Source organism: Bacillus haimaensis (assembly GCF_048270625.1).
Taxonomy (GTDB): domain Bacteria; phylum Bacillota; class Bacilli; order Bacillales; family Bacillaceae_I; genus Sutcliffiella_A; species Sutcliffiella_A haimaensis.
Map to the genome: position 1 here is coordinate 288,358 of NZ_CP158164.1, position 57,671 is coordinate 346,028.

Sequence of the window (57,671 nt, forward strand, 5' to 3'; positions counted from 1 at the left end):
CGGTTCCGATGAAGGCGGGAACGGTTCTGGCGACGGGAAAGGGATTAAAGAAGGAAAGTTAGTTGTAGGTGCTTCCAATGTACCTCACGCTGAAATTCTTGAAGAGGCGGCTCCTTTATTAGAAGAAAAAGGGATCGAGCTTGAAATCAAAACATTCTCTGACTACGTTATTCCTAACCAGGCTTTAAGAGATAAAGATCTTGATGCTAACTTTTTTCAACATGAGCCTTACCTGAAATCGCAAATTGCTGATAACGACTATAAGTTTGAAAGTGCCGGTGGCGTCCATATCGAACCGATCGGTGTTTACTCCAAAAAACATGACAGCCTGGAGGACCTTCCAAAAGGCGCTGAAATCTTGATGAGTAACTCTGTTGCTGATCATGGCCGTATCCTTTCCATGCTTCAGGAAAAAGGATTGATTACACTCAAAAAAGGTGTGGAAAAAACTGCTGCAACTGTGGATGATATCGAAGAAAACCCAAAAGATTTGCAGTTCAACACACAATTCGAAGCGGCATTCCTTCCTCAAGCTTACTTGAATGGTGATGGTGATGCGGTTCTGATCAACGGAAACTATGCTCTTGGTGCTGATATAGACCCTGCGAAAGAAGCGATTGCCCTTGAGTCACCGGAAGACAACCCATATGTGAATCTTGTAGTTGTCCGTTCTGAAGACAAGGACAATGAGCAGATCAAAGCATTGGTGGAAGTTCTTCAATCTGAAAACATCAAAAAGTTCATCGAAGAGAAATATCAAGGAACTGTTATTCCTGCTGGGGAGTAATGGTAGTGGAAAGCGTCCTTCATTGGACGCTTTTTTTTGTTGGATGGTGATGTGGATGAATACATTCCTCCTTCCTGAACAAATACTAACACTGTGAAAAATTAGGATGGGAGTTGTCACGAATGGAAGAACAATATGAACCGAAAAACTATGCAGAAGCAGCACTTCATGACTATAAAGCGGGTTTAGGGGTATTCACCGAAAAAATGCCGGAGCTTGCACATCACTACAACGAGTTTACTGAAGCGTGTTTCAAGGAAGGTGTGCTCGATAAAAAGCAGAAGCAGCTCATCGCGCTTGGCGTGAGTGTCTATTCACAGGACGAGTACTGTATTGTTTACCACACGAAAGGATGCTTGGATCAGGGAGCGACAGAACAGGAAATTCTCGAGGTATGCGGTGTGACTGCGGCATTCGGCGGCGGTGCAGCGATGAGCCAGTCCGTGACGTTGGTGCAGTCGTGTATTGCGGATTTTAATGATTTGCAGCAATGAGTGAAAGAACTGCCCGACTTACTTTTCGGGCGGTTTTTTATTGTTTGCAGGTGAGAAAAGGATAGGTTGAAAAAATAGATGAGGATGACGGATTTTTTCAAGGGGAGAGAGGGTGGAAAAGTCCGTCATCGAGCTTATGAAGGACCTTTCGAAGGGAATACCATGTAGAAAAGTCCATCATCGAGCTTATGAAGGACCATTCGAAAGGAATACCGTGTAGAAAAGTCCGTCATCGAGCTTATGAAGGACCTTTTCAAGGGAGTCCCGGATAGAAAAGTCCATCATCGAGCCTATGAAGGACCTTTCCAAGGGAATCCCGGTTAAAAAAGTCTATCATCAATCCCATGAAGGACCTTTCAACGAAAAATGCAGCACCAAAAGTCCATCATTACAAGAAGAATGAACACCTCCATCAGGACATCCTCCAATCAGGACCAATAGTGAGGTATTATAGGAACGCATATCACCTCGCCCCGTAATGAAGGATTATAACGGAATACGCCGATATTCGGGTGTATTTCCGCTTTGGTTCATTTTCCCATCTCTGCTATGATTAAATATGTGTTTAATGCAAATACTTCGAGGGTATCTACAAAACTGGATACGAAATTAAACACATATAAATATGAAGGGATTGGTTTATTATCCATCAAGTACATGTGAAGTACACTGGCGAAATGGAAAAGGCAATGTATCAGGCTTATGGTTTTGGTTATGAGGAATACTCGCGTAAGCTATCCAAGCGTATGGAGGTAGAACAGCATCGAGATGCAGAATACAAGAAAAGCTTGGAGATTGTTGCAGAATTAGACCGTAAATTCCACCCGTAACGAACTTAGCAACTATATAATACAAAATAACAAAAAGGGTAAGTGATTTCCTCCGACATGAATGGAGGTACCACATACCCTTTTTTATTTATAGAAAAGGATGATTCCTCCTAGATTGTATAAGATAAACTATGTACTTAATTCGACATGAACCCTTTAGTTTCGATATAATTTAAGGGGGCTTGTCACAAAACGGAAAAGGTTGCTAACACTTTCTATTTGTTATAAGATTGTAATGAGAATAAAATGAGAATTAAAACAAGAATGTGTTTTCATATAGAAGCACAGATCATTGGAGGTATAGAGTTATGGGTTCAACGTTAACAATCAAGGATTTACATGTATCTATTAACGATAAAGAGATTTTAAAGGGTGTAAATCTTGAAGTAAAAGGCGGAGAGATTCACGCTATCATGGGTCCAAACGGTACAGGTAAGTCAACGCTTTCATCTGCTATCATGGGTCACCCTAAATATGAAGTAACAAGCGGAAGCATCACGTTTGATGGCGAAGATGTGCTTGAAATGGAAGTGGATGAGCGTGCGAAAGTAGGTTTATTCCTTGCGATGCAATACCCAAGTGAAATCAGTGGGGTAACAAATGCTGACTTCCTTCGTTCTGCAATCAATGCTCGTCGTGAAGAGGGCGATGAAATCTCCTTGATGAAGTTCATCCGTAAAATGGATAAGAACATGGACTTCCTTGAAATGGATCAAGCAATGGCACAGCGTTACCTGAATGAAGGTTTCTCTGGTGGGGAAAAGAAGCGTAACGAAATTCTTCAATTGATGATGATCGAGCCTAAGATCGCAATCCTTGACGAGATTGATTCTGGTCTAGATATCGATGCATTGAAAGTTGTTTCTAAAGGAATCAACGAAATGCGTGGAGACGACTTCGGTTGCCTTATCATCACTCACTACCAACGTTTATTGAACTACATCACTCCTGACCACGTTCACGTAATGATGCAAGGACGCATCGTGAAGTCCGGTGGCAAGGAATTGGCGCAGCGTTTAGAGGCAGAAGGTTACGATTGGATTAAGCAAGAATTAGGTATCGAAGACGAAACAGTCGGTCAAGAAGCGTAAGCAAGGAGGATTATCATGACGTTAGAGACAAAATTACCGTTTGATCAAGACTACCTCAGCAACTACTCCAAGGAATCAGGGGAGCAGCAGTGGCTGTCGGATCTTCGCTTACAAGCTCTTGCATTGGCGGAAGAACTTCCATTACCAAAGCCGGATAAAACGAAGATTACCAACTGGAATTTCACAGGATTCCAAAAGCATACTGTTGAAACTTCCATTACATCTGTGGACCAGTTGCCACAAGAGGTAAAGGCTCTTGTAGATGTTGAGAATATATATGTTCAAGTAGACAATACACCTGTCGTTTCTTCCCTAACAGAAGAGCTGACTTCCCAAGGTGTCATTTTTACCGATATTTTAACTGCAGCAAAAGAACACAGTGACCTTGTTCAAAAGTACTTCATGAAAGATGGAGTGAAAGTGGATGAGCACAAACTGACTGCGCTTCATGCAGCATTGATGAATGGGGGAGCTTTCCTCTACATTCCTAAGAATGTAGTGATTGAAGAACCAATCCAGGCAATCTATGTTCATGATAAAGCGGAAGCGGTATTCAACCATGTACTGATTGTAGCAGAGGACAATAGTGCTGTTACGTATGTGGAAAACTACCTAAGCACAAATGATGGAGAAGGATCCATTTTCAACATCGTTTCTGAGGTTATTGCGAACGGCAACTCCAAGGTTCTTTATGGGACTGTGGATAACCTTGGTAAAGGTGTTACTACCTATGTGAACCGTCGTGGAGTAGTTGGACGCGATGCAACATTGGAGTGGGCACTTGGCCTGATGAACGATGGAGACACAATTTCAGAGAATGTCACGCACCTGATCGGTGATGGCTCTACTGGTGACACGAAAACTGTCGTAGTTGGACGTGGCGTGCAGAAGCAGAACTTCACTACAATGGTTGTGCATCATGGCAAGAACTCTGAAGGACAGATCTTAAAGCACGGTGTAATGAAGGACAGCGCAAGCTCCGTATTCAACGGAATCGGTAAAATCGAGCATGGAGCTTCCAAGTCGAATGCCGAGCAGGAATCCCGCGTATTGATGCTTAGCGAAAAAGCGCGTGGAGATGCAAACCCGATTCTTCTTATTGACGAAGATGACGTAACAGCAGGCCATGCAGCTTCTGCAGGCCGTGTGGATCCGCTTCAGCTTTACTACCTGATGAGCCGCGGAATCTCCAAGCAGGAAGCTGAACGCTTGGTTATTCACGGATTCTTGGCACCGGTAGTACAACAATTACCAATCGAGAAGGTAAAGAACCTGTTGATTGATGTAATTGAAAGGAAAGTTAAGTAATGAATATCCAGGAGATTCGTCAGCAGTTTCCTATTTTGCATCAAGAGGTCAATGGAAATCCGCTTGTGTACTTAGATAGTGCTGCTACTTCTCAAAAGCCCCTAGCGGTGATTGAGGCCTTGGAAAAGTACTACAAAGGGTATAACTCCAATGTGCATCGCGGCGTTCATACACTGGGTACAAGAGCGACAGATGGTTATGAGGGTGCACGTGATAAAGTGAAGAATTTTATCAATGCATCTTTCAGAGAGGAAATCGTATTCACTCGTGGAACGACAACTGCCCTCAACCTTGTAGCAAGCAGCTATGCCCGTGCGAACCTTAAAGCGGGCGACGAAATAGTTATAACCTATATGGAGCACCATAGTAATATCATTCCTTGGCAGCAGGCGGCTAAAGCAACTGGCGCTACCTTGAAGTATATCCCTCTGACAGAAGATGGTTCGATTTCCTTGAAGGATGTAGAGGAAACTGTTACGGAAAACACGAAAATCGTTTCTGTGATGCAGGTTTCCAACGTATTAGGTTCCATCAACCCGATTAAAGAAATCGCTGCGATTGCCCATAAACATGGCGCGATCATGGTGGTGGACGGTGCCCAGAGTACTCCGCATATGAAAGTGGATGTACAGGATTTGGATTGCGATTTCTTCGCATTATCCGGTCACAAAATGGGTGCACCGACGGGTATTGGTGCTCTATACGGGAAAAAACACCTTCTCGATAATATGGAACCGATCGAGTTTGGCGGGGAAATGATAGACTTTGTTGGATTGCAGGATTCCACATGGAAGGAGCTGCCTTGGAAATTTGAAGGCGGTACCCCTATCATTGCTGGTGCAATCGGTCTTGGAGCGGCTATTGATTTTCTTGAACAAATCGGGATGGAAAATATCCTGGCTCATGAGCATAAGCTTGCTGAGTATGCCATGAACCGCATGTCTGAAATAGAAGGTATCACGATTTATGGTCCGAAGAAGCGTGCAGGACTGGTTACCTTTAATATAGAAGATGTACACCCTCATGATGTAGCTACTGTATTGGATGCAGAAGGAATCGCTGTTCGCGCAGGGCATCACTGTGCACAGCCTTTAATGAAGTATCTGAACGTTTCTTCCACGGCCCGTGCTAGTTTTTACCTGTATAACACAGAGGAAGAAATTGATAAGCTAGTAGCATCATTAGTGAAAACAAAGGAGTACTTTAGCAATGTCTTTTAATAATTTGGATACTCTTTACCGTCAAGTGATTATGGATCATTACAAGAACCCCCGCAACAAGGGGAAGCTTGAGGAAGATGGAATTACCATTGAAATGAATAATCCGACATGTGGGGACCGCATTCACTTAACGCTGAAAGTGGAAGATGGAAAAGTAGCCGACGCCAAGTTTGATGGAGAGGGTTGTTCCATCTCCATGGCCTCTGCTTCCATGATGACACAAGCGGTCAAAGGGTTAGAAGTCGAGAAGGCTTTGGCACTTTCCCAGATCTTTTATGATATGATGCTAGGTAAGGAATACGATGGCGAAGATTTGGACTTAGGGGATATTGAAGCACTGCAAGGTGTTGCTAAATTCCCTGCACGCATCAAATGTGCCACCCTTGCATGGAAAGCCATGGAAAAGGGCGTCAAGTCGGAATAAGTTTTAAGGATAGGGAGCTTTAGGAACCATGTTTCTAGAGCTCACCTCTTGAATGGAGGGAATAAGAAAATGGCAAAAAAAATGCCTGAAATCGGCGATTACAAGTATGGTTTTAAGGATAAGGACGTATCCATTTTCCGTTCCGGCCGTGGACTTACGAAAGAGATCGTAGAAGAGATCTCCCGCATGAAGTCCGAGCCTCAATGGATGTTGGATTTCCGTCTTAAATCATTGGAACATTTCTATAACATGCCAATGCCTCAATGGGGCGGCGACCTGAACAGCTTAAACTTTGATGAAATTACGTACTACGTAAAGCCATCTGAAAAGTCTGAGCGCTCTTGGGATGAAGTACCTGAGGAAATCAAACAGACGTTTGATAAGCTTGGTATTCCTGAAGCGGAGCAAAAATATCTTGCTGGTGTATCTGCTCAGTATGAGTCCGAGGTTGTTTACCACAACATGCAGGAAGACCTGGAAGACCTGGGTGTCGTTTTCAAAGATACGGACACAGCATTAAAAGAAAATGAAGATATCTTCCGTGAGCATTTCGCGAAGGTAATCCCGCCAACTGACAATAAGTTCTCAGCATTGAACTCTGCAGTATGGTCCGGTGGTTCTTTCATCTATGTTCCTAAAGGTGTAAAAGTGGAAACTCCACTTCAAGCCTACTTCCGAATCAACTCTGAAAACATGGGTCAATTCGAGCGTACGCTTATCATCGTGGACGAAGGCGCACATGTACACTATGTAGAAGGCTGTACAGCACCTGTTTACACAACCAACTCCCTGCACAGTGCAGTAGTTGAAATCATCATCAAAAAAGATGCTTATTGCCGTTATACAACGATCCAGAACTGGGCGAACAACGTTTACAACCTTGTAACGAAGCGTGCAGTCTGTGAAGCGAACGCGACAATGGAATGGATCGATGGCAACATCGGCTCCAAACTGACGATGAAATACCCAGCGGTTATCCTTAAAGGTGAAGGCGCTCGCGGTATGACTCTTTCCATCGCATTAGCTGGTAAAGGGCAGCACCAGGATGCAGGTGCAAAAATGATCCACCTTGCACCGAACACGTCTTCTACGATTGTTTCCAAATCCATCTCCAAGCAGGGTGGTAAAGTAACATACCGTGGTATCGTGCATTTTGGTAAAAAAGCTTCCGGCGCTCGTTCCAACATCGAGTGTGACACACTAATCATGGATAACCAATCCACTTCCGATACGATTCCTTACAACGAAGTGTTCAACGATAACGTATCCCTTGAGCACGAAGCAAAGGTATCAAAAGTATCCGAAGAGCAATTGTTCTATTTGATGAGCCGTGGTCTTTCCGAAGAAGAAGCAACAGAAATGATCGTAATGGGCTTCATCGAGCCATTCACAAAAGAACTTCCAATGGAATACGCAGTAGAAATGAACCGTCTGATCAAGTTCGAGATGGAAGGTTCAATCGGATAATATATAAAAAGCCTTGGTATATAATATACCAAGGCTTTTTTATGTGTGGAAAATAGTGTCGTGCTAACTTTGTGCCAACAAAAAAACATTATGGTTTAGTTAAGTTAGGATATTTTAATAAATTGTTGTGTTATAAACATCTTCTTTGAAATTCAAAAAGTAAATTCACATCCAAGATAGAAGAAAATTATCACAGTTAGGGGAGTTAGTGATCCTTGATTTCCCTTTTTAGCGGAAAATGCGTAATCACTGTCGTTTGACAATTTTCCCGTATATTTTTGCCTTCCATTGTACTTCCCTAACATCATCAACATCATCATTGACATTCGAACTTGTTCTATGTCGAGTTCTGCCCTGTATTCATTACTTAATGGAATAATATGGCGCCGGTTAATTCCATTCCCGACTCAAATGGCTTCAACAAGGGGAGTGCGATATCTTCTAGTGGTTCTTTTCGAGAAAGAATAAAATGCATCATGGAAACGTTGGTCAAGATTCCGTTTCTTTCTATAGACTTAATAAACTCGTTTAAATTTTTCGTAAACTCTTTTACCTCCGCATCAAACGTTAATTCATAGATTTCCCCCAAATTCTAATAAGGTAAAAACCTAAGTACAAAAACAAAAAGATGATTTTTTATAATATTCAAGCATTAAAATCCCCCGTTTTTTATATGTTTTACATTAAAATCCCCCTATATACAATACGAAAATTCCTAAGTACAATGAAACAAACAAAGAAATATGTCGAAAAATTTAAAAAAGACACACAAATTATATCATTTTCAAGGGGGAGAAGTGCATTGGGGAAAAATAAGTTAAAAAAAATACTTGCTAAGACAGCAATGAGTTGTATTTTGATGTCTTCTATCGTTCCACTTAATGTTTTGGCTGAAGACAAAATCCAAATTCAGGGTACGATTCCGAGTAAATCTCATACGGGGACATATAATCTAACCCCAGCGGAGATTGAGGCAATGAATAAAATTAGCACCGAGAGTGAGTTGAAAATTTCACCAAATATCAACGTTCAAAGTGCTGATCCGGTTCGCGTCATTGTTGAGTTTAAACAAGCTCCGGCAAAAGTAGAAGTTGTTCAGCAGCAATTAGCAGGTAACAAGATTTCATTGACAGACGCTGCTAAAAAGGTTAAAAATTCTCATAAAAAGTTTAAAGATTATGTTCAAGGATTGGGGAAACAAAAAGAAGAAAGTAGTGTCATCACCCCATCTACTCCTGCTTCACAACCAGAAATTAAGATTACTAGAGAATACCAGCACTCGTTTAACGGAGTAGCGATGACACTCGCAGGAACAGATGTGGAAAAACTTTTAGAATCAGGCTTAGTCAGCAGTATTTATGAAGATAGAGTTGTGAAGCTTGATCCAAAAGAATTAAATGGTTCCTATACAGAAAATTTGTCAGCTGGAAACGAGCAAGTAAAATCTGCTACAACCTCAATACAGCAGCAAAGTGTTTCCGAGCAAAATACTTCTACAAATACTCTAAAAGAGAATTATATTCCACTTCCAGGTATTGAAGATTTGCATAATGATAGTGTTACAGGTAAGGGAATAAAGGTCGGCGTTCTCGATACGGGTATTGATTACAACCATCCAGATTTAACGAACGCATATAAAGGATATCGTAAAAATGATGAAGAAGATCCAAAGACTATTGATCCGACAAGAGTAAAAGGTTGGGATTTTGTCGGTGATGATGCTGATCCAATGGAAACGACGTATCAAGAATGGGTAAATGAAGGAAAGCCGGAATATCCAGGTCAATCATATTATACGTATCATGGTACCCACGTGGCAGGAACGATTGCAGGTCAAGGGGAAAATAGTGTTGATAATCCGTCTTTAGGTGTAGCGCCTGATGTTGATTTATATAGTTACCGCGTTTTAGGTCCATGGGGTAGCGGATATTCAAGCGACATTATTGCTGGTATCGATAAAGCTGTAAAAGATGAAATGGACGTTATTAACTTGTCATTGGGTGTTGCCGTAAACGACCCGTTAATTGCAGAATCCGTTGCCATTAATAATGCTACACTTGCTGGTGTGACATGTACAGTATCAGCAGGTAACGCAGGTCCAGGTGAGAAAACACTTGGTTCTCCAGGAACAGCAGCGTTTGCTATTACTGTTGGAGCAAGTGACTTCCCGATGGGCATTCCTACAGCATCGGCGACCGTGGGCAGTGAAACGTTCAACAACATGAAGCTGTTAGGTAAAGGTTTTCATGATCATTTAGAAACGTTAGTAAACAAATCGTATCCTATCGTCTATGTTGGTTTAGGTGGGGAGAACGATTTTAAAGATGCTAATGGTCAACCAATTGACTTAACAGGAAAAGTAGCTTTAATTCAGCGTGGATCGTACGCGTTAGTCGATAAGGTGGTCAATGCTAAAAAAGCTGGAGCAGCCGCTGTGATTATGTATAACAATGTCGATGGCGAAATCGACAGTTATCTTGCTAATGAAACCAATTTCATCCCTGCTTTCCGTATAACGAAAGCGGATGGGGAGCGATTAAAAGCGGCAGCAGGATTTTCTTCAATTACTTTTAGTAATGTTAGTTCAATTACGACAGAAGGAAATAATCTAGCGGGCTTCAGCTCAAGAGGACCTGCTACGAAAAACTATGACATTAAACCTGATGTAGTAGCACCTGGTGTATCTGTCTATTCTACTTATCCAGAATACGTTCATAGTCCAGAATACGGAATCGACTATTCATCTGCATACGCACGTATTTCTGGAACGTCAATGGCTTCGCCTCATGTAGCCGGTGTTGCTGCGCTTATTTTACAAGCACACCCAGACTACACTCCATTTGATGTGAAAGCGGCGTTAATGAATACATCAGATAAATTATCTAACGATTATTCTGTATATGAAGTAGGAGCAGGATTAGTTGATGTAAAAGTAGCCGTTTATGCTGATGTATCTGTTAAAGTTATGGACAAGACGCAAAATAGGGATACAAACGGCAGCTTTGTTACGATTGACGAAGAAACAGGTTCAATTGCTTATGGTACGATTTATCGTAAAGAAAACGATACGAATGAAGACAGTCGTAAAATGGTTATTAAAAATAAAGGAATCGAGCAAAAAAACTTTGATATCAGTTATGAATATTCGAAGGCTAAAAGTGGTGTTCTTGACGCAGTGTCCAATAAAGTAGAAATGACGACATCTTCTCAGTCGATAACTGTTGAACCGGGACAATCAGCTGATTTAACAGCGACGATTCGTGTACCGGGAACAGCAAAAACCGGCAGATACGAAGGTTACATGAATATTGTCAATCATGCAAATCCACAAGAAAGCTATCGTGTGCCGTTCGCTGTTCGCGTAGTTGATAAAGGAATTGAAAGTATTGAAATGAGTAATCCAGCCATTAGTACTGTGAAATGGGATCCTGCTCATCCATTTATGGCAAGTCCATTTTCATTTTTGAAATTCAAATTAAACAGCCCTATGAAGAATGTTCGTGCGATTATCTATGACAAAGACGGTCGTGCACTAGGTAGCAGTAGTGCTATAACAATGGATGCGGTCACAGCGCCGATCGACCAAGATCTATTTTTATTCATGAGTCCTTCTTACTATCCGTTTGTCGGAGATCCAATGGAGGAGAAAACAGCTGATCTATTTACAACAGCTGTATTACCAGAAGGCCAATATACCGTGAAGTTTAGAGCAGTAGATGCAGACGGTATATCATACGAGAAATCGCAAGTGTTTGTTATTGACAATACTTTACCTAAGCTTACCTTTAAAGATAAATCTCCTGGTAAAGTATACGAGTTAAAAGATTCAGACTTTACACAAGAAACACTTAACGGTGAAGCTCAAAACGCATTTTGGGTTCATGCAAATCTATACGATGAAGGCACAAACCAATTAGCACCACTTGGCATTACACAGTCTTCGAACTCACTTTGGTATTATCTAAATCAGAAAGTATTCCCTGATGGAGATTTTCCTGTTGAAGCGAACGGAGATGTGAAATTTGGTATTGAGAAGGGAGACATTGAGAATGGGCCGGCAACCGTTATTTTATTCCCAATGGATAAGGCTACAAACGCCCATTTATTAAATGAATTCTACCCATATGCGTTTGTTAAGGAAGGTACGCCTTATGTAGTGCCTACCTACGATAAAGAAAAAGTGTATAAAAACGATACGTTAACAATGACTTTAAGTTTGAACAATGTTGAGAAACTTATGTCAGGTACGTACGATCTTGGTTATTATTCGAACTTTGAATTTTTAGATGTAAAAGTAAATAAAAAGTTCCAACAATATGCACAAGATAACGGCTTGACTGTAACTGTAGACGAACCAGTCGTAAAGGACCACCCAACTTACACCTGGTCTAAAAAAATGGTTAACGTAGGAGCTCATATTAGCGGAAATGGATTCGAAGGATTTAGTGGGGACAGCCCGTTCCTTGATGTAACGTTTAAGCTAGTAGACGATCATTTCTATATTCTTGCAGATACAATGGACGGAGAATATAATACGAAAGACTTCAGCTACACGAAGTTTGGAGAGTCTGAGCCAACAAAAATGACTCTGTTCAACCAAATTGACAGCTACAAAATTATTCCAAATCACTCTTATGTAGTGTCGTATTTACGATACGAAGGATTTAACAATGATTGGGGCAAAGACTTCTCCCAAGTGGGAGCAACCGTGTATGCCCACAGTGTGAACGGCGGAGAGAAATATTTTGGAACCGTTGATAAAAATGGTTATATCGACATTTTGAACATTCCAATGTCAAAAGATCCTTACTATATTGTCGTGGAAGTTCCTGGTCACTTAAAGAGTATTCAAAAAGTCACATTAGGCGCGAAGACGACTTGGGGCGAGGATATTGGACAGTATTTATTCGCCGCGTCTAAGCAGCCTAAAGCTGCTGCAGGAGATGTCAATGGTGATGGCGTTATTGATGTTCTAGACGTCAAGAAATTAGCCAATAAGATTGGCATGCAGGATCAAGACGATTTTAAAGTGGAAGATTTAAATCAAGACGGCATCATTAATGAGACGGATATGAAGTTCCTCGTTAAGAACTTATATAAATCGAACCCAGATGCGACAGTTAAACCGAAAGAACAAGTTGCCGGAAAGTACAGTACACATTACTTCAATGAATTAGGAATTGCATCTACCGTTAACACATTGAAAAATACTGCGAAATCTAAAAATACGGCCGCACTTAGCTGGATTGCTGCTGTCCATGCAACTGAAGTGAAAATTGAGCAATCGAGCGATAATGGCGTTACATGGAGCGCTGCGACAACAGAAAAACCAGTTACAGCAGGCTCGAAAAATGCAGTAGTAACAGGATTGTCAGCTAATACTTCCTACCAGTTTAGAGTAAAAGTTGTAGGCGGCTTGAACGATGGTATATCTAACGTTATTACTGTAAAAACAGCAGATCCATTACTACCTGCTAAAAAGAACAACAATTAAAACCGCAATCAACTCCGGCGTTCAAAAAGTGAATAATCTAAGGTAATAAAAAGTGCTGCTCTTTTGTATTAATGACATATAAGAGTAGTACTTTTTATTTATGGAGGAAAAAAAGAACTAGAAGATAAGATTCAAAGTTTCATAGATGTGACCACGATAGCCCAAACGTATCTGCAAGACGGGAAGAGAATGCAGCTGGGGACTTCTTCGCCTGCTACGTTTTTAAGCGGTAAATATGAGAGCTTATCTTTCTAGTTCTTTTTACACATATTAATAACTTAATTTTTCGTAAAATCATAAAATTCGAAGATTTATGTTTATTTCCCCCTATTTCAAAAAAATACTTCACAAATAAATTATAAATATTTTCCCTATATTAACTTGAAATTCTATTTTAATTTTGTTTGAATGACAATCTTATAAATGAAATCTTAAATATATAGGTATATTAAACTATGATTTAATCGCCTAAATCCCCCAATTTACTGTGCTTTTTGGTGAACTTACAATATAAATAGTATTTATTTTCTCGGTAGGGATAGAGTTTTGTCTAAAGCTATTTAATTACCAACCTCATATTGAAAAATAAATATAAAACTAAAAAAGGAGAGATATAAATGAAAAAGAGTAAATTGAAGGCGTTTAAAGTCTTGACTACTGCAGCTGTCACAGCCTTACTTCTTTCATCATTCACAGCTTTTGCGGAAACGAATGACACTTCAACCAAGTCAGAAGCTATTGAAGATATTGTGGAACAAGGAAGGCATTTATTTTTTGATAAGGACAAGTTAGATCCAGGAAGTGATAATTTATATAATAAAGAGATTAATAAAGAAGGTTTGATTAAAGCCTATAAACCAAACGATATTGTTCGTCTAATCGTAGAAGTGGAACAACCAACAGATGTGGACAATACATCTAAAAATAAAAAATCATTAATGAAGCAAAAGCAAAACAAAGTCATCGACCAAATTGCTAACAAGAAAACTTCTAAATCAAATACGCCTACTAAAGTGAGACACCGTTATTTTGAAGGATTTAACGGATTCAGTGTCGAAACAGAGTTCCAAAATTTAAAAGATATAGAATCCATACCAGGTGTTACACATGTTCATGTTGCTAGAACATTCGAAGAAACGATGGGAGCAAGTAAAGAATTAGTACAAGCTCAAAAAGTATGGGAACAATATGGATATACAGGTGAAGGTTTAGTAGTCGCGGTCGTTGATTCCGGAATTGATTATACGCACAAGGATATGAAGCTATCGGATACAGCCAAAGCGAGAGAAAAATGGACTCAAGATAAAATCGCTCAAAAATTTACAGAGACAGAAGTAAACGAAATCTGGTATTCCGATAAAGTCCCAACAGGCTATGATTGGGCAGATAACGATACGGATATCATTCCTGGAGCAACAGGTAGTGCGCATGGTACTCACGTTGCCGGTACAATCGGAGCAAGTGGAGACGAAACGAATGGTGGAGTTGAAGGTATTGCACCAGGTGTACAGCTATTGGCTGAGAAAGTATTTTCAGATAAAGGTGGAGGTGCCTATGAAGATGATATTATTGCAGGTATTGAGCATGCCGTCACAATGGGTGCAGATGTTATCAACATGAGTTTAGGTGTAGATGCAGGCTATGTAGATGAAGAATATGATCCAATTCAAAAGACAATACGAGTTGCGACAGAACATGGTACCCTAGTTGTCGTGGCAGCAGGTAATTCAGCCTACAGTACGAAGAATAACATCACTTTCTCATCATTAAAACCATATGCGGAAAATCCTGATATTGGAACAGTTGGTGCACCGGGTGTAAGTCCATATGCTCTATCAGTTGCTTCCTATGAAAATACTAAACTTCATTTAAATAAACTAGATGAAGTAGATGGTATATCGCTTCCTTTCAAGGATCAAACGCAATTCCCAGCATTGTATAATTTTAAAGTTTCTAAGAATCTATTACCAGATACCAGCTACGATATGGTTTACGTAAACGAAGGAAAGTATGCTTTAGATTATCCTAAAGGCAAAACTGGCTACATTGCAGTAGTTAAACTATTAAATACGTATAGTACTGTTTCATCCATTCAGTGGACTGCAAAGAGTGCTGGAGCAAAGGCTATTATTATGATACCACCTGCAGGGTTGTCAGATTATACTACGCTACCAGTAACGCCAACTGCAGTACCAACAGCTTCAACAGGTAAAGCTGCAGGTGAAGCATTACTGAATAAAATGAGTAGTCTGCCAAGTGGCCAATATTTAAGCATGAAATTATCAGGTGATACTTTGGTAGATAACCCAGCGAAAGACAAAATGTCCCATTTTTCATCTATTGGTTCTCCAAGTATATTAGATTTTAAACCAGAGATTTCTGCTCCTGGTGGAAATATTTATTCCACAGTACCAGGAAATGATTATGAGATTATGAGTGGAACATCCATGGCAACGCCTCATGTTGCAGGTGGTTCTGCATTATTATTGCAGGCACTTTATCAAAAAGGATTAACACATTCTGAAGATACCGTTTTGAAGGCGAAAATTGCTTTAATGAATACAGCTAACGTGGTCATGGATCCAAGAATGAATGGAGAAGTTCCATATTCACCACGTGTACAAGGCTCTGGGGTAATGAAAATTCAAAATGCCATTAACACACCTGTCATTGTGACAAGTAGAGACACGAATTTAGAACAAGCTGGAGCGGTTGCTTTAAAGGAAATCGGTCAAAATACAAGCTTTAAATTAAACTTGGAAGCATTTGACGCTCCTAAAGGTAAAAATAATAGTAATGATATTGAATACAATGTCTATGTAGATGTACTTAAAGATCAGACTGAAATGAGGGAATTTGATTTAGATAGTGATGGGGTACTGGATTCAAAAGAGTATTTAACATTAACTAGTGAACGTATTGATGGTGTGACAGTCACTGTAAATGATCATACAGTAACAGATAAAACAGGAGCATTAGTTAAAATCAAACCAGGTCAAACAAAAATGCTTACTGTTAATGTAACTTTACCAGATTCCTTAAAGAAAAATAGTTTTGTAGAAGGATTTGTTCGTCTAGTTCCAGTAGCCAATGCCAAAGACCAAGAAAAGGCAGTACCTTTAACTGTTCCTTATATGGGTTTCTATGGGAAATGGGATGAACCACGAAATATCGACCCTCCAGCATGGGAGAAAGATGCATTTGTAGGATATACGGCACTTTGGGATGATAGTACAGAAAGATTTCCATTGGGATATGACCCGTATACTGATAGATTCCATCTTAACCGTATTGCCTACTCGCCAAACTATATCAACAAAGGTATCTATGCTTCATTTCAAGCCTTACGTAATCTAGATAAAGTTGAAATGTATATTGAAGATCAATCTGGAAATCTCATTAAAGATTTAGGCGATTTTAGTGAATATACTGGAACTCCATGGAAATTCAGAAAAAATATTATGTCATATAAAGATAATATGTATGGTGGATATCAATGGGATATGAAAGACATGTCCGGACAATATGTACCTGACGGTGTATACCAATATGTTATAAAAACAACATTCGATTATGAAAACGCACGCCCACAGGTGGTTAAAATGCCAATCATGATAGATTCAATCGCTCCGACCGTTTCAGATCTTACAGTAACGCCAAAGAACGGTAAATATGAAATTTCCTTCAATCCGCAAGACAATGCAAGTGACTTTAATTCTGCTGTTGTTTGGGTTAATGGACAATTTTATTCACTAGCACTTGAGCAAAAATCTTTTCTTGTTAATACAGAACCGAAAAGTATTGTTATTTTAGCCATTGATTATGCAGGAAATCAATCGTACAAAGTTTGGGGAGATCCGAGTTATATTAAATCTTCTATGGCCGTTCAAACGATCCAAATTTATCCTAATGCAAATATTAACAACAGCAAACCAGCGAATATTTCTGCCTGGGCTTATGCTAGGGTAGACTGGACGATTAATGTTAAAGATGCAAGTGGAAAGATTATAGATTCGTTTGAAGTGAAAAATGAACATACATTGAATGCAAAATGGACACCTGATAATAATCTTCCAAATGGCACTTATACAATCACAGCAAATGTCATTACAAAAGACGGTTTTAAAGTAACAACAACGCCTAAAACAGTAACGGTTGTTCAATAACCTTAAAATTTTATTTTGTACTTTCTAAGCTAATGAACAAATTACTAAAACCCAGTTTTTACTGTAGCCTTTTTGTTTTTAATATGAATTTTATAGACAGTATGAGGAGCTTCTATCTATGAAGATCTTTAGAAAAATATAAAATCTCCCCAAAATATAAAACCAAGAATACGAGCGTATTCTTGGTTAATTTTTCTTTTACATGTTTAGAAAGAATAAAATTGGCAGCGAGGAAGAGGACCTGGCTAGTTTTCCAGTTTAAAAATTAAGAATAAGTGCAACTCCACCTAAATCTGACTTATATGCTATCTAGTCGGCGAGTTTTCATTATATGAATTTTTTATGAGTAATTTAGCGATTTCCATTGCCTGATCAGTTAATCTCATCGTGGAATAAAAATTAAATAATTCTTTATTTGAGCGTTCAATTAAATAATAAAATCCATTTTTGTTGAACATTGGTAATGCTTTCTCGACTAGATATTGATGATATTCTTTCTCTTTACATTTTAATAAATAAATAAGGAGTTTAAATAGATGAATATATAATAATGAATTCATATTTTTTGCAATCGTAAATCCATTTTCAGCAAGTAAAATAAGTTCATTTTTTGGTAAAAGTCTTCCTTCTAATGAACTTCGAATATACCCCTCTAAAGAAAGTAAGTAAGAATTCGATACTTGATCTTTTATTGACATAGATTCTTTATAATAAATACTTGCTAGTTCATAGTTAGACCTTCGTAAATATTCAACTGCAAGATTATGCAATACTCTTGCTTTCCGATCAACGGCATTACATAATTCACAACTCTTAATTAAATTTTTGAATCGTTTAATAATTTCTTCGTCTGAACTGAAGTCATCTTTTACTTGAATAAGCATTAGCATTTCTGCATCGATGACTCTAAGATAGTTATTTATGTTTTTAAAATATTGATGTGCCTTTTCGGCATAATAATATGCTAACATACGTGATTGTGTTGTGTGATAAGCAACTGCAAGATGATAATAATATTCCGGGTTATTATAAATAGTAATTTGAATGGATTTAAATGATTGTATTGAACTTATATAATCTTGGTTTTCTAAATAATAAATACCAAATGTATGCTTTAATAAATTGGTTTCATAAGGTGAGAGCCTATTTAATTTTCTTTGAATTTTTTTGAGGATTTTAAATGCCTCATTTGACTTATTATACATAAGCAAATACCTAGCTCGGAGTAATTGATACATATATGCATATTTAGAAATTTCTAATAATTCCTCGTGTTCTAGCTCACTATTAATTTGATCCATTTCATTATAAAGCTGCATAATAATCGTTTCTTGCCAATATAGTAATTTTTGTTTGATATTCGCAAGTTTAGTTAACTCTTCTTCCATATTAATCTCTAATCGTTCACATAGTAAATTAGTAATTTCTGTTGCGTAAGTTGTTTGGGCACACTCTATTTTGCTAATATGAGTTGTTGAACATATATCTTTTCCTAATTGTTCTTGGGTGAGTTTTTGCTTTTCTCTATAAAACTTAATGATTTTCCCCTCATACATAACCAAAGTCCCCCATTATTTAATATTGATATAATAAAATTCTACATTTTTCAACAAATTTAGTATATTAAAAATATTGGAGTACCTTATGAAGTAATACTTAAAGATCATTTAAAAAAATAATTGATGAAAAATACCTTTGGAAATCATACAAAATAAATAATACTTAATCAATGAAAAGCTAAAACGGAAATATTTTCAAATATTAAACTGTAGAATTTGATTGATAATTTAAATAAAATGAACTGAAGTGATTAAAGTCCTTTAGTTAGAGGTGAAAAATGAATTTAGAACAAATGGAGTACATTGTAACCGTAGCAAATGAAAAGTCTATTACAAAAGCAGCTAATAAGTTATTTATTTCTATTTCGGGTATGAGTCAAGCAATTACTCAATTAGAAAATGAATTAGGTATAAAAATTTTCAATCGATCGAAAAAGGGAATAACTCCAACTTATGAAGGGAAAATCGTAATTACTAAAGCAGTAAAATTGCTAGAAACGATTAATGAATTAAATGAAGAAATTAAAAATAATAGAAACGTCAATCTTAATCATTTGAAAATATTAACCTCACCAACATTTTCATATATACTTCAAGAATCAATTGTAAAATTCAATAAAGAAAATAAAAATTTGACATTTGAATTAATAGAGGAAAATCCTTTAAACATATTACAAAGTTTCAATAAAGAAAATTATGATATTGCTTTTATTTCTGCAACCTTGGAAGAACTGAAGAAAGAAAAAAATATTAAGTACGAACATATTCATAAGGGCTGCATATGTGTAGCAGTAGGAAGAAATTCACCTTTTTATTCCTATGAATTTGTGTTACCTAGTGATTTAGCAAATGAAAAAATTGTTATTTATAAAGCTTCAGATTATGACCAGCTCCATAAATATACGAAAATGAATTTTAATCAAGCATTTATGAGCTCAAATAAAAGTAGTTTACTATTAGAATTAGTAAAAGAGAGCGAAGGGATCTTATATTTGCATGATTTTAGTATTAATAATCAGCCAATGGTATTAAATGGAGACATAAAAATCATTCCTTTAAAAGAGGAAAATTATTTCCAGGTTGATTTCTGGAACATTTATTTAGAGACAACAGGGTTAACTGAAGTAGCAAGGGAATTCCTTAAAGTCTTTTTAGAACATTTTAAGCAATATATAAAAAAAAGCTAGAGAAGCAATTCAATGCTTCCCTAACATATTTAATTACAATAAATATAAATTATATTAATTTCGTTTATAGATGTAATACTTGTAATCTTAAATATTATTCTTAAAGTTGGGACTTACCCTAATTTAGTATTTATGCAGAAGGTCATAGAGCCTTTTTTTTAGGAACGGAAAGCTTGAGATAAAGATAGGGTAAACAAATGTGGGGAGTAGCTGAACGCTACTTTTTTTTATTTTATTGCAAACAATCAAGGAATGTAAGGGGCTGTTTGGCAATTAAAATTATATTTTCAACATAATACAGTATAGTTTCTAGTTCTTTATATACATTTTAATCAAATGTTTATTTGTATTTTCGTAAAATTCTATAAATTATGTTTATTTCCCCCATTTTAAGAGAAAATACTCCATAAAAAATATTGATTTCGACAAAACCATAAATATTTTTCCTGATTATAACTAGAAATTCTGTTTTAATTTTGTCTATTTGGCAATATTTTTAAACAGAATTTAAAATATATAAGTCTATCGAACTATGCTTTAATCCCCCAATTTACTGTGATTTATGGTGTATGTACAATTCTAATTGTATTTATTTACTCAGAATGATTAGTAAAATTGTAATTTTTATTAAATTACTAATCTCATAAAAGTAGTGAAAGGGTGATACGGAGAGAATGATAGTTCACCTAGCTTCGTAAAACACATCGTCTAGGAGAGAGAAAAACAAATAATATTAGGACAAGGGGATACGGTATGATGAGAAAAAAAATCACGAAGATTCTTACAGGATCGCTAGCTATTGGCATGTTATTATCTCAAGGTGCTCCATATAACGTATTGGCGGAAAGCCCGTTTGAGCTGAATCCAGTTGAAAATGCGGAAGAGATCTTAGCGAGCCTTTCTGCAGAACAAAGAAAGGCATTAGAGCAATTAGAAACAAGTCCAAACTTTACGATTTCTCCGGATATTAATGCAAATAGTCCGGAATTAGTCAGAGTCATCGTCGAATTTGAACAGGCGCCGGCGAAAATTGAAGTGATGAAACAAGTAGCGAAAGGAAAGAAACTATCTTCTGCTGATGCGAATGAGAAAGTGGAAAAAGCTCACAAAGCTTTTAAAGAGCATGTGCAATCATTGAAAGTGCAGAAGAACTCGACCGAATACAAAGTGGAAGACGTAAATATTACAAGAGAATATAAAAACGCCATCAACGGTGTAGCGATGACGCTTCCTGGCGTGGCAGTACAGGATTTGCTGCAATCCGGGGTAGTTAAACATGTCTTTAAAGATTACGAGGTAAAAGTGGATCCGCCGGTAGATACGAAAGTAGCCATTGATCCTAAAATGGCGGATAGTATTCCGCAAATTGGCGTGGACAAGCTTCATGCAGAGAATATTAAGGGTAAAGGCATTAAAGTTGGTGTGCTGGATACAGGGATTGACTACAATCATCCAGACTTAAAAGAAGCTTATAAGGGCGGATATGATTTTGTAGATGATGATGCAGATCCGATGGAAACAACCTATCAAGATTGGATCGATGCTGGCGAGCCAGTACTCCCGGGGCGTGTGTATTACACGAATCATGGAACACATGTCGCAGGGACGATTGCAGCCCAACAGAAAAACGGTGTGGATTATGCTGTGAAAGGGGTAGCACCTGAAGTGGATTTATTTGCTTATAGAGTATTGGGACCTTTTGGAGGGGGATATACAGCAGGAATCCTTGCTGGTATCGATCAAGCGATTGAAGATGGCATGGACGTCATCAATCTGTCGCTTGGCGCGCAGACTAACGATCCTTTATACGCCACTTCTGTCGCAGTAAATAATGCCATGCTTTCCGGTGTGGTGACCGTCGTTGCTGCAGGTAATGCCGGACCGAACGAAAAAACGCTTGGTTCTCCAGGAACAGCGGCTCTCGGTATTTCAGTAGGGGCGAGCGATGTTTCCATGACCATTCCTACATTTAGCGGAAGCGTTTACAAGGATGGATTTGATAATTTGCAACTTCTGGGTAAAGACTTTTCTGATCGGTTAGAAGATTTACAAGGACAATCTTTACCCATTGTATTTGCGGGACTTGGTAAAGCGGGTGATTTTACAGGAAAAGAGGTCAGCGGGAAAATCGCCTTAATTCAGCGCGGGGAACTAACCTTTGATGAAAAAATAAAAAATGCCAAAAACGCTGGGGCTAAAGCTGTGATTGTGTACAACAATGTCGACGGGCAAATACCTAGCTACTTAGGCGAGGTCGTCGGTTTGATCCCGTCCTTCCGCCTGTCAAAAGCGGATGGTGAGCGGTTAAAGGAGCTAGAAGAAGGTTCTTTCACATTTGAAACGTTAAGTAATACAAAAACTGAAGGCGATCATTTAGCGGATTTCAGTTCACGCGGGCCGGTAAATGGAAATTATGATATCAAGCCGGATCTAGTCGCTCCAGGTGTGTCCATATTCTCCACGACACCAGAATTCATCAATGATCCTCAGGACGGCATTAATTACGAGAATGCCTATGTACGTATGTCGGGGACATCGATGGCCACGCCACATGTGGCAGGTGCAGCAGCATTGATTTTACAGGAGAATCCCGAATACACTCCTTTCGATGTGAAATTGGCACTCATGAATACTTCGGACGATTTACAAGGGGATAATTCTGTATACGAAGTAGGCGCGGGACGAATCGATGCCTATCAAGCGGTTCATACAGATACCTCCATCAAAGTATGGGATAAGACACAAAATATCGAAAATGGAAAAGTCGTAGAAATTGATGAAGAAACAGGTTCCATTGTATTCGGAAGACATATTAAAAAAGATGATCAACCAATTGAAGCAAGTAAAAAGGTGACAGTTCAAAACAACAGCGAGGAAGAAAAATCTTTTACACTAGAAGTGGAGTATCACGGTGAGCGTACAGGGATTCAAGATGCAGTGAGTAACGGTGTTACAGTAGATGTTCCTTCATCGATTACAGTGGGAAGCGGCCAAGTGCAGGAGCTCCAGCCTAAAATAACGATACCAAACAGCGCTGCGGAAGGAAGGTATGAAGGGTATATTCATGTGACCAATGCCAATAATCCAGACGAAACCTATCAAATTCCATTTGCTGTTATGGCGACGGAAAAAGGATTTGCTTATGTCAAAACGACTAGACCATCCGTGACAAATACAACAGCTTTCTGGGAACTTCGTGACCAACAGATCCATTTTGTCATGAAGTTGAACAGCCCAATGAAAACCATGGATGTGCTTGTAAAAGACAGTAAAACAGGAAAAGCTGTAGGATTCATAGGGACAGCGAACACTAACTTTCCAATAGATAGAGAAGTGTTTCTTACTGGTGCGTTCAGCGGTACGGTCTTACCATTTACAAATGATCCGTCCCAGCCAATCAGTGATATTCCTATAAAGCTTCCAGCAGGCGACTATATACTGGAACTGATTGCACACGATGAGGATGGGAAATCATATGTTGTCCAAAATCCACTTATCGTGGACAATACAGCACCAGAAGTAAACATGGATATCAAATCGGGTGTAATCGAAATCAATGATTCTATGTATACAGTAGAAGATGGCCAAAAAGCAGTGTGGCTGCATGGAACAGCTAAGGATGAGACAGTGAATCTATTACAATCTAAAGGGTTGGACATCGATCAATCGTCCAACACTATGGCTTACTATGCAGGTGCCTCTGCATATATGGCTGGGTTCTTCCCGGTTCAAGCGAATGGAGATGTGAAATTAGGAATAGAGGAAAGTGATATTGCAAATCAACCTTTAAGATTTTGGTTGAGAACGTGGGATACTGCAACGGCAGTTGGTTACCAAAAGTATTACTTCATGAAAGAAGGAACAGAATATACGACTTCCAGTTATGACAAGAAAGAGTTAAAAGTTGGCGATAACGTTACGATGACACTCAGCCTTAATAATGTGAAACAACTTGTCTCGGGAGAATTTAATGTAGAGTACTACAAAGACTTCTTTAAGTTTTCGAACGTGAAGCTGAACAAGGCAGTAAAACAATATACAAATGAAAAAGGCTTACGGGTATCACTAGATAAACCTGTTGTGACAGAAGGTACATTCAATAATAGTTTGAAGATCGGTGCTTCCATTACTGGAAATGTATTCAGAGGACTGGATGGAGACATGCCGTTCCTCGATGTAACGTTTAAAGTATCGAATGATGAAGTTTACGAAAACGAAATTCCTGGATTTGAGGTAAAGAAGGGGTCTTATAAGAAATCCGGACAAACAGCAGACACTGCTATTCCTTTTTACGGCACTGAAGATCTTAAAATAATTCCTACACATACACAGTTGATAGGATCGATCACGCCGGAAGCATTTTATTTATATGGTTCAGGGACGGAATATTTGAAAAAAGCGGATTATTCAAAAATAGGAGCGCAAGTATACGCTCTTTCCAGAAGCGGTAAAAAGTATAAAGGAACAATTAATAAAAATGCATCTTTCACGATCAATGATATTCCGGCTTCCGATCAAGTATATACAGCTGTTATCGATGTTCCGGGGCATCTTAAAGTGATGAAGAAATTCATTCCTGGATATCATGATGCAAATGGAGAGCTAAGAGGGCAATTTTTAAGAATTGGTCAGAGAAGTCTTGCGGGGGATGTGAATGGCGACAAAATGATTGATATCCGCGATATCCAGAGTGTCGTGGATGCATACGGTACGAAGGATTCATCCATCGTGCGGCAAGATCTCAATCAAGATGGTGTCGTAGATGAAGCAGACATTCGTTTAATTGAGAAAAACTTCTTAACGAAGGGACCGGATGCACCTACCGATAAACAGCCAAAAGAAAAAATAGGAGATAAAGGGCTGGAATACTTCCTAGGCCTGATCGGTCTTGAGCCGAAGCAATAGCAAGTGGTAGGGGAGGAATGCAACGGCATTCCTCCTCTTTTTTAAAGGATAAGAAAGTATAAAATTTTCCTGCATGGGAATACATTCGGGTGAAAAAGAATTAATACAATCTATGTCAAAATTCACAGAAAACCTCATAAGGAGGGATATGTGTTATAGGATTACTATTGGGAGGCTTAGATAATAAAAGGTAAGAATATCTATATAATGCCGCTAAGTGAATCATAAGGCATATCTCAGCCAACACAGTATCATCCAAATGGCAGGTAAGAGTCCATGTGAAGAGGATATTTGCCATGTTCAAAAGCGAAGCGATTATATAATATTGATAAATGCTGTAATTCCTCTGTCCATCTGCAACATTTCTTTCACTTATGAAAAAAACAGCACCATCCAATATGGCGCTGTCAGATACTTAAGCCTACACTCCCGAAAACCCGACTAAATAAAAATAATCCCTGGGTTGCAACAGTATTGGATCTCCTAAACCAATTCCTCCCCAACCTCTTCCTTGCCATCCGCCTCTTCTTTCATCTGTTTCTGCTTCTCCAGATAATCATTAATCTTCAAGTTAACATAGATGAATCCAGCTGCAATGAATGCAGAAAAGACCCAGCCATTGACCTTCATGAAGAAAAGAATGCGGTCATAGCCTTCCACTCCATACACGCCGATCAGATATTGCTTAAGTCCAGCCGAGAATAGGCCTCTCAATGCAAAAATACCTGTAATAATATAAAAGGCAGGCAATAATTCCTTCTGTCGATACAGACGAAGGCTGTCCTCTCTTTTGTGGCCCTGCAGGTATGCGATATCAGCCAGGAAATAGAGACCCAATGGCTTTCTCGCAATCATCGTCGCTATGAAGAATAGGGCGAATCCAGCACCGACGTATACGGAGTTCTGGAGCATATTGAATGCAGTGCCTGACACTATATCAACAGTGGTAGAGATGAATAGTGAAGCAAGAATGAACATACCAGTTACATTATATTGCCTTTCTATTAAAAATCTTACGATTGTATAAATAAATCCAGGGACTGTGGATAGTAGAATGGCATAATAGTCTCCCAGAGGGTCCTGTCCATATTTCCAGATCACATAGGGCATTACCAGGTAAAACAGCAAATCAAAAAAGACTATCTTATTCTTCATATATCCCCCGCCTCTTCTACTTCTATTTTCTTTATTGTACCAATTCCTCCCCAACCCAACACTATATATTTTAGTATGGCTGCAAGATTATGATAAAATGAAAAAAATGAGGTGATACGGATGATTCTTATTGGGGTTACAGGCTGGGGAGACCATGATTCCCTCTATAGTTCAGGGATTGCAGCCAGGGATAAATTAAAGGAATATGCTGCTCACTTTCCGGTGGTAGAGGTTGATTCCTCGTTTTATGCCATCCAGCCTAAACGGAATGTGGAGAAATGGGTGGCGGACACACCACCAACATTTCAATTCATTGTAAAGGCCTATCAGGGGATGACCGGTCATCAGCGTGGGGATATTCCGTTTGAGACGAAAGATGCGATGTTTGAAGCTTTTCTACAGTCGATCGAACCATTTAAAGAGTCTAATAAGCTTGCCATGGTGTTGTTTCAGTTTCCACCCTGGTTTGACTGTAACAAGGATAATGTGAGCTATATCCGCTGGTGCAAAGATAAGATGAAAGATACAAGAGTTGCGCTTGAGTTTCGCAATCAATCCTGGTTTTCGGAGCCTTTTCGAGAGCAGACTTTGACGTTTATGGAGGTTGAGGGCTGGATACACAGCATTTGCGATGAACCCCAGGCTGGAAGAGGATCCATCCCGACCGTGCTTCATCCGACTGATAAGGAGCTTACTCTTGTAAGGCTGCATGGGCGGAATGTGCACGGTTGGACAAAGGCGGTATCAGGCAAAGACTGGCGGGAGGTCCGTTATCTTTACGACTATAATGAGCAAGAGCTGTTGGAATGGAAGCGGAATTTGGAGAGTATAAAGGACTCCACAAAGGATATTTATGTGCTTTTCAACAATAACTCCGGTGGGCATGCTGCTGATAATGCCAAAAGGATGATAGAAATGCTGGAGCTGGAATATGAGGGGTTGGCTCCAAAACAACTGGATTTATTCTAAGCAATCAATGTGCGTAAATGAAAGAGGAGAGAACAAGATCGTGGAGATTCGGATATTACATACCAACGATACACATAGTCATTTTGAGGCTTACCCTAAAATAGGTGCTTTTCTGAAAGAGAATAGTAGTGAGATTCCATCTGCGCTAGTGGATATCGGCGACAATATGGACCGCTTTCACCCCATCACCGAGGCAACACAGGGCAAAGCGAATACCGCCATGTTGAATCTATTGAAATATGATTTTGCGACGATTGGAAACAATGAGGGAATAACCCTGGATTATCAGGCTCTGTCAGAGCTATACCGGGAGGCTGATTTTCAGGTGCTGGTGGCAAACCTGTTCGAAACCAGTGGGGAATACCCGGATTGGGTGAAACCTTACTTCTATAAACAGATGGGTGATATAAAGGTTTGTTTTGTTGGGGTAACCGTCTACTATCAGCATTTTTATGAGCTCTTGGGCTGGAAGCTGGAAGATCCTTATACGATACTGGAAAAAATCCTGCCAGAGGTGAGGGCCGAGGCGGATGCTGTGGTCGTGCTGTCGCATCTCGGAATTACTGATGATGAGGAGATGGCTAGAAGGTTTCCGGACATCGATGTCATTCTCGGTGGACACACCCATCATGTGCTGCCTGAAGGGAAAATGATCGGGAATACGCTCGTTTGTGGCGCTGGGAAGTATGGGCAGTTTATCGGAGAGGTCTCTATTGGTTTTAATGAGCAGAAGAGGATAACACAGAAAAAGGCTAAGCTGCATTCCCTGGAAGAGACACAACCCAATAGTGAAGTGAAAAAGGTGATTGATCGGATGGAAGAGGAAGCGTCAGGAGCTTTGCAGTACAAGCTGGCTGAATTGCAGGAACCTATGAAAATCGACTGGTTCGCCCCATCCCCCCTTGCAAATTTTCTGGCAGAAGCATTAAAAGAATGGTGTGATGCAGATATCGGAATGGTGAATGCCGGGGTGCTGCTGGAGTCCATTCCAACAGGTGCAATTACAAGAGAGGCATTGCATCGCCTATGCCCCCATCCAATCAATCCTTGTCGAGTGACGCTGACCGGTGAGGAGCTTCGGGAGGTCCTTCAACAATCAATCCAGCCTGAAATGGAAGAACTGAAGGTGAAAGGCCTCGGCTTCCGGGGGAAAGTGATGGGGAAGATGGCGTTAAGTGGATTGGAGCTGGAAAGTGAATTTTTCTCAGATGGTACTTTGCAAATCAAAGCCATTCGTGTAAAGGGGAAAGAAATCCAAAGCCATGATGCCATTTCCATTGGCACAATCGATATGTTCACGTTCGGGCGCATGTATCCAACCATTGTGCGTGCAAAAGACAAGAAGTTCTACATGCCCGAATTGCTTCGGGACGTCCTAGCCGAAAAGCTTTCACGTTTATAAGCTAAGCTAATACCCATTTTTTACACTCTTTTGTGCTCCTGTCATAAATTGATAGGAGAAGGGAGCGTGACAACTATCTATGATTGAAATGGCGCCAATCAAAATTAATGACTTTACTTTTACAGCAATCACTGTCAGATTGCCTAAAACCAATTTTCTTGCTGTAACCAGTGATAAAGGATATATCATGTGTGGAGCCCTCGATGTTGCCCTTTTGAATGAAAAGCTGAAAGATCGTCGGATCATTGCTGGGCGAGCGGTGGGTGTTCGGACAATTGAGCAATTAATAGAGGCCCCTTTGGAATCGGTTACGTATGAAGCGGAAAGTCTGGGTATTACAGTTGGAATGTCCGGAAGGGATGCTTTGTTGAGAATGATATAAAAGACCTTCGATGCAAGGTCTTTTTTTATTTGTCGAAAGTTATATTAAATTTTTTATAAAAACTTTGTTAATAATGAAGTTTTCTTTCATTGTTTTTACTATAATGGAAAATATATAGATTTTGTCGAATTATGAAGATAGGAGAAACTATGAGATTATTACCCACTAAGTCCATGAAGCCGGGAATGAAGCTAGCGAAAACTATCTATAATGAGCAGGGGAGAGCATTGTTGAGTGCGGGAATCCCTGTAACAGCACGGATGATTACACGTTTGCAGCAGTTGAATGTTACATATGTTTATATAGAAGATGCAAGAACGAAAGATTTGGAAGCTCCGACGATGATTTCGGATCAAACAAGAAAAAAGGCGATCACCACGATTACCGATACCTTTAAGCTGCTGGAGAGCGAAAAGAAGCTCAGCAAATGGTTTGTGATGGACCAGTCGTCCAAGGACCTAAAGAGCCTTATTCATACTTTGCTTGCAGATATGAAAACCAACCAGGAAGTGGCAACACTTTTAACAGATGTTTATATACATGATAACTATGTTTTCACCCATTCATTGAATGTCACGTTATACGCGCTCTCCATCGGGATCAAATTGGGGTTGCCGCAAAAGGACCTTGAGATTCTGGGGCTTGGCGGGATTCTTCATGACATCGGAAAGATGCAGATACCTTCCGAGATTTTATTCAAGCCTGGGAAACTGACAAGTGAAGAGTTCACTGAAATGAAAAAGCACACCACTTATGGATATGATATTCTACGAAATATGCACACCATTCCTCTTCTTGTCGCTCATTGCGCTTTCCAGCATCACGAAAGACTGAATGGCAGCGGATATCCGAGAGGGGTCAAAAACGAAGATATCCATCTGTTCGGCAAAATCCTGGCAGTGGCGGATGTCTTTGATGCGGTAACCTCGCATCGAATCTATCGGAGTGCGATGCTGCCACATGAGGGCTTGGAGATTCTGTATGCGGGTTCTGAATCCCTTTACGAGCCGGCAATCATCGAGGCTTTCCGGAAATCTGTCGCCATTTATCCTTTCGGGCTTGCTGTGACGCTCAATGACGGCCGAAAAGGGCTCGTTGTAGGGCAGAATAAGGATATCACGGAGCGACCGATCATCCGGATCATAGAAGCGGAGGGAGCCGAACTGGACACCCCGTATGATATCAATTTAAAGGATCACCTGGATGTCAGTATCGTGGATTGCGACAATCAGGGGAGCATGTCAGCGGTAAGCTGATACTAGCAAAAAATTTCCTTTGTCCTCGTGTAATTTTTGTGATATAGTAAAACAATAAAATCATATACTTCCCTTATCATACGATGAGGTAGAGGCTGCATAGCATAAGAGTAAAACTACTGGAGGGTGACACCTAAGATGGTAGAAGAAAGGATGCTGTGCCGAAGCGGAATGAGTCGTCAAGCTTATTTTGCTGGGGTTATCTTGAATAAGGATAACACTGCCATTATGACCGGTACGGACGGGTTTGTAATGGAGGGCTACTGATCGGATGGAGGATAACATACATTACATACGAGTAATGATAGTTATTTTCTATCATTGCGTTTTTTTATGTAATACTCAGAGCCCCCATTATTGTAAACCGTTTGGACAGGTCAAACCAATTACAATTTTATGGGGGTTTTTTGTATGGAAGGAACAATTTATACTTTGATTCCTCCGGTGCTGGCAATCCTGATGGTTATTTTGACCAGAAGGGTATTGCTATCACTTGGAGCAGGGATCCTGGCATCTGCACTATTACTTGCAGATTTCAATCCGATTACGATGTTTGTACTGATATGGGATACAGTGCTTGGCCTATTTTATTCCGTGGAAGATAAAGAATTGAACTTATGGAATATTTATATCTTAATTTTCCTGATCATCCTGGGAATCATTACGGCGTTCATCTCCCTTACAGGCGGTAGCCGTGCATTTGGAGATTGGGCACAGCAAAAGATCAAAACTAGAAGAGGCTCAAAATTTTTAACTGCAATTCTAGGGATTATCATTTTTATTGATGACTATTTTAATGCTTTGGCAGTAGGTCAGATTAGTAGACCACTGACAGATCGTCATAAGGTATCACGTGCTAAACTTGCATACTTGATTGACTCCACATCTGCTCCGATCTGTGTGGTTTCTCCAATATCAAGTTGGGGAGCGGTAATTATCGGGACAATTGGTACTGAGGTATTATTAAAGCAGGGCATCAACAATATTTCGGCTTTTAGCGCATTTATGCAGATCATTCCAATGAACTTATACGTATTTTCCGCACTATTGATGGTTTTTGTTGTATGCTTTTTCAATTTCAACATCGGGCCTATGAAAAAACATGAGGACCGTGCCATGGAAACTGGTCAATTATATGATCCGGAAAAAGAGGTTCCTGGAGAACTTGCTGATGATCTTCCTACAAGTACGAAAGGAACAATCGGCTACCTTGTATGGCCTATCGTTTCTCTCTTTGTCGGTGTGATCGGTGCGATGTTCTATACTGGGGCAACTGCTATTGATGGGGATATTACCCTGCTTGGCATTTTTGAAAACACAGATCCTTCCGCATCCTTGTTCTATGGTGGTATGTTTGCATTGCTTGTATCCTTCCTTTTCTTGTTCAGACAAATTTCCAAAGGTGGAATAAGCGGGAATGTGGTTGGAAAAGGAATTTGGGCTGGTACCAAATCCATGCTTCCAGCCATCTATATCTTAATATTCGCTTGGACCATTGGGGGGCTTATCGGGGAGCTTGGAACCGGCGATTACCTTGCTGGTGTTGTAGCTGACTCCAATATGAACATTGCGTTCCTGCCGGTAGTCATCTTCATTATCGCAGGATTTACAGCTCTTGCTACAGGGACATCCTGGGGGACTTTTGGCCTGTTGCTTCCAATCGCAGGTCAGATTGCAGCGGCGACAGACGTCAGCCTTCTTTTACCGGCTCTCGCTGCAGTGCTTGCAGGGGCAGTGTTCGGGGATCACTGTTCACCGATTTCCGATACGACCATCCTTTCCTCAACAGGGGCAGGATGTAATCATATCGACCATGTCATGACACAGCTTCCATATGCATTGATTTGTGCAGTCATCTCCATTATTGGTTATATTGTGCTTGGGGTGACTGGTAGCACAATGTTGGGTCTATTGGTGGTATTTGCAGCATTTGTCATCTTGGTGTTTGCTACTAGAGCGATGAAAACTGCCTAAAAATACTTTTCATAAATATTAAAAAACACACTTTCTTATTGTGCTATATCTTCTAGCATATTGGAAAGTGTGTTTTTTTATATTTTTTTCAATTAACTTTCAAGGAATAATTATTCATAAAAAAAAGCTTATGTGGCGGTATTTGGAGAAGAGTTCTCTTGAAGTTATGAATATTTATTCAATATCGAACTTTGTCGTCTTAACTCGAAAAGGATAAATGAAAATAATGTTTTGACATAGTCATAAAGTCTAGTTATACTATGTATAAATTATATTAAATAGTCTGAAAAAAGAAAAGATTTGGACTCTTTTATCTATTTTTTGGAAAATCTATGAGTTCAACGGGGGAGGATATTACAATGGAAAATCGACCGCAATGGGGGACAAGGGCAGGATTTATTATGGCAGCGGTTGGATCGGCCATCGGTTTGGGAAACATATGGCGCTTTCCGGCAGTTGCCTATGACAATGGAGGAGGAGCATTCTTTTTACCTTACTTATTTGCTCTTCTGACAGCAGGTATCCCACTACTGATACTTGAGTTCACACTAGGCCATAAGTATCGTGGATCTGCTCCTCTTTCTTATGCTAGATTAAGTAAAAAGTTTGAATGGCTCGGCTGGTGGCAGGTTGCAATAGCATTTGTTATTTCCACTTATTATGCTGTCATTATCGCTTGGGCGATGTCTTACTCTGTTTTCTCATTAAAATTAAGCTGGGGCGAGGACACAGTAGGATTCCTGGTAGAAGATTATCTTCAGTTGGCAGCTCCGGGTGAATTCGGAAGCTTGGTGCCGTCTGTACTTATACCATTGATACTAGTTTGGGTCATTACATTAGGGGTTCTTTTCAAAGGAATCAAAAAGGGAATTGAAGTTGCGAATAAAATTTTCATTCCAACATTGGTAGTTCTATTCTTGATCATTGTTGTACGCGCTTTAATGCTTGACGGTGCAGTCGAAGGCTTGAATGCATTCTTCAAACCGAATTGGGACGTCCTGACAAGCGGAAAGGTGTGGGTTGCAGCATATGGACAGATTTTCTTCAGTCTTTCGATTGCATTTGCCATCATGGTGACTTACTCAAGTTACCTTCCGAAAAAATCAGATATTACAAACAACGCCTTTATTACAGGCTTCAGTAACTCAGGATTTGAGCTATTGGCAGGTATCGGGGTATTCAGTATCTTAGGTTTCATGGCGGTGCAGCAGGGTGTAGGTGTAGATGAAGTTGTAAAAGGCGGAGTGGGGCTTGCGTTTATGGTATTCCCGCAGGTGATCAACGAGTTCCCGGCTTTCAACCAGTTCTTCGGATTCCTATTCTTTACTTCATTGGTACTTGCAGGATTAACGTCCTTGATTTCCATCGTGGAAACATTTGTTGCAGGGGTACAGGATAAATTCAACATCTCCCGTACAAAAGCGGTACTATTCGGTGGAGGACTTTCTGCAGTCCTATCTTTATTCTTTGCAACTCAAGGCGGCTTGAACCTACTGGATGTAGCTGACTACTTCATCAACCAGTTCGGTGTAGCACTTGCAGGTCTTGTTCAAGTTATCGTTGTAGTATGGATTGTAAGACAATTGAAGCCTCTTCAGGATCATGCGAATATGGTTTCTGATATCAAATTGACAGGATTCCTTGGATCATGGTGGAAGATTTCCTTGGCTTTCATCACGCCTTTGGTTCTTGGATACATGATGTTTGATCTAATCCGTACAAACATTAAGGAAGTTTATGGTGCCGCAGATGGGTATTCCCGTCTATTCACGATTCAATACGGCTGGATTGTTGCTTTGGGAGCTATCTTGGTAGGAATCGTATTCTCCTTATTGAAATGGAAAAAAGCGGAGGTAGTTTTACCATCTTCCTCTTCAAAGGAGGTCAATAAATAATGGAAGCTAGTGCATTAGTTATGATGGTTGTAGGAATTGTGGTCATCTGGGGCGGAATGGGTGGCAGCATCTACTGGGCAGTAAAAAAATCTAAAGAGCAAAAACAAGTGCAGAATTAAAAAGAAAGCTGTTGGCGGGTAAAAAACCGCCAGCAGCTTTTTTGTTTCCTATCGTTTTCTCCGGTCCCCGCGTTCCCAGGATTTTAAGTGAGGAAACGGATCAAACGACCATTCTGTATACCCATTATCCTTGTACATTCCATAATGCAGATGCGGAGGGAATTTCCCTGCTGTTCCAGGTGGTCCATAGCCGGAACTGCCGACGGAACCAATCATCTGCCCGGGTTCTACTACTTGTCCCACCTCCAGGTCCTTCGCGAAGCCGTTCAGATGGGCAAAATAATGATAGGTGTTATTGATGTCCCTGATTCCGATCCGCCACCCCCCGAATTTGTTCCATCCCTTGATTTCGATGATTCCATAACAGGTGGAGCGAACGGGAACGCCGTAACTTGCAAAAATATCGGTTCCCTCATGCATTCTTCTGCCACCCCAGCCCCTAGCATCCCCCCAGGTATTCTTATAGCTGAAATTGGAGCGGATCGGCAGTGGAAAAGCATGTTTATCAAGCTTCAACGTTTGATAAGTTTGATACAATTTCAGATGACCCATGATAAGTCCGACAGTTTTGTCTCTTTGATAGTAATCCCATAATGCAATTTTCAGGTTTTCTTTATCTGTTCCGTAGGATTGAAGATAGGTGGCGAAAGTATAAAGGACATCCTCATCATTGGTGGAATCGGCGACTCCATCACCATTTCCATCCTGGCCGACTCCACTGAAGAACTGAATGCTGCTAGGGTTCGTATCTTTTGGATTCGGGTTCAACGGGCCAGCCCAAATCTCAGGTTTATAGTAGATGCCGATAACACCTGTAGCTTTTGGGATATCTCTTCTGGCACGTCTTATATTGCGTTCATATTGATCGACGGCTGCAAAGTAGTGCCAGGGGATTTGTGTGATGGATTGCATTTTTGTATATAACTCGTTTCTCTTTTCGTAAATCTGCTCGTCCGTCATATTCTCAAGTGTTGTGGCGGAAGCTGAGTCAGGTAAATATCCTATTAATAAAATGCAACATAGAAGTAAGCGTATCAAAGGGTTATCTCCTTTCCAATCGTGTTAAAATGCCTTCGCTATTTTCTTATCTACTGTTAGTTTGGTGTTTTTTTCATAATTAATAAATACTAATTCATGGAAGTGGATTGTTGGAAGCTTTTGCACTTGTGTAATGGAAGGATGTTTGGTAAAGTGACATGGTAGAAACATGTCATTTTCCCTATGGGTTTAATAAGGATATCTGTCGTCTTTTGAATAAGCTCTTTTCGTAAAGTTTGTTGCTTATGACTGTAAAAAATCGACTTTTGGATTTTTTACTGAGATAAACTTCGTATTATTTAAAAATTGTATTATCTCATACACCGAAAAGAGCACGAAGATATGTAAATTTTCGTGTTCCCATTGTATTCGTCAAAAGCAACAATTTCTGCGAAAATAGCCTTTGAATAATTAGACAATTTGGAGTTGATCATATGGCAAAAAAAGAAGACTACATAAGAAAACCTGATTGGCTTAAAATTAAGCTGAATACGAATGAAAATTATACCGGCTTAAAGAAGCTTATGAGAGAGCGTAATTTGAATACAGTCTGTGAAGAGGCGAAATGCCCGAATATCCATGAATGTTGGGCTGTAAGACGTACAGCAACCTTCATGATCCTTGGGGCAGTATGTACACGTGCATGCCGTTTCTGTGCTGTGAAAACAGGATTGCCGACGGAGCTTGACACACAAGAGCCGGAACGCGTAGCAGAATCCGTAAAGCTGATGAACCTGAAGCATGCGGTCATCACTGCAGTTGCCCGCGATGACTTAAAAGATGGTGGGGCAGCAATCTTTGCTGAAACAGTTAGAGCGGTTCGCCGTGAAAACCCGTTCACTACGATTGAAGTGCTTCCATCAGATATGGGTGGCGTGTATGAAAACCTCAAAATGCTTATGGATGCAAAGCCTGACATCCTGAATCACAATATCGAGACAGTGCGTTCCTTAACGCCTAGAGTTCGTGCGAGAGCAACCTATGACCGTTCTCTGGAATTCCTGAAGCGTGCAAAAGAAATGCAGCCGGAGATTCCAACCAAATCAAGTTTGATGATTGGACTTGGAGAAACGAAAGAAGAGATCATTGAAACAATGGATGATCTTCGTGCCAATAATGTGGATATCATGACAATCGGACAATATCTGCAGCCATCCAAAAAGCACATCAAGGTGCAGAAATATTACCATCCGGATGAGTTTGAAGAATTACGCCAAATTGCCATGACAAAAGGATTCAGCCATGTAGAAGCTGGACCTCTTGTACGCTCCTCCTACCATGCGGATGAGCAGGTCAATGAAGCGGCAAAAGCAAGACAAGCTCAGGCATAATGAAAAAGGGTCAGGCCTATATTAGGGGCCTGACCCTTTTCATTATTAACGGTTGTTCCTCATTTTTCTCACATGCTCACTGTATTCCTGTTCAAGCTCCTCGTTCATTTCGCCTTTACCTTCCCCGTTGGCATTTTCGCCTTTGGTCAAATCCTTGCCTTGGGGAGATTCGAGCATGGTATCGATAGTATTTTCAAGGATCTTATCGATGTTCGGGCTCGATACAGTCAATGTACGGAATCGTTCTATGTCGGCAATCATCTGTGGATTGTCTGAAACATAGACGTGATAGAAACGTGGAACAAAGGATAATCCTGTTTTGCTAACTTGATCCGCAATCTGTTCTCTGTCCTCACCGCTTGTTTTGTAGGCGATCAGCACCTCTTCATCTGTCACAAGTGTCGCAACATCGTCAATCTCTGGAAGCTGTACCACCATTTTTGAAATGATATTGGCCAGTTCTTCATAATCAACTGCCGCGATGTTTTCGTTATAGCGCTGTGAATTTTTAACAGGTGAGGCCTGTTCACGGACAAATCCGAATCTTTCATGATCTTCCGAGCGGCCGTTTCGGACGTCATACAATTCATACTTGTCATGATTAACCGTATTCATCGGATTGCCATCTCTATCGGTATATCCGCTTCGGGCCTGTCGTTCCTCAGGCGTCGTATCGAATTGACAGGCAGTTGTAAGTGAAGCGGATAAGCCTAAAACAACAATTAGCTTAAGCGACTTGTTCAATGGTAACACCCCCTTATCTATAGCATGACCTTTAAGAAATATTTTTGTCTTAGAAATTGATGGAGAATGGTCTATAATGTAAGTAAGAGAAGAAATGGAGGATCGGAAAATGATTTGTATAGGGAACCATTGCTATGAATTGATTGAAGAGGAAAGAAATGGGTTCAATGAAGAAGCGTTCAAAGGCAGATACATTGAGGTCCTGAATAAATACGACTATATTGTAGGAGATTGGGGCTATAATCAACTCCGCCTGCGTGGATTCTTTGAGGATCAGAACCAGAAGTCTACACATGATACAAAAATCAGTACACTCCCTGATTATATACTGGAGTATTGTAATTTCGGCTGTGCTTTCTTTGTATTGAAAAAAGTGAAAAAGGCATGAGAAAATAAAGCCCGACAGCAGATGGATATTCTGATGTTCGGGCTTTTTTTATGAATGCTTATTGTCTGCTGGTTCTTCCTTCTGGTCCGGGTGATCGTGAGTCGGATGTGCCCCGGATACTTCCTTGGAAGGCCGTCATGGAGCGATTTATTTTCATAATTAAATGCACTGTAATAACGCTGGCCCTCTTCCCAGGGAGTACTCTTATTTTCTACAGGAGTATTTTTCCCTCGGGGGGAGCCGTAAGGTCCTTCGGGCAGCGTCTCAGGAATCAAATAGTTGTGCGAGTTTTCCACATTTGTAAAATCACTGTATTGTTCCTTGTCTTTTTTACTCAAATCCATCATCCCTTTTCATGAGGTTTTTCTTAGCTTTACCAACATGGAAGGGAATATGATGATTAAACTACTTCGTACAAGAAAGAACGTAATTCTTCCGCCTCATCTTCGGGCAACTGGTAGGCATGCTCGATATAGCCGGGCTCATCGAGGTCATCACTGCCGATAATCGCAAAACGGTTGCTCTGGATATTAAGAACAAGGCTTTTGCCATAATAGCGATCCGATTTGACAATTGCAAGATCAAAGCGGGTATGTTCCCCCATAAAGCTGACAAACCGTGTTTTTGTTTCGACCATATCATCATATAGAAAAAATCTATCTCCCATCTTTGCTTCCTCCTAAATGTAACGATTGTTATACTTTTCCTAGTATAACAAATACAAATGCTTTCTTGTTATAAGTTATTTCTTATTCTGCATTTGAAAATGGGACAATTTTCTTATTTTTTATGATAAAATAAGAAAAAACACCAGAAGTATTCAACGATGGAAGAAGGGAGCCACTTCATGGGGCGAAGCTGGAATCACATACAGAACTTCTATAGAAAAAAAGGCTCACATCTTGTTAAATTCGTGCTTCCATCCAAATATCTGCGTTACTATCCGCCCGTTTACATCCTAAGAAACCCGATTGAAGAGCGTGTCAAATATACATGGAAGAAAGGCTTTCAAGTAGCAGTCATTTCTTTTTATTTTCATAGCCTCGATCAGATCATCACGAAAGTCGGAAGACGTAAGTTTATTCGTTGCCGCGAAATTGTAAAGGCAAGACTCCAAAAGGCAGTAGACCAGATATTTCCCAGCGATCAAATTGTGTGTTTGCATGATCAATACAACGATGGGGTCTTTTTATTGATTCGAGTGGACGAGCATACTTACAGCACTGTAGATCTAGCGGAGAAGCTCAGTCTTGTTAAGATGGCAATGGAGCAGAAGCGCTATCGACTGTTGGACAATAAAAACCTGATGCTCGAATACGGCTATGTGTTTCTCCAGCCAGATCGCTACTCTTTGTCTGAGTGTATGCTTCGTGCGCATCTCCAGGCCATGGCGATGGCAGAAAAACAGGATAAGCTGCAATATCATCAGCTCTTATTTACCATGAATCAGATAATCGCCTTTAAGCAAATCACTTTATTGGCCCAACCGATTATCGATGTATCCAATGGTGGAATAAAAGCGTGGGAGCTGCTGACCCGGGGACCTAAACAATCGCAGATGGAAAGTCCTCTGCAACTGTTCTCCATTGCCAAGCAAACGAACACTTTATTTGATTTGGAGATGATTATTCTCGAGAAAGCTTTTCAGCTTATCTATCAATGCCAAATGAAAGAGGCAGTTTTTATCAATTTCACCCCTACCACCTTAAACGAAGTAGAGCTGCTTGAAGAAGTGCAAGCTCTTATGAGAAAATATCCGGAGATAAATCCAAAGAATATTGCGATTGAAATAACCGAACAGGACTCTACGGACGGATTGATGCAATTTGAAGAAAATATTGCTTCCTTAAGGAATCTTGGCTTTCAGATTGCGGTGGATGATACAGGTGCAGGATATGCCAGCTTACATACGATCAGCCGAATCATGCCAGATATCATCAAGATTGACCGATCTGTCATAAAGGATATCGATACAAGTCTTGTCAAAGAGAAAATGTTGCAGGGACTTCTCATGATTGCCAATGAAACCGGCTCTGTTGTTGTAGCCGAAGGAATTGAAAAGCAGGAGGAAGTGCACATACTGTCGAAGCATAAAGTTGATATGGCACAAGGATATTTCTATGCAAAGCCTAAGCTTCTCCATCCAATCACATAAAAATTTCAGCATAAAGGGGATGTTTGTATGTACTTTGTCGACCGAGAAAAGATGGAAAAAACACTTGCTTATATAGAAGAAAACATGACGATTTTTTCCAATCATCCAACATGGAATACACCAGTGGAGCTTAAAGCTCTCGAACGGATAATGGTGTCTGTGATTGAAGGGATATTGGACGTTGGCAATGCGATGATAGATGGATTTATCATGCGCGATCCTGGCAGCTATGAGGATATCATAGATATTCTTGAGGATGAAAAGGTGGTTTCGACTTCCTTGGCTGAAGAGTTGAAGGTTCTCGTTCGATTGCGCAAAGTGCTTGTCCAGGAATACCTCGATATTGACCATCAGGATTTAAAGAATAAGCTTTTCCGAGGGAAAGACGCGGTAATGTCCTTCTGTCCTTCTGTCCGTCATTACCTCGAAAATGAACTTGGTCCGGTTTCTGCTTTTAAGAAATAATCATTTCATATTGATGTTGGAGTGGGCGAGTCGGCTGAAAGGTCGATTCGCTTATTTTATTTAATCTCTGGTTTATGCTAACATGAACTAGTCAATCAACCAACATGATAATAAGTGGAGCGTGAAATAGATGAAAAAGTACCAAGGGTATCTAATCGATTTAGATGGAACTATGTATCGTGGAAAAGAAAAGATAGAAGAAGCGAGCGATTTTGTTCAGCATCTCTACGACAAGAAAATTCCATACTTGTTTGTAACGAATAATTCTTCCAGAACACCTCAGCAGGTGGCACAAAAGCTGAGAGACTTCGGAATCCCCACTTTAGATGAACAGGTTTTCACCACAAGCAATGCAACAGCCAATTACATTTACGAGTATAAGGCTGATGCAAAAATCTATGTTATCGGGGAAGAGGGCATTCGCACAGCACTGACTGAAAAAGGGTTTGAGCTTGTAGAAGAAAATGCGGATGTCGTGGTTAGTGGCATCGACCGCACCATCTCCTATGAGAAGCTTGCACTAGGTGCAATCAATATCCGCAAAGGTGCAAGATTCATTTCCACTAATGGTGATATCGCAATCCCAACCGAACGTGGACTGCTTCCGGGTAACGGATCCTTGACTTCGGTGTTGACGGTTTCCACCGAAACCCAGCCAACCTTCATTGGAAAGCCTGAAAAAGTAATCATGGAGCAGGCTTTGAAGGTTCTTGGAATTTCGCCGGAAGAAACGCTGATGGTTGGAGACAACTACCATACAGATATCAAAGCCGGCATGAATGCGGGAATGGATACGCTTCTTGTTCATACAGGCGTGACCACGAAAGCTCATTTGGAAACATATCAGGAGAAACCGACGTATACAGTCGATTCCTTAAAAGATTGGATCCAATATTTATAAAAAAATACTGGCGTCCCCATAAAAAAGGGAACGCCAGTATTTTTTTGTTATTCCGTATTCGCTGCACGGTGTGCCAAACGGCTTGATGCAGCAGCGGCGATTGCCCCTACAATGTCATCCAGAAATGTATGCACCTTACCTGAGCTTTTGTCATTTAAGGTTCCGAGTATCCCAGGCTTCTCCTTATCAATATAGCCGTAGTTTGTAAAGCCGATGGAACCATAGACGTTTACAATGGACAAAGCCAATACTTCATCCACTCCATATAATCCCTCATCCTGCTGGAGTATTCGTAAAAGAGGCTCTTGTATCTTTCCCTGTTCCGCCAGAATATCTAATTCTATTCCCGTCAATATGGTATTTTGGACTTCACGCTTGGCAAGCACTCGATCGATATTTTCCAGGCATTCCGATTTCTCCAGAGCGGGATGGTATTTCGATTGCAGAAAATAAACGAGATCTGCAATGTCATCCATAGTAACTCCGCGTTCCTCCAGGAGTTTTCTAGCTTTTCTTTCTACTTCATCCATTTCCTTGAAATTCTTCATGCGCTCACCCATCTTTTATAATATAGTGAAAAATGATTTCTTTTAGGAAAATCCCTCTTAAGAGAAAATGATTACCCCTATACAGTACCCTCATTCATTTGATTAATATACATAATTGCCTAGAAAGGAAAACTTATACTTTTTGGGGAATCCTTACGTGAAATAAAACAACTTAACAAGTTTTCTTTCTTATCCTCATATATTTAGGTTACGAGAGAGAAGGAGGGTGCAAAAGTTGAAGCAGATAATCTATGAACAATATGATTTGAGGGTGGAAAGAAAACAAAAGGTACGACACTATGATGCTTTCTGGGCGAATCGAGTGATGTACATTTTAGTGCCGGTTGGTCATCTTGAGGAGGCCGAGATAGAAGAGCTGCAAAAGCTGAGTGAGTATATGATACGCACCCATCAGGATATATATGTTAGTTCTTTTGTGAAAAATAAAAGTGAATCCTACACAACGGAAATAGAAGGTAGGAAAATGGCTCTATTCCGCATGCCTTATGATTATAGCTCCAGAAAACTGGTCGTTGGCAAGGAACTCGCACTCTTTCACCTAAACGGCAGAAGCTTCCCCGCAAAAGTGACGTCCATCAATCGTATCGGGCAATGGAAAGGCCTGTGGGTAAAGCGAATTGATCAGATGGAACATTTTTTCCGTGAAAAAGTAAGAAGCAATCCGGTTGATCTTTTTGATACGTTATTTGTTGAATCCTTTCCCTATTATATGGGTCTGACGGAAAATGCCATTCAATATCTGGTGGATACGGAGCTTGACGACAGTCCGATGATAAATGACGCAGCCACCTTGTGTCACCATAGGTTCACCAACTTGACCTGGCAGCAGTCCCAATGGATGAAGCTCCCTACCGACTGGATATTTGATCATGCTGCACGTGATCTTTCCGAATGGATACGGGCTGAATGCAGGAAGGGTCCTGACATGAATCCAGGTCATATTCAAACTTTCTTAAAAGACTATGAAAGAGTATCTCCCCTCTCCAGCTTTTCTTGGAGGCTCCTGTATGCCCGTCTTGTTTTCCCGATTCATTATTTCGAATGTGTAGAGGATTATTATACGAGCGGGCCGGTTGCGGATAAAAAATGGCATGAAGACCGGCTCCGAGGTATTCTGCAATCCTCAGACATGTATGAAAAAGTGTTGGGCAATTTCTATGACCTGGCAGGTGTACCAGCCAAAACATACGGTATTCCTGTATTGGAATGGGTGAAAAGATAACAGAGTAAAGATGGTTATTTTCTTTATATAGGTATGTAAGAATAGGAAAAACAGTGATAAAATACTTACTATTCACACCATTCATTCAACCTTAACTTACAACAAGGAGTGTAGCAAATGTCCAAGCCGTATGTATTTATCACAAGAAAGATTTCGGAGGAGGTACTGACTCCCCTTAAACAGATAGCAGATGTCCAAATGTGGAACAGTGAAAGCGAAGCAGTCCCTAGGGAAGTGCTGTTAAACGAAGGGAAAAAGGCGGATGCCCTCCTGACGATGCTATCCGATTCGGTGGATGAGGAATTGTTAGAGAATGCACCAAACCTGAAGGTGGTCGCCAACTTGGCGGTCGGCTATGACAATATCAATTTGGAAGCTGCGGCACAAAACGAAGTCATCGTTTGCAATACACCGGATGTGTTGACCGAGACGACTGCAGATTTGACATTCGGCCTTATGCTCTCAGCGGCAAGAAGATTGACTGAGGCACATCACTTTGTAAAAGAGGGGCAATGGAAAAGCTGGAGTCCCTATCTGCTTGCGGGAACCGACGTGCACCATAAAACAATCGGTATCGTTGGAATGGGAAGCATTGGGACTGCAGTCGCAAGAAGAGCAAAGGGGTTCGGGATGGAAATCCTCTATCACAACCGAAGCAGGCATTCTGTAACGGAGAATGAACTCGGAGCAGTGTACAAATCTTTCGGAGAATTACTTGAGGGTTCTGACTTTGTTGTATGCTTGACTCCCCTTACAGAAGACACGAAGCACCTCTTTGACGCAGATGCATTTAAGCGCATGAAGTCCTCCGCAATCTTCATCAATGTAGGAAGAGGCCAGGTAGTGGATGAAGAAGCGCTGATTTACGCTTTGGAGCATAAAGAAATAGCAGGAGCAGGTCTCGATGTCTTCTACAAGGAACCGATTGGAGCGGACCACCCGCTGCTCCAATTCCCACAGGTAGTCTCCCTTCCTCATATCGGCAGCGCAAGTGTGGAAACACGCACAACCATGATGGAACTATGCCGCGATAACATCATCGCTGTACTCGAAGGTAAAAAGGCGAAGACTGTTGTTGGTGGGAAGTAAGAGAATATAGAAAAGGGGCCAGACCCTCGCTGCGTTAAAGCAATAACGCAACGGGGGTCAGGCCCCTTTCTGATTGGTTTTGAAGTCTCAATTGACTATTTATTGGCTGTGTGAACGTCTCATCTAAGATTTAGAATCCGCCAGATCCACCCCCGCCACCACCGACTCCAGATCCCCCGCCTGAACCTGCACCGCCACCGCTGTCACTTGTTGTGCTTGCTGCTTTGCGGCTTGCTGAATGAAAGCTGGATGAGGTGGCATTTCCTATCAAAAATAGAGTGGTTACATCCATTCCTGAGTAAGCTGGGATAAACGGGTGTGCTCTGTCGATCGGTATTTGGAAACCCGATACGAAATCTTCATTTTTCTTTTGCATCGATTTTTCGTTGATACCGAGTGCATAGATGAATGCGCGCATCTTCTGGTCCTCCGTCCAGGAGTCCCAGTCCTTTTGGGACAATGAGGCAAATTGCTGTTTTAACTGTCTCCATTCCAACAAAATAATAAAGCCTCTGTCCGTTTTGGGATGATAGGCAATTGCATAGAGAATGGTTGTAAAGAACAATACAAAGGAGATGAAGAATGCAGGAAACAGGTCATAGAATGGGAACAGGAATAAAAATGGTACCAGAAGGATACTGGAGAGTCCAACTGCAATTCTGTAACCTTCTTTTTTATCATAGAGTGCCTGTTCCTTCACTTCTTCCTTGATTGCTTGCGTCCAAATGGTTTGAAATTTTGTGAATTCCTCATGATTCTTTTTGTTTTTCATGTAACTGTTCAGATCCTCGATACTGAATTCATTATGGGTACCCATTTTGTCAAAAAGCCAGGTGATAAGGATCTCTTGATGCTTCAGCGGCACGTCGCGGTCTATTGCAAGAAACCTCTCATTGGATAGCTTTTTTACATATCCGAGTCTGACCAGATCCAACAATCCGGCAGCAATAGCTTGGCCTGGCAGCTGGTGATGGGTGAACAGAATGGTGGCAGGCATGCTGATACGTTGCTTTGGTGTGCCAGAAAAAGATGCGATTTCCCTATTCGCTGATTTCCTAGTATTCCTTCCTTTTATCATCGCTGCCACGATAAATATTCCCAATATGAAAGAGAATAGAGGTAACAGAATATAGCTAGTAGACGAAAGGATTTCACGTACCTTTTCGGTTTGCAGCGCCTCGTTAATTCCTTCCTCTTTTGCCGATACTATCTTTTCCTTCATCGGTTCACTACCACTTAAAGGAGCGGAAGGGAACAGTTTGGCATCATAGGCTACCCGGATATCGCCGTTTTCATGGCTTGGTACATAACCAAGCTCAAAGTGTACATTTCCCTCCGACTCGAGCTGTTCTGTCCCAAATGCTTCGTCATAGCCAAATGCGATAGCTTCGGCTGCGGGAGAAGGTGGATAGACGGTTACGGAAAAGCTTTGATAGTCGGATTCATTGCTCTCATCGAAAAAAGGCCAATAGAATTCCGCCACATCGGGATAAACGTCAACACCTTGCAAGATTTCGTACGTAATCAAAACAGTAAAAGTATCCGAATCCCCACCACGATAAATGCGGTAAAGATTGTCTTCCTGTTCCATTTTAAGCAGCACGCCTTTTTCTCTTGCTTCGAGGTTTCTTATCTGTGTGCCCCTTTTTGGAATGATGGTCCTTGTGATTCCGTTAAACTCTCCCTCAAACGTATACGTGTGGGCTTCATAGACTTTCACATTTCCATTCTCTTGGAGGTAAGCCTCTATTTGTACGTTATTGATCTCGTACTCGACTGCTGAAGCCTGAGTGGGAAGGAATAGGAGACTAAGTAAAAATAATGGGGTTAAAAAGTAGTTGAATTTCATGTCCTCCACCTCGTTTCTACTAGTTAATACGTCATCCACGATAAAAGGTTTCATCCGGCATCAACTGCCGTTAAGAATTTTCAAAAAAATATCCCTTACTCCCCCAGCAGGTAAAACGCTTACAAGCAAAAACCGCCTAAATTTACCCCTTGTCAGCCAGTTAAAAGCATTCTATAATGTCCATTATATAAAAACAAATGTACACACTGAAAACACAAAGGGTCTTGACCCTCAAAAGGGAGTAGATTTGATTGAAGGAGATTTCATTGGGATTGCTTGGTTTAGGTACGGTCGGCTGTGGAGTTGTGAAGATTGTGGAGAATCATCAGGACAAACTGATGCATCAAGTAGGCTGTGCGGTGAAAGTGAAAAGAGCGTTGGTAAAGGATCTACATAAGGAGCGGCTGGTGGATCTCGATGAAAAGCTGTTAACCTTGCATGCCGAAGAGGTGCTAGAGGATCCGGAAATTGATGTGGTGATCGAAGTGATGGGTGGAGTGGAAGAAGCAAGACACTATATTCTGAGAGCATTGAAAAACAAAAAGCATGTGGTGACTGCCAATAAGGACCTGATGGCTGTCTATGGTTCGGAGCTTTTGGCCGCAGCGGCAGAGAACAATTGCGACCTCTTCTATGAAGCAAGTGTTGCTGGCGGAATTCCAATCCTGCGCAGTCTCGTGGATGGGCTTGCATCCGATCGAATTACAAAAATGATGGGGATTGTGAACGGGACGACCAACTTCATCCTGACAAAAATGAACAATGAAGGATCCTCCTATGAAGAAGTGCTAAAACAGGCACAGGCACTTGGATTTGCAGAGGCAGACCCCACTTCCGATGTGGAGGGAATTGATGCTGCAAGGAAGATGGCGATACTTGCTACACTCGGTTTTTCAATGAATATTGAACTGAAAGATGTAAATGTAAAGGGAATCTCGGCCATCTCTGAAGAGGACCTGGAATACAGTAAAAAGCTTGGCTACACAATGAAACTGATCGGGATTGCACACCGTGAAAACGAGAAAGTGGAGGTGAGCGTGGGACCGACGCTTCTCCCACAGGCTCACCCGCTGGCAAGTGTGCAAAATGAATATAATGCAGTATATGTGTATGGAGAGGCAGTGGGGGAGACGATGTTTTATGGACCTGGTGCAGGAAGTCTCCCAACAGCAACAGCGGTCGTATCGGATCTGGTAGGGGTCTTGAAGAATATGAGGCTTGGAGTAAACGGAAAGAGTATGGTAACCCCTCAGTTCCAAAAGACGCTGAAGGAAAAGAATGAAGTACAGGCAAAGCATTTCCTGCGTGTTCATGTGAAGGATGAAGTGGGGGTGCTCTCCCATATCACAAACCTTTTTTCCAATAAAGAAGTTAGCTTTGAAAAGATCCTGCAGCTGCCTTTGAAAGAAGAATCATTGGCGGAAGTGGTGGTTGTCACGCATCACACTTCCTTGCAGAGATATGAGGATTTGCTGGAGGAACTTTCAGTTATGCCGATGGTTCAGGAAATCAAAAGCAGCTATCGAGTGGAGGGAGAAGTGCTGGTATGAAATGGAACGGATTGATAGCCAACTATAGCAGGTTCCTCCCAGTGAGTGACAATACGCCGAACGTCAGCCTTCACGAAGGCCATACACCTCTTTTGTTTTTAGAAAACCTCTCCAACGAATTGGATATTGAACTTCATGTAAAAGTGGAGGGAGCGAATCCAACCGGTTCTTTTAAAGATAGAGGAATGGCCTTGGCTGTGGCAAAAGCAAAGGAAGAAGGAAGCAGCACCATCGTCTGTGCTTCAACGGGAAATACATCCGCTTCTGCAGCAGCCTATGCAGCCAGAGCGGGGATGAAATGTATTGTCGTGATTCCTGATGGTAAAATAGCTCAAGGGAAATTGGCGCAGGCGGTCATGTACGGAGCCGAGGTCTACTCGATAAAAGGGAACTTCGATGAAGCCCTAGAGCTCGTCAGAAGATTGTCGGAGGAATTGCCAATCACACTTGTGAACTCCCTGAATCCCTATCGGATCGAGGGCCAGAAAACAGCGGCGTTCGAGGTGTGCGACCAGTTGGGAAAAGCACCTGATGTCCTGGCGCTACCCGTGGGGAATGCCGGAAATATTACCGCCTATTGGAAAGGTTTTAAAGAATACGATCAGCAGTTTCAAACCGGTCTTCCTGAAATGAGGGGCTTTGAGGCGGAGGGTGCAGCAGCAATTGTAAAGAATAGCATCATTCCCGATCCAGAGACGATAGCCACTGCCATTCGGATTGGAAATCCTGCAAGCTGGAAACAGGCAGTGAGGGCTGCGGAAGAATCAAAAGGCAAGATTGATTTTGTCACAGATGAAGAGATGATTATGGCGTACCAGCTGCTTGCCAAAAGGGAAGGCATCTTTGCAGAACCGGCTTCAAGTGCTTCCTTGGCGGGTATCATGAAGCATCTAAAGCATAAGGAACTGGGAAAAGGGAAAAGGGTCGTGGCAGTACTGACAGGCAATGGCTTGAAGGATCCTGTTACCGCAACAGAACATGCCAATGTGAAGGTACAGAGTCTGGAGGACTACAAGCAGCTGGCAGCATCCTTTGAAGGTGTGTCTGTATGAAGGAGTATAAGAATGGATATGTCATAAAGGTTCCGGGCAGCTCTGCCAATCTTGGCCCTGGGTTCGACTCGATAGGGCTGGCAGTTTCGAAGTATGTAACACTTTTCGTGCAATATGCAAAAGAATGGAGATTCACCTCAGTGCCCCCGTTAATGCTGGATGATGAGAATAACCTGCTTCTAAAAGTTTGTATGGAGCTGGAGAAGCTCTGGGAACTGGAAGCACCACCTGTTCATGTGCATATTATGAGTGAAATCCCGATGGCACGTGGATTAGGCAGCAGTGCAGCAGCCATTGTAGGAGCCATTGAGGTCATGAACATCATATGTGGAAAAAACCTGACGCCGGATGAAAAGCTTCAACTCGCTGCAAGATTCGAGGGACATGCCGATAATGTCGCTGCCTCTCTCTATGGAGGGCTCGTCGTATCCACCTTTCGGAATGGCAGCTTTGAGTATATTAAGTTACCGGTTCCGAATATGGAATTGGTGGTAGTGGTGCCGAATTTTGAAGCAAGAACCAGTGAATCCAGGCAACTTTTGCCGGATGTGCTTCCATTCAAAGAAGCGGTGCTTGGAAGCAGTCATGCGAATGTACTCCTCGGAGCCCTGTTGATGCAGGACTGGAAGCTGGCAGGAAAAATGATGGAAAGTGATGTGTTCCATGAGCCTTACCGGTTGAAATTGTTTCCGCAACTCACCTATGTGAGGGACAAGGCAAAAAAAGCGGGAGCATTCGGGGTGAGCATCAGTGGAGCCGGCCCGACCATCATCTGCTTTTGCGAGCGTGGGTTAGGACGGATTGTACAAGAGAAACTGCAGGGAGAATATCCTGAATTTGCCGTAGATTATTTGGAAATCAGCAGCGTTGGAAGCGAGGTACACTCCAATCATTTTACATGTGTATAAAACATCAAAAAAACCGGGAGTGGCTGCACGCCATCCCGGTTTTGCTTTATTGGTTGTATTAAAATACCTGCTCTACTTCCACGATGCCTGGAACTTCTTCAAGAAGTGCGCGTTCGATACCAGCTTTTAGCGTGATAGTTGAACTTGGGCAAGAACCGCAAGCTCCCAATAGACGAAGCTTTACAATTCCATCCTCCACATCTACAAGCTCGCAGTCTCCTCCGTCACGAAGAAGAAATGGACGTAATTTATCTAATACTTCCTGTACTTGTTCATTGATTTCTGGGTTAGACATATTTATCGCTCCTTTCCATACCATATTTATATTATATAGCGTATGCACCAAAAAATCTATTGCCTTGCACTGGGTGTTTTTAGGAATTCAAAATTTTTTTGTCACTTTAAACACCGCGGTTGATTTCCGCACTAGGCTGCGCTTTCCGCGGGGCGTTTGTGGAGCCTCCTCGGCTTCGCCTGTGGGGTCTCCACTAAACGCTGCCTCCTGCAGGACAAGGAAGGCTGCGGCAGCGATACATCGCACGAAGAAAATGCTCGCATTTTAGAGGAGTCTTCGCCTATTGCTCCAATCAACCGCTAGATTCTAAAAAATCAAAACAATGCACTATCAGTATTCCTCATGTAAAAGATTTACACCATAATATACAAATATAGTGCTGACGTTATGCGTCACCTGCCGCTCCTGTTGGTTGGAGTGCAAGGTGTGAGACTCCTGCGGGAGATAGCGGTAGACTTGAGACCCCGCAGGCAAAGCCGAGGAGGCTCGAGCACCGCCCCGCGGAAAGCGAACACCTGGAACGGAAACCAACAGGGAGTCAAACGGAGACACTTATTTTCAGGGACCCTATGAAAAAGTAATCGTTTTACGGTAAAATGAAAGAAAAAGAGTCATGGAGGCCAAGTCATGTCCAAACAGGCAGTAGAAATAAGCGTATATGGGGCAGAGGTGCTATGTCCAAGTTGTGTAAATCTTCCATCATCCAAAGAAACCTATGAATGGTTGCAGGCGGCAGTGGCAAGGAAATTTCCTGATCAGCCTTTTACCATTTCCTATATTGATATTTTTCAAACGGAAAATTGCGAGGAAGAGAAAAAGGCATTTGCAAGCAGGGTGGTCGAGGAGGACATGTTTTACCCTGTTGTAGTCATTAACGGAGAGATTGTGGGAGAGGGGAATCCAAAGCTGAAAACCGTTTATGCGGAAATGGAGAAATACGGATACATCGCTTCATAAAGAATGCGTGAATGAGGGATTGCTCATTCACGCATTTTTATTAACCATTATGATATTTATACATCCAAAGGATTCCAGACTTTAAAAGTCGGGCTACCCTTCCTGTAAGTGGGCGTTCGTTCACAAGGCCGAAACCATGCTTTTTCCCAAGAGAGCCGAGAACTCCTTTTAATTTGATTGGTGGGAATTCCTCTGGAGGAGCTTCGCCATTCCAACGCTTTACCAGAACCTGGACAATCTGTTCAGCTTGTCCCTCTGCCAGCTGTGCACTAGGTGCATGTGGCAGGCTGGCACAATCACCCACTACATATACATGTTCATTGCCTGGGATATTGTGCTGTTTTGTTAAGACTACGCGCCCTTGATTATCTTTTTCGACATCCAATTCACGAACAACCTTGTTCGGCTGAATTCCTGCTGTCCACACGATAGCATCGCAGTGTACAGGTTCATCATGGTTGTAAAGCGTTTTTTCCTCTACTCGGGTAATATTGGAACCGTTGATTACTTCCACCCCATGTGTCTCAAACCAATTCTGCACGTATTGACTTAAACGCTCAGGGAAGCTGGAAAGAATGATGTTTCCTCTATCGAATAGTTTAATGGTCAAATCGGGGCGGCTTTCATGAAGCTCACTGGCAATTTCCACGCCACTCAAGCCTCCGCCGACAATTGCCACCACTTTGTTAGCTGCTAAGTCATTTAGTGCCTGATAAGCTTTTCTTGAGTTGTTGATGGTTTGGATGCTGAAGGTATGCTCCTTGGCTCCTGGAATGTTGTGATATTTATCCTCACAGCCAAGACCAATAATAAGATCATCATAGGAGAGGGTACTTTGGTCCTCAAAATGAATCGTTTTGAGGACCATATCGACATCAGTAACTTCTCCATATTTAACGGAAAGTTTATGATGCTCTGGGAATGTCACGCGAACATGGTGATCTGAAATGGTTCCTGCAGCAAGTGCATAGAATTCCGTTTTTAAACTGTGGTAGGGAGCACGATCCACTAGCACAATTTCCGTATCTTCAGGTAACTGATTCGGAAGGAGACGATGCAAAATACGCATTCCTCCGTAACCTCCGCCAAGCACAACTAGTTTTTTCATAGCAGCTAAACTCCTTTTCAAGCTCGTATCTATTCTTATTAATATAATTTCTAGTAATCTAGGGAAATTATGTGAAATAACGCACAAGAGATAACCCGTTTGCGCTTTCATACTCCAATGTGTATAACACGTTTAAATAAAATACCATTAAAAGTATATCGAAATTATGACAAAATAACAACATTCTTTCACAAAATACTTAGAATAATGACTGTTGAAAATGCAGGAAATATGTAGATATACAGCTAAATTTATTCAATTGGAAAAGTAGTATGGATTAGTGTGCAGGAATAGAGTTGCGAATGAAATCAAATTATTGACGTTATAAGTAAAAAAAGGTAGCATGAAGGTGCAATAGAGGGGTGAAAAAGGTGAAACCAATCATTGAGTTTTGTATCAGTAATTTAGCCAGCGGATCACAAAAAGCACGTGAAGTGCTGGAGAAGGATCCAAACTTAGATATAGTGGAATATGGTTGCCTCGGGTATTGTGGAAAATGTTTTGACTCTCTATTTGCTCTTGTAAATGGGGATGTTGTTATTGGCGGCACACCTGAGCAGCTCGTAGATAACATCTATCAATACTTGGAAGAGAATCCAATGTTCTAAAAAAATCAGCACATATATAGCGTGCTGATTTTTTTATGCGTGCATATGAAGCTGTTTTTGTGCGGTTCTGATTTCATACCAGCGATCGCGGGATTTCTCCACCAATCTCACTTGTGTGTCCTTATCTTTATGCTGAAGGACAAGCTGGAAATAACGAATCGCTTGTCTTGTATTTCCTAGGCGTGTGTGGAGTTCTCCAATTAAATAAAGCAGTTTGATCTCGCTCATGCTTGTCTGCGCAAAATCTCCGTTTGAGTAGGAACGTTCAAACTGATCTGCTGCCAGCTTCAGAAAACGCAACTCCTGCACTTCGTTTTTTTCCACCGTTCGGTACAACCATGCCAACCTCAAATACATTCCTGACATCACAATGGAAGCTTCATTTTTTATTATCCCTGAATAGATTCCTAATTTATAGGTGTTGATTGCAGTTTGAACCGATCTGATTTCCCCATAACTTTTTTTCTGCCAGTGCTTCTGGATCTTATTTCTAATCGCATTCATCGTGCCGGGCGGAAAATGTGAACTGAATTCCTCAGTCATGGAATAGCCACAGTTTGGACAAACACTTACATAATAGAGCAAAGGATTTGTTTCCAGTGAATCATAGACGGAACAAAAATCTGTGTCATGTGAAATAGGGCGGATGAAGCGAGATTTCACTTTTTTTGTTGTGTACGCATGGTCACATATGCTGCATGTATGATTTCGGTTGAATAATCGCTCCAATACCAACACATCCTTTTTCGAAATACTTACCCTTATAAATCAAAAGTACCATAAAACAAGCAAGAGGAAAAGGTATAAGTGAATCTTTATACCTACGTAACGCTATGGTTTCTTTCATGACTTCATACATTATTTTATTAATAGTGGGTAATTTAATTAGGAATAGTCGACATTTTAAAGTCATGTAACAAATTTACAAAAAAAAAGTTCTTTCAAACGCTTTCATTTCGTAGTAAAGTGTTATTGTGATAGTTAGATGTCTGACGACAAACAACTTGCAGAAATTTCTAATAGAGGTGAATATTATGAATAATATCCTTTGGGGATTAATGGGGATTGCAGTAATCTTTGTTATTGCATTTCTTCTTTCAGAAAATAAACGTAGAATCAACATCCGTACTATTCTAGGCGGACTTGCGATTCAATTGCTGTTTGCGTTTATCGTACTAAAATGGGAGTTGGGAAGACAGGCTTTTCTTGGATTGACCAACTACGTACAAAATGTAATAACGTATGCAAACGATGGGATTTCCTTCTTATTCGGTCCGGTTTTAGGTAACCCTGGATCAGAAGCAACTGGTTTCGTCTTTGCATTTCATGTATTAACCATCATTATTTTCTTCTCAGCATTAATATCTGTACTTTATTATCTTGGTATCATGCAAATCATCATCAAATTCCTTGGTGGTGGATTAGCAAAACTTTTAGGGACAAGCCAAACGGAATCACTTTCAGCGTCTGCCAACATCTTTGTAGGACAGACGGAAGCACCACTGGTAATCAAACCTTATATTAAGACAATGACAAAGTCTGAGCTATTTGCTGTAATGACAGGTGGATTGGCTTCTGTTGCCGGTTCTGTTCTCTTTGGTTACGCAGCTCTAGGAATTCCTTTGGAGTACCTATTGGCAGCAAGTTTCATGGCAGCTCCAGGTGGATTGATCATGGCAAAAATGCTGATTCCTGAAACAGAAGAGGCAAAAACACCAACCAAAGCGGAAATTGAAGAGGCTGAAGACGAAAAGCCAACTAACGTTATCGATGCTGCTGCCCGCGGTGCATCTGATGGATTAAAGCTTGCATTGAACGTTGGTGCGATGTTGCTTGCGTTCATCGCATTGATTTCCCTGATCAACGGAATGTTAGGTGGAATTGGTGGATGGTTCGGAGCTGAAAACTTCACGCTTGACTTCATCTTGGGCTACCTATTTGCACCATTGGCCTTCATTATCGGTATTCCTTGGAGCGAAGCAATCGCTGCTGGTAACCTGATCGGTCAAAAACTTGTACTAAATGAATTCGTTGCATACTCCACTTTTGCTGGTCAGCTTGATGTGTTCAGCGGAAAATCCATTGCGGTAATCTCTTTTGCACTATGTGGATTCGCGAACCTTTCTTCCCTTGCGATCCTTCTTGGTGGACTGGGAAGCCTTGCTCCTAGCCGTCGCCCGGATATCGCAAAATTAGGTTTCCGTGCTATCATCGCAGGTACACTTTCCAACCTATTAAGTGCTGCAATTGCAGGTATGTTCATTCTATAAGATATATGTTAAAAAGCTCACACGTCTTTTATGGCGTGTGGGTTTTTCGTGTTTGTGGGCCAAGGACCAGTCTCAAAAACAAGAAAAACCCATATTATCGTGTCTCCTTCCCAGAAACATTCGATACATGAGTTTTTCATATAAAACGGGGGATGTTTCTATTGTGTTCCAAGTTTTATGTATTTATACTTGTAGGAAATAATAATTTTACTTGGAGGATATTTCAAACATGCGCTCCTTTCAATTTACCAAAATGCACGGATTAGGGAACAACTATATATATGTCAATATGTTTGAGGAAGACTTGAAAGAAGAAGACCTGTCATCCATCGCCATCCAGGCTTCGAATATTCATACCGGAATCGGTTCGGACGGATTGATTCTGATATGTCCTTCAGACGTGGCTCCAGTGAAAATGAGGATTTTCAATAATGATGGATCGGAAGGGAAAAACTGCGGTAATGGACTTCGCTGTGTTGCAAAGTATGCGTATGAGCATGGTCTTGTAAAAGATGAAACCTTTGAAATAGAAACATTATCAGGATTGGTGGAAGCGAAAGTGGAGCCGGAGGATGGAAAGGTCCATATTGTAACAGTTGACATGGGAGCGCCACGCTTGGCACCCGAAGAGATTCCCATTCTTGTTGATAAACAAGAGAAGCTAGTGAACGAACCATTCAAGGTAGGGGAAGAAACCTATCACATCACAACAGTATCCATGGGCAATCCCCATGTGATTTTTTATCTGGATGATATTGATGATGCTCCGCTTACGACCCTAGGTCCGATCGTAGAGAAGGACCCACGATTTCCTGAGGGAGTGAATGTCGAGTTTGTTGAAGTGGCAGCGGAGGATGAACTTCACTTTCGAGTATGGGAACGTGGATCCGGTATCACACAGGCCTGTGGAACAGGGGCATGTGCAGCGGTGGTGGCTTCTGTCCTGAATGAAAGGACGGTAAGAAACAGAGAGACCACCGTACATTTGGCAGGTGGCGACCTGTTTATTACTTGGACATCAGAGGGTGCTGTTAAAATGCGCGGACCTGCTGAAACCATTTGTACAGGGACTTACTTTTATAAATAACAAATATGCTACCTATATGCATATACTATAGGAAAGCTGTTAAATTGAGGGAAACACGTTTAATAGGTATAATAGGGATTATAAGAGGGAATTTGTTTAGGAGGTGTCAATAATGAAAGATATCATCACTATTACAGAAGCGGCTGCTTTTCAAATAAAAGATATGATGAAGGAATACGGAAGCGATGAAGTATATCTTCGAGTTGGAGTAAAAGGTGGGGGCTGCAGCGGCCTTTCCTACGGTATGGGCTTTGAAGAGGAAAAAGGCGAGAAGGATATCGAGCTGGAGCAGCATGGCATCAGAATCCTGATTGATGACGAAAGCAAACCGATCCTTCAGGACGTCAAAATCGATTTCAAACAATCGATGATGGGCGGCGGGTTCACCATCGACAACCCGAACGCCATTGCTAACTGTGGATGTGGCTCTTCTTTTAGAACTGCATCTAACACTGGTACTCCTGAAGAGTGCTGAATAAAAGGGCGGACAGGGTTGTTAATTACAAGTTACAGCTAAATTCTACTCTGAACAGGTATGGGGAGTTATTGAAGAAAATTAAAAAAGAGAGAGCCTTTTAATTGGTTCTCTCTTTTAGTTATTAATTCAATATTCTTGTCCCCTTTTTTCTATTACAATCTTTATGTGTCAATTGAAGATTAAGGAACTTGTCACTTCCACCTATACTAAGTGGTATTCTGTGATCAACTTCCATATCATCAGAAATAAATAATAAGGAATTACAAAGGGGACAAATATTATTTTGCTTTTTCAAAAGTTCTTTTTTCTCATCTTCTTCTAGCTTGATTTTCCTATCATCTACTTTGTATTTTTCCCAAAAAGAGTCCATCATTAATTTGTATTTGGTAAGTCCGACCCCATTTTGGTCTTCAAATGGGAGAGACTTTGTGAATCTAAATAAGTTAGTAATGTCTTCCTTCATCTTTAGTCTATGAATTCTCACCATTTGGTATGGAATCTTAGACAAGACATACCATAAAGCATAAAAGCTTTGAAGTGTTCTTCTAGCAGTTCTAGATTGGGACAAATAAAACAATTCATCCAGTTCTTTCTTTAAATATTCATCGATGTTCTCTGAAACATCTTTTTCCACTAGTAACAATTTTAATTTCCTTATAAATGTATCTACAGAAGTAATTGATTTTAAATATGCATTCTTTACTGTTTCTTGTTCTGAAGCGGTGTTTAATAATTTTGTGATTTCAGTTTTTGCTCTTACTCTGAAGTTGATTTTGTCATTCCTTTGGTAAATATCTAAATCATTATGAGCATCAGGGTTTTCAGTTTTATAGTCAAAATAGGCTAATGTAGAGATTAATTCTTCATTTTCCATTCTTGTATTTTTTAGTCTAGAGTAAAACCAACTATTATACTTTTCTGCCAGATTCCTAATTTTTTTAGTTATTTCCACATCTATGTAGGAATTCCACATTTCAAAAGTATTTTCTCTAATTGGATAGGGCTTATTGTTTAATCTTATAAAGAGGTCAATTGGATCAAATTGAGGGTTGATTTTTGAATCTATCGTGACGAGTGATAGATTAAAATCAAGAATCTTTTCCTTCGATTCATCATCCAAATCATCATAACCTCGCCCGTTAAATTCGTCTAAAATCCTAAGTTTATTTAACTTATATTTGTTTTTATCGGAAAGGATTCTGTTACCTTCTTCATCTAAAAACTCTTCACCAATAAATCCAAGTATTGAAAGAAGACGTTGCTGACCATCAACAACTTCTAAAATTCCATCTTGTCTTTTGAAAATAAAAATTGGTGGTAATTTTATTCCTAACAATATACTTTCAATAATCGCAGAGGATTTCATTTGGTTTATGGATTCCCCTCTTTGATAGGAGGGTCTGAGCAAGAAACGTTTTCTATTCATTAATCTGCAAATGTCATCAATTGTTGTGGTGCTTGCATCAGGTTTGTTTAATCTAAGAGTTTCAAACTCCTCTATAAGTTCATTTGTATCTGGAGTA

General features: G+C 40.7%; 44 protein-coding genes, 2 pseudogenes and 1 riboswitch (2 of these 47 only partly in view). Of the genes and pseudogenes, 34 read left to right on the forward strand and 12 right to left on the reverse strand.

Annotated elements, in window-relative coordinates; genetic code table 11:
• From ABN702_RS01255 to ABN702_RS01300, 10 genes and pseudogenes are all read left to right on the forward strand, one after another.
• Window positions 1–787 carry the 3' portion of a MetQ/NlpA family ABC transporter substrate-binding protein gene (locus tag ABN702_RS01255; RefSeq protein ID WP_417899066.1) on the forward strand. The gene continues 59 nt to the left of window position 1, outside the view, so 787 of the gene's 846 nt are visible here — the last part of the coding sequence; its start codon lies beyond the left edge, outside the window; its stop codon occupies window positions 785–787.
• A gap of 122 nt (window positions 788–909) precedes the next feature.
• Window positions 910–1,281, forward strand: coding sequence for a carboxymuconolactone decarboxylase family protein (locus ABN702_RS01260; RefSeq protein ID WP_417899067.1), 372 nt, complete (start codon window positions 910–912; stop codon window positions 1,279–1,281).
• 677 nt (window positions 1,282–1,958) lie between these two features.
• On the forward strand, window positions 1,959–2,111 hold the full coding sequence (locus ABN702_RS01265; protein WP_417899068.1) for a hypothetical protein: 153 nt from the start codon (window positions 1,959–1,961) through the stop codon (window positions 2,109–2,111).
• Window positions 2,112–2,419: 308 nt separating this feature from the next.
• Window positions 2,420–3,202, forward strand: a complete 783-nt coding sequence (gene sufC / locus ABN702_RS01270) for a Fe-S cluster assembly ATPase SufC (protein ID WP_417899069.1) — start codon at window positions 2,420–2,422, stop codon at window positions 3,200–3,202.
• A 15-nt stretch (window positions 3,203–3,217) separates the two neighbouring features.
• A complete protein-coding gene (gene sufD, locus ABN702_RS01275) occupies window positions 3,218–4,510 on the forward strand; it encodes a Fe-S cluster assembly protein SufD (RefSeq protein ID WP_417899070.1) in 1,293 nt (430 codons plus the stop codon).
• Window positions 4,510–5,730 (forward strand): cysteine desulfurase, encoded by a 1,221-nt coding sequence (locus tag ABN702_RS01280; protein WP_417899071.1) that lies wholly within the window; start codon window positions 4,510–4,512, stop codon window positions 5,728–5,730. The genes sufD and ABN702_RS01280 overlap by 1 nt, the downstream gene beginning before the upstream one ends.
• The gene (gene sufU / locus ABN702_RS01285) at window positions 5,720–6,154 is read left to right on the forward strand and encodes a Fe-S cluster assembly sulfur transfer protein SufU (protein ID WP_417899072.1); all 435 of its coding nucleotides are present in this window, start codon (window positions 5,720–5,722) and stop codon (window positions 6,152–6,154) included. The genes ABN702_RS01280 and sufU overlap by 11 nt, the downstream gene beginning before the upstream one ends.
• A 69-nt stretch (window positions 6,155–6,223) precedes the next feature.
• Window positions 6,224–7,621: a Fe-S cluster assembly protein SufB gene (gene sufB, locus ABN702_RS01290; RefSeq protein WP_204418694.1), complete on the forward strand. Its 1,398-nt coding sequence runs from the start codon at window positions 6,224–6,226 to the stop codon at window positions 7,619–7,621.
• Window positions 7,622–8,423: 802 nt separating this feature from the next.
• Window positions 8,424–12,704: pseudogene (locus ABN702_RS01295) on the forward strand (S8 family serine peptidase); the annotation flags it as partial.
• A gap of 1,028 nt (window positions 12,705–13,732) precedes the next feature.
• Entirely contained in the window at window positions 13,733–17,281 is a 3,549-nt protein-coding gene (locus tag ABN702_RS01300) for a S8 family serine peptidase (protein ID WP_417899073.1), read from the forward strand.
• A gap of 305 nt (window positions 17,282–17,586) precedes the next feature.
• Here the strand turns inward: ABN702_RS01300 and ABN702_RS01305 are convergent, their stop codons facing one another.
• Window positions 17,587–18,837: a helix-turn-helix domain-containing protein gene (locus ABN702_RS01305; RefSeq protein WP_417899074.1), complete on the reverse strand. Its 1,251-nt coding sequence runs from the start codon at window positions 18,835–18,837 to the stop codon at window positions 17,587–17,589.
• 281 nt (window positions 18,838–19,118) lie between these two features.
• Here ABN702_RS01305 and ABN702_RS01310 point away from each other — a divergent pair, with 281 nt between their 5' ends.
• Together ABN702_RS01310 and ABN702_RS01315 are read left to right on the forward strand one after the other, a co-directional pair.
• Window positions 19,119–20,027 (forward strand): LysR family transcriptional regulator, encoded by a 909-nt coding sequence (locus ABN702_RS01310; RefSeq protein WP_417899075.1) that lies wholly within the window; start codon window positions 19,119–19,121, stop codon window positions 20,025–20,027.
• A gap of 753 nt (window positions 20,028–20,780) precedes the next feature.
• Window positions 20,781–24,932: a S8 family serine peptidase gene (locus ABN702_RS01315; protein WP_417899076.1), complete on the forward strand. Its 4,152-nt coding sequence runs from the start codon at window positions 20,781–20,783 to the stop codon at window positions 24,930–24,932.
• Window positions 24,933–25,415: 483 nt separating this feature from the next.
• Here the strand turns inward: ABN702_RS01315 and ABN702_RS01320 are convergent, their stop codons facing one another.
• The gene (locus ABN702_RS01320; protein WP_417899077.1) at window positions 25,416–26,087 is read right to left on the reverse strand and encodes a VC0807 family protein; all 672 of its coding nucleotides are present in this window, start codon (window positions 26,085–26,087) and stop codon (window positions 25,416–25,418) included.
• 120 nt (window positions 26,088–26,207) lie between these two features.
• Here ABN702_RS01320 and ABN702_RS01325 point away from each other — a divergent pair, with 120 nt between their 5' ends.
• The 7 genes from ABN702_RS01325 to ABN702_RS01355 all read left to right on the forward strand — a co-directional run bounded on the left by ABN702_RS01325 (window position 26,208) and on the right by ABN702_RS01355 (window position 34,084).
• A complete protein-coding gene (locus ABN702_RS01325; protein WP_417899078.1) occupies window positions 26,208–27,056 on the forward strand; it encodes a DUF72 domain-containing protein in 849 nt (282 codons plus the stop codon).
• A gap of 40 nt (window positions 27,057–27,096) precedes the next feature.
• Complete coding sequence (locus ABN702_RS01330) at window positions 27,097–28,458, forward strand: bifunctional metallophosphatase/5'-nucleotidase (protein ID WP_417899079.1); 1,362 nt, start codon at window positions 27,097–27,099, stop codon at window positions 28,456–28,458.
• 79 nt (window positions 28,459–28,537) lie between these two features.
• On the forward strand, window positions 28,538–28,840 hold the full coding sequence (locus ABN702_RS01335; protein WP_417899080.1) for a YunC family protein: 303 nt from the start codon (window positions 28,538–28,540) through the stop codon (window positions 28,838–28,840).
• Window positions 28,841–28,989: 149 nt separating this feature from the next.
• Complete coding sequence (locus ABN702_RS01340) at window positions 28,990–30,096, forward strand: HD-GYP domain-containing protein (protein WP_417899081.1); 1,107 nt, start codon at window positions 28,990–28,992, stop codon at window positions 30,094–30,096.
• Window positions 30,097–30,177: 81 nt separating this feature from the next.
• Window positions 30,178–30,367: riboswitch (Lysine riboswitch) on the forward strand.
• Between the two features lie 140 nt (window positions 30,368–30,507).
• Window positions 30,508–32,070 carry a Na+/H+ antiporter NhaC family protein gene (locus ABN702_RS01345; RefSeq protein ID WP_417899082.1) on the forward strand — a complete coding sequence of 521 codons (1,563 nt, stop codon included), beginning with the start codon at window positions 30,508–30,510 and terminating at the stop codon, window positions 32,068–32,070.
• A 359-nt stretch (window positions 32,071–32,429) separates the two neighbouring features.
• Complete coding sequence (locus tag ABN702_RS01350) at window positions 32,430–33,965, forward strand: sodium-dependent transporter (RefSeq protein ID WP_417899083.1); 1,536 nt, start codon at window positions 32,430–32,432, stop codon at window positions 33,963–33,965.
• Window positions 33,965–34,084, forward strand: coding sequence for a MetS family NSS transporter small subunit (locus ABN702_RS01355; RefSeq protein WP_417899084.1), 120 nt, complete (start codon window positions 33,965–33,967; stop codon window positions 34,082–34,084). The genes ABN702_RS01350 and ABN702_RS01355 overlap by 1 nt, the downstream gene beginning before the upstream one ends.
• A 48-nt stretch (window positions 34,085–34,132) precedes the next feature.
• On the opposite strand, the gene ABN702_RS01360 is transcribed toward ABN702_RS01355, so the two are convergent.
• Window positions 34,133–35,089 (reverse strand): M23 family metallopeptidase, encoded by a 957-nt coding sequence (locus ABN702_RS01360; RefSeq protein ID WP_417900786.1) that lies wholly within the window; start codon window positions 35,087–35,089, stop codon window positions 34,133–34,135.
• 467 nt (window positions 35,090–35,556) lie between these two features.
• Between ABN702_RS01360 and lipA the strand changes: the two genes are divergently transcribed.
• The gene (gene lipA, locus ABN702_RS01365) at window positions 35,557–36,453 is read left to right on the forward strand and encodes a lipoyl synthase (protein ID WP_386641119.1); all 897 of its coding nucleotides are present in this window, start codon (window positions 35,557–35,559) and stop codon (window positions 36,451–36,453) included.
• Window positions 36,454–36,498: 45 nt separating this feature from the next.
• On the opposite strand, the gene ABN702_RS01370 is transcribed toward lipA, so the two are convergent.
• Window positions 36,499–37,197 (reverse strand): YhcN/YlaJ family sporulation lipoprotein, encoded by a 699-nt coding sequence (locus ABN702_RS01370; RefSeq protein WP_417899085.1) that lies wholly within the window; start codon window positions 37,195–37,197, stop codon window positions 36,499–36,501.
• 109 nt (window positions 37,198–37,306) lie between these two features.
• Between ABN702_RS01370 and ABN702_RS01375 the strand changes: the two genes are divergently transcribed.
• Entirely contained in the window at window positions 37,307–37,585 is a 279-nt protein-coding gene (locus ABN702_RS01375) for a YutD family protein (RefSeq protein ID WP_204418723.1), read from the forward strand.
• 48 nt (window positions 37,586–37,633) lie between these two features.
• Here ABN702_RS01375 and ABN702_RS01380 read toward each other — a convergent pair.
• Together ABN702_RS01380 and ABN702_RS01385 are read right to left on the reverse strand one after the other, a co-directional pair.
• Window positions 37,634–37,929: pseudogene (locus ABN702_RS01380) on the reverse strand (cytosolic protein).
• 56 nt (window positions 37,930–37,985) lie between these two features.
• Window positions 37,986–38,252: a DUF3055 domain-containing protein gene (locus ABN702_RS01385; protein WP_224839167.1), complete on the reverse strand. Its 267-nt coding sequence runs from the start codon at window positions 38,250–38,252 to the stop codon at window positions 37,986–37,988.
• A 159-nt stretch (window positions 38,253–38,411) separates the two neighbouring features.
• Here ABN702_RS01385 and ABN702_RS01390 point away from each other — a divergent pair, with 159 nt between their 5' ends.
• The 3 genes from ABN702_RS01390 to ABN702_RS01400 all read left to right on the forward strand — a co-directional run bounded on the left by ABN702_RS01390 (window position 38,412) and on the right by ABN702_RS01400 (window position 41,106).
• Window positions 38,412–39,740, forward strand: coding sequence for an EAL domain-containing protein (locus tag ABN702_RS01390; protein WP_417899086.1), 1,329 nt, complete (start codon window positions 38,412–38,414; stop codon window positions 39,738–39,740).
• Between the two features lie 27 nt (window positions 39,741–39,767).
• The gene (locus ABN702_RS01395; RefSeq protein ID WP_417899087.1) at window positions 39,768–40,205 is read left to right on the forward strand and encodes a DUF86 domain-containing protein; all 438 of its coding nucleotides are present in this window, start codon (window positions 39,768–39,770) and stop codon (window positions 40,203–40,205) included.
• 130 nt (window positions 40,206–40,335) lie between these two features.
• Entirely contained in the window at window positions 40,336–41,106 is a 771-nt protein-coding gene (locus ABN702_RS01400; RefSeq protein ID WP_417899088.1) for a TIGR01457 family HAD-type hydrolase, read from the forward strand.
• Between the two features lie 47 nt (window positions 41,107–41,153).
• Here the strand turns inward: ABN702_RS01400 and ABN702_RS01405 are convergent, their stop codons facing one another.
• Entirely contained in the window at window positions 41,154–41,654 is a 501-nt protein-coding gene (locus ABN702_RS01405; protein WP_417899089.1) for a phosphatidylglycerophosphatase A, read from the reverse strand.
• 235 nt (window positions 41,655–41,889) lie between these two features.
• On the opposite strand from ABN702_RS01405, the gene yutH reads away from it, so the two are divergent.
• Complete coding sequence (yutH, locus tag ABN702_RS01410; protein WP_417899090.1) at window positions 41,890–42,897, forward strand: spore coat putative kinase YutH; 1,008 nt, start codon at window positions 41,890–41,892, stop codon at window positions 42,895–42,897.
• Between the two features lie 117 nt (window positions 42,898–43,014).
• Window positions 43,015–43,986 (forward strand): 2-hydroxyacid dehydrogenase, encoded by a 972-nt coding sequence (locus ABN702_RS01415; RefSeq protein ID WP_417899091.1) that lies wholly within the window; start codon window positions 43,015–43,017, stop codon window positions 43,984–43,986.
• 130 nt (window positions 43,987–44,116) lie between these two features.
• On the opposite strand, the gene ABN702_RS01420 is transcribed toward ABN702_RS01415, so the two are convergent.
• Window positions 44,117–45,889: a DUF2207 domain-containing protein gene (locus tag ABN702_RS01420; RefSeq protein WP_417899092.1), complete on the reverse strand. Its 1,773-nt coding sequence runs from the start codon at window positions 45,887–45,889 to the stop codon at window positions 44,117–44,119.
• 197 nt (window positions 45,890–46,086) lie between these two features.
• On the opposite strand from ABN702_RS01420, the gene ABN702_RS01425 reads away from it, so the two are divergent.
• Genes ABN702_RS01425 through thrB form a run of 3 tightly spaced genes read left to right on the forward strand, consistent with a single transcriptional unit; the run spans window position 46,087 to window position 49,345 of the window.
• Entirely contained in the window at window positions 46,087–47,385 is a 1,299-nt protein-coding gene (locus ABN702_RS01425; protein WP_417899093.1) for a homoserine dehydrogenase, read from the forward strand.
• A complete protein-coding gene (thrC, locus tag ABN702_RS01430) occupies window positions 47,382–48,437 on the forward strand; it encodes a threonine synthase (protein WP_417899094.1) in 1,056 nt (351 codons plus the stop codon). Before ABN702_RS01425 ends, thrC begins: the two co-directional genes overlap by 4 nt.
• The gene (gene thrB, locus ABN702_RS01435) at window positions 48,434–49,345 is read left to right on the forward strand and encodes a homoserine kinase (RefSeq protein ID WP_417899095.1); all 912 of its coding nucleotides are present in this window, start codon (window positions 48,434–48,436) and stop codon (window positions 49,343–49,345) included. The genes thrC and thrB overlap by 4 nt, the downstream gene beginning before the upstream one ends.
• A gap of 58 nt (window positions 49,346–49,403) precedes the next feature.
• Here thrB and ABN702_RS01440 read toward each other — a convergent pair whose 3' ends face one another.
• Window positions 49,404–49,727, reverse strand: a complete 324-nt coding sequence (locus tag ABN702_RS01440) for a NifU family protein (RefSeq protein WP_417900787.1) — start codon at window positions 49,725–49,727, stop codon at window positions 49,404–49,406.
• A gap of 540 nt (window positions 49,728–50,267) precedes the next feature.
• On the opposite strand from ABN702_RS01440, the gene ABN702_RS01445 reads away from it, so the two are divergent.
• The gene (locus ABN702_RS01445; RefSeq protein WP_417899096.1) at window positions 50,268–50,597 is read left to right on the forward strand and encodes a YuzD family protein; all 330 of its coding nucleotides are present in this window, start codon (window positions 50,268–50,270) and stop codon (window positions 50,595–50,597) included.
• 40 nt (window positions 50,598–50,637) lie between these two features.
• Here the strand turns inward: ABN702_RS01445 and ABN702_RS01450 are convergent, their stop codons facing one another.
• The gene (locus ABN702_RS01450; RefSeq protein ID WP_417899097.1) at window positions 50,638–51,705 is read right to left on the reverse strand and encodes an NAD(P)/FAD-dependent oxidoreductase; all 1,068 of its coding nucleotides are present in this window, start codon (window positions 51,703–51,705) and stop codon (window positions 50,638–50,640) included.
• Between the two features lie 371 nt (window positions 51,706–52,076).
• Between ABN702_RS01450 and ABN702_RS01455 the strand changes: the two genes are divergently transcribed.
• Window positions 52,077–52,313 carry a YuzB family protein gene (locus tag ABN702_RS01455; RefSeq protein ID WP_417899098.1) on the forward strand — a complete coding sequence of 79 codons (237 nt, stop codon included), beginning with the start codon at window positions 52,077–52,079 and terminating at the stop codon, window positions 52,311–52,313.
• 33 nt (window positions 52,314–52,346) lie between these two features.
• Here ABN702_RS01455 and ABN702_RS01460 read toward each other — a convergent pair whose 3' ends face one another.
• Window positions 52,347–53,042, reverse strand: coding sequence for a DUF2225 domain-containing protein (locus ABN702_RS01460; protein ID WP_417899099.1), 696 nt, complete (start codon window positions 53,040–53,042; stop codon window positions 52,347–52,349).
• Window positions 53,043–53,347: 305 nt separating this feature from the next.
• Between ABN702_RS01460 and ABN702_RS01465 the strand changes: the two genes are divergently transcribed.
• The 3 genes from ABN702_RS01465 to ABN702_RS01475 all read left to right on the forward strand — a co-directional run bounded on the left by ABN702_RS01465 (window position 53,348) and on the right by ABN702_RS01475 (window position 56,145).
• Window positions 53,348–54,583 (forward strand): NupC/NupG family nucleoside CNT transporter, encoded by a 1,236-nt coding sequence (locus ABN702_RS01465; RefSeq protein WP_417899100.1) that lies wholly within the window; start codon window positions 53,348–53,350, stop codon window positions 54,581–54,583.
• 229 nt (window positions 54,584–54,812) lie between these two features.
• Window positions 54,813–55,670, forward strand: a complete 858-nt coding sequence (dapF, locus tag ABN702_RS01470) for a diaminopimelate epimerase (protein WP_417899101.1) — start codon at window positions 54,813–54,815, stop codon at window positions 55,668–55,670.
• Between the two features lie 112 nt (window positions 55,671–55,782).
• On the forward strand, window positions 55,783–56,145 hold the full coding sequence (locus tag ABN702_RS01475) for a HesB/IscA family protein (protein WP_417899102.1): 363 nt from the start codon (window positions 55,783–55,785) through the stop codon (window positions 56,143–56,145).
• Window positions 56,146–56,269: 124 nt separating this feature from the next.
• Here the strand turns inward: ABN702_RS01475 and ABN702_RS01480 are convergent, their stop codons facing one another.
• Window positions 56,270–57,671, reverse strand: partial view of an HNH endonuclease family protein gene (locus ABN702_RS01480; RefSeq protein WP_417899103.1) — the 3' portion only. 1,178 nt of this gene lie beyond the right edge of the window; only the last 1,402 of its 2,580 coding nucleotides appear in the window; its start codon lies off the right edge, out of view — the gene reads right to left on this strand; it ends in the stop codon at window positions 56,270–56,272.

What these genes read in the sequence shown, in the direction of transcription:
- ABN702_RS01260 (WP_417899067.1), top strand. Translation starts at nt 910, where the DNA reads ATGGAAGAACAATATGAACCGAAAAACTATGCAGAAGCAGCACTTCAT.
- ABN702_RS01265 (WP_417899068.1), top strand. Translation starts at nt 1,959, where the DNA reads ATGGAAAAGGCAATGTATCAGGCTTATGGTTTTGGTTATGAGGAATAC.
- sufC (WP_417899069.1), top strand. Translation starts at nt 2,420, where the DNA reads ATGGGTTCAACGTTAACAATCAAGGATTTACATGTATCTATTAACGAT.
- sufD (WP_417899070.1), top strand. Translation starts at nt 3,218, where the DNA reads ATGACGTTAGAGACAAAATTACCGTTTGATCAAGACTACCTCAGCAAC.
- ABN702_RS01280 (WP_417899071.1), top strand. Translation starts at nt 4,510, where the DNA reads ATGAATATCCAGGAGATTCGTCAGCAGTTTCCTATTTTGCATCAAGAG.
- sufU (WP_417899072.1), top strand. Translation starts at nt 5,720, where the DNA reads ATGTCTTTTAATAATTTGGATACTCTTTACCGTCAAGTGATTATGGAT.
- sufB (WP_204418694.1), top strand. Translation starts at nt 6,224, where the DNA reads ATGGCAAAAAAAATGCCTGAAATCGGCGATTACAAGTATGGTTTTAAG.
- ABN702_RS01300 (WP_417899073.1), top strand. Translation starts at nt 13,733, where the DNA reads ATGAAAAAGAGTAAATTGAAGGCGTTTAAAGTCTTGACTACTGCAGCT.
- ABN702_RS01305 (WP_417899074.1), bottom strand. Translation starts at nt 18,837, where the DNA reads ATGTATGAGGGGAAAATCATTAAGTTTTATAGAGAAAAGCAAAAACTC.
- ABN702_RS01310 (WP_417899075.1), top strand. Translation starts at nt 19,119, where the DNA reads ATGAATTTAGAACAAATGGAGTACATTGTAACCGTAGCAAATGAAAAG.
- ABN702_RS01315 (WP_417899076.1), top strand. Translation starts at nt 20,781, where the DNA reads ATGATGAGAAAAAAAATCACGAAGATTCTTACAGGATCGCTAGCTATT.
- ABN702_RS01320 (WP_417899077.1), bottom strand. Translation starts at nt 26,087, where the DNA reads ATGAAGAATAAGATAGTCTTTTTTGATTTGCTGTTTTACCTGGTAATG.
- ABN702_RS01325 (WP_417899078.1), top strand. Translation starts at nt 26,208, where the DNA reads ATGATTCTTATTGGGGTTACAGGCTGGGGAGACCATGATTCCCTCTAT.
- ABN702_RS01335 (WP_417899080.1), top strand. Translation starts at nt 28,538, where the DNA reads ATGATTGAAATGGCGCCAATCAAAATTAATGACTTTACTTTTACAGCA.
- ABN702_RS01340 (WP_417899081.1), top strand. Translation starts at nt 28,990, where the DNA reads ATGAGATTATTACCCACTAAGTCCATGAAGCCGGGAATGAAGCTAGCG.
- ABN702_RS01345 (WP_417899082.1), top strand. Translation starts at nt 30,508, where the DNA reads ATGGAAGGAACAATTTATACTTTGATTCCTCCGGTGCTGGCAATCCTG.
- ABN702_RS01350 (WP_417899083.1), top strand. Translation starts at nt 32,430, where the DNA reads ATGGAAAATCGACCGCAATGGGGGACAAGGGCAGGATTTATTATGGCA.
- ABN702_RS01355 (WP_417899084.1), top strand. Translation starts at nt 33,965, where the DNA reads ATGGAAGCTAGTGCATTAGTTATGATGGTTGTAGGAATTGTGGTCATC.
- lipA (WP_386641119.1), top strand. Translation starts at nt 35,557, where the DNA reads ATGGCAAAAAAAGAAGACTACATAAGAAAACCTGATTGGCTTAAAATT.
- ABN702_RS01375 (WP_204418723.1), top strand. Translation starts at nt 37,307, where the DNA reads ATGATTTGTATAGGGAACCATTGCTATGAATTGATTGAAGAGGAAAGA.
- ABN702_RS01385 (WP_224839167.1), bottom strand. Translation starts at nt 38,252, where the DNA reads ATGGGAGATAGATTTTTTCTATATGATGATATGGTCGAAACAAAAACA.
- ABN702_RS01390 (WP_417899086.1), top strand. Translation starts at nt 38,412, where the DNA reads ATGGAAGAAGGGAGCCACTTCATGGGGCGAAGCTGGAATCACATACAG.
- ABN702_RS01395 (WP_417899087.1), top strand. Translation starts at nt 39,768, where the DNA reads ATGTACTTTGTCGACCGAGAAAAGATGGAAAAAACACTTGCTTATATA.
- ABN702_RS01400 (WP_417899088.1), top strand. Translation starts at nt 40,336, where the DNA reads ATGAAAAAGTACCAAGGGTATCTAATCGATTTAGATGGAACTATGTAT.
- ABN702_RS01405 (WP_417899089.1), bottom strand. Translation starts at nt 41,654, where the DNA reads ATGAAGAATTTCAAGGAAATGGATGAAGTAGAAAGAAAAGCTAGAAAA.
- ABN702_RS01415 (WP_417899091.1), top strand. Translation starts at nt 43,015, where the DNA reads ATGTCCAAGCCGTATGTATTTATCACAAGAAAGATTTCGGAGGAGGTA.
- ABN702_RS01420 (WP_417899092.1), bottom strand. Translation starts at nt 45,889, where the DNA reads ATGAAACCTTTTATCGTGGATGACGTATTAACTAGTAGAAACGAGGTG.
- thrC (WP_417899094.1), top strand. Translation starts at nt 47,382, where the DNA reads ATGAAATGGAACGGATTGATAGCCAACTATAGCAGGTTCCTCCCAGTG.
- thrB (WP_417899095.1), top strand. Translation starts at nt 48,434, where the DNA reads ATGAAGGAGTATAAGAATGGATATGTCATAAAGGTTCCGGGCAGCTCT.
- ABN702_RS01445 (WP_417899096.1), top strand. Translation starts at nt 50,268, where the DNA reads ATGTCCAAACAGGCAGTAGAAATAAGCGTATATGGGGCAGAGGTGCTA.
- ABN702_RS01450 (WP_417899097.1), bottom strand. Translation starts at nt 51,705, where the DNA reads ATGAAAAAACTAGTTGTGCTTGGCGGAGGTTACGGAGGAATGCGTATT.
- ABN702_RS01465 (WP_417899100.1), top strand. Translation starts at nt 53,348, where the DNA reads ATGAATAATATCCTTTGGGGATTAATGGGGATTGCAGTAATCTTTGTT.
- dapF (WP_417899101.1), top strand. Translation starts at nt 54,813, where the DNA reads ATGCGCTCCTTTCAATTTACCAAAATGCACGGATTAGGGAACAACTAT.
- ABN702_RS01475 (WP_417899102.1), top strand. Translation starts at nt 55,783, where the DNA reads ATGAAAGATATCATCACTATTACAGAAGCGGCTGCTTTTCAAATAAAA.